Raw genomic sequence first — 57,671 nt, forward strand, 5'->3', positions numbered from 1 at the left:
GGCCGGATATATGGGTGCAACTCTTCCTTCACTATCGATGAAATTTCCTCTCGCATCTGCGGGGTGGACCATATATGGGGGATTGCCCCCAGGGTTTTGACTTTGTTTTTGACTTTGTTTTTTTTTCCACGCGCCATTTCACCAATCATCATCTTCCATGCACTTTTCCCTGGCGTTTTCTCCCTGTCCCAACGACACCTTTCTGTTCGGCGCCATTGCCCTGGGTCTGGTCCAGTATCCGGAGACGGACTGGAAGGTCCATCTGTTGGATATTGAAACATTGAATCGATCCGCACTCGATGGGTCTTTCGATGTCACCAAACTTTCGGTACACGCCTGGATGTCGGCACGGCATCAATACACACTTTTGCATATCGGCGGCGCCTTTACCGACAGCGAAGGACCGGTCGTGGTCGCCAACCGTCCATGCACCATACAAGACCTTGCCGGTCGGCGCCTGGTATTTCCGGGACGGTATACCACCGCCTATCTGTTGTACCGCATGCTGGTCCCAGGCGAGGGAGACCATCATTTCCTCCCCTACGACCGGATCGCCCCGGCAATCGCCTCGGGAGCATTCGATGCCGGGGTCATCATTCATGAAACCCGGTTTACCTTCGCCGACCACGGCCTCGAACACGTTCTGGACCTGGGTCGGTGGTGGCGGCAAGAAACCGGTCTGCCCCTTCCTTTGGGGTGTTGCGCCATCCGTTCCTCGTTGCATGCCGAATGGGGACATGCGGTGGAAACCCTCATGAAACAAAGCCTTTCCCTGGCCCGTCATGGAAGTTCCGACCTTGAGGACTACATGCGCCGGCATGCCTGTGAAATGGCCCCCGAGGTATTGGATCGTCATGTGCGACTTTTTGTCAACCGGTATACCGAGGATTTTGGCGACAGGGGTTGGATGGCGCTTTGTGAATTGGAGTCTCGGGCACATCGCGCGGGGTTGCTTTCATGAACCCCATGAACGTTGGCTGGATCTTTGCCGCCCGTTGGGAGGCTTCTCCTTTTCTGCGGCGAAAATCGGCCCTGAAAGTTGCCGACGCCCCATTTCCACTGTACCGCATGGAATCAGAAGAAGCCGTTTCCTGGGCCATTGTGACCGGAATGGGACCCGAGGCTGCCCGTGCGGGAACCTGGGCGTTGATCGAGAAATGCGAACCCCAGGGAATCGTCAATGCAGGTTTGGCTGGAGGATTGACGCCCGAGATGACGATCGGGTCGAAAATCAAGGTGACCCATGCCTCATTGATCGACACGGATCGACCCTTGTCACCTGTTTTCTGGTATGGTCGCGAGAATCCAGGGAAACCGGAGGCTTCCTTTGGTGCCGCCCGGAAGGAAAAAAGGTTGTTGACCGTCACGGAACCGGTGTTCGATACCCGTTTGCGAACAACGCTTTCCCAGTGGGGCGACCTGGTGGACATGGAAGGGGCGGCGATTGTCGCGGTCTGTCATGAAGCGGAAATTCCCTGCACCCTGATCAAACTGATCAGCGACCTGGCGGACGATGGCGCCAGGAAAGGGTTGCAGGAAAACATGAAAACCCATTGTCGTCTTCTGGCCGATCTCCTGGAACCCTTGTCCCCCGACGAACTGGAAATGAATCCATGGAAACCCATACATCCAACCGCCTGAATCGGACCGAAGCATGGACCCTGATCGTCCAATCCCGGGAAGACCACTGGTCCACCGTGGGGACGCTGGCCCACGGGCAACGCCTTGATCGTCATGGGAAAACAACGACCTACGTCCATAATCTGCATGTCAATCCTTCCAATATCTGCCATGCCGGATGCAAGGTGTGTCGGTTTGGCGTATCTCCCGGTTCCTCAAAGGGATATGTTCTTGGTTTACCGGAAATTCTTGACCGGGTAGCCGAGAGTGAACCGGATGAGGTTCATATTGTCGGTGGTTTGAACGACATGTGGAACCTTGCCCGTTCTCTGGAACTGGTCGGAGCTTTGCGACGGTGTCATCCGCGCATGACCATCAAGGGATTCACTGCGGTCGAGATCGACTGGTTCGCCCGGAACACGGAACTACCGGTAGCGGTGGTCCTGGAGCGGTTGCAAAAGGCAGGACTCGATGGTTTGCCGGGGGGCGGGGCGGAACTGTTTTCCGAGAACATACGTAAACAATTGTTCCCCAACAAAATATCATCGGAACGATGGCTCCAGATCCATGAGACGGCGCATCGTTTGGGCCTGTTCAGCAACGCGACCATGCTTTGTGGGCTGGGGGAAGGGTGGATGGAGCGGATCGATCATTTATTGGCGTTACGTGATCTTCAGGATCGGACGGGTGGATTCACGGCGTTCATTCCATTGACGAGACAGTTTTCCAATCCTGCCGATTCCCGGTCCTTATCTCCTTTGGAAAACCTGGCGATCATCGCCATGTCTCGTTTAATCTTGGACAATATTTCGCACATCAAGAGCTATTGGCCGATGATGGGGATTGAGACAGCGGCGGTGGGGTTGTCCTGGGGGGCGGATGACATGGACGGGGTCATTGGCCAGGAACGCATTGCCCACGCGGCGGGGGCCGATACCCCGGCGGGCCTGACACCAAAAGCGTTGAGGGCGATCATTCGCGGAGCGGGGTTTGATCCCGTGCGAAGGGATGGTCGGTTTCAATTGTTGAAAAATTATTGAAAAAAAAAAGGGGTCTGGGGGATTGCCCCCAGGGTTTTGTTTTTGACTTTGTTTTTCCACGCGCCATTTCACCCGAAGCGAATTTCCGCGGTTTTTGCGGAAATTCGCGCAGGCGCGCGCCCTTGTCCTGGTCTTTTCGCGGTTTTTGCGAAAAGACCAGGACACATTGCAAGTTTCCAGGCTGCACAACCAGCAGTGCGTTTGCCCTTCTTCGCAAAAACCGCGAAGAAGGGCAAACCAAGGCGCGCGCCTACGCAAGATTCCCGCAAAAACCACGCGGGAATCTTGCTTCGGGTGAAATGGCGCGTAAAAAACAAAATCAAAAACAAAATCAAAAACAAAATCAAAACCCTGGGGGCAATCCCCCAGACCCCTTTTTTCTTTCAATAATTAAACCCGGGGGTACCTGGGGAGTTACTCAAAATCAAAAACAAAGTCAAAAACAAAGTCAAAACCCTGGGGGCAATCCCCCAGACCCCTTTTTTCTTTCAATAATTAAACCCGGGGGGGTGCCTGGGCAGTTACCCTTTTTTCAATAATTTTTTCCCTGGAACACCATCATGCGTCTCGAACCCGCCATCGGAATCGTCCCCTATCTGAACATGCGTCCCTTTGTCCTGATCCCCCCCCCCCCCCCGGATGCCACCAGGTATTGCGGACACCGCAACAAATGATCCAGGAATTGTCACATGGTAAACTGATCGCGGGAGCGATTCCCGTTGGCGGATTACATCTTGTTCCTCAAGATAAATTTGAATTATTAAACTTTGGCCTGGCCGCTCGTGGCCCGGTACGGAGCGTCGCCCTCTTCTCCAGAATCGCCTTTGACGCATTTTCATCACAATCCACCGTTCGTATCACCACGGAATCGGTCTCTTCCGTCCGCCTCCTGTCACTCCTCTGGAAAATGCGAACACATCATCCCGGAATCCCCACCCTCGCCACCCCGGAAGATACCCCCGATGGCGAACTCCTCATCGGAAACGCCGCCCTCATCCGCCAACGACACGGAAACGATCAATTCATTACCGATCTGTCACAGCGCTGGTTCATCAATACCCAACTTCCATTCGTCTTCGCCCGCTGGGTCATGGCATCTACCATCAATCCACAACAGAAAAATGACATCCACTCCTGGCTGTCGGAAATCGACGCCCGACGCGAAGAACTGCTGCAACAAACCGCATACGAACCCAATAACCTCATGCCCCCACAGGAAATCCTCTCCTACCTGAAGCACATCTCCTGGAAACTCGGTCCGGAAGAGGAAGCAGGTCAACATCACTTTCTCAACACATGGAAACAATTGGGCAACGAACCCGTATTCCAGGAAAGAAGCTACAAAAATATATAAGGAACAATATGTTATCAAAAGAAAACACCACCCCACCGGAGAAACCGGTTGTTCCAGAGATCCATTCCCGAGAACGGCTCAACCGGACCCAGGCCCTGGAATTCTTGACCCGATCCCCCCTTGGCGAACTCATGCGCCAGGGATTGGCAATGCGAAAACACCTCCATCCCGGCAATGAAGTCACCTGGGTATTCGATACCAATCCCAACCATACCAATATCTGTCACACCCGGTGTTCCTTCTGCGCCTTCTGGCGTGATGAAAAGGACGGTTATCGCCTGACCACGGAAGAACTCATACAAAGATTGACCCCAGCTGTTTCCCAAGGGGCGACCACAGTACTGATTCAAGGGGGGCATGATCCCGCCCTGACCCTGGACGACTGGGTCGCCCTCATTCGGGCCATCGTTTATGCCTTCCCCCAGATCCATCTGCATCCGTTCAGCCCTCCCGAAATTCTGTTCATGGCCCAACAGGAGGAAACAACCGTCGAACATGTCCTGAAAACACTGTGGGATGAAGGCATTCGCACCATCCCCGGCGGCGGTGCGGAAATTCTTGCGGATTCCGTTCGACAACGAATCTCTCCCGCCAAATGCCGTGCCGATGAATGGCTCGACCTCATGGAATCGGCCCACGGAATGGGATTCAAGACGACCGCGACCATGATGTACGGTCACATCGAAACCGCCGAAGACATCGTGGATCACCTGTTGTCCCTCCGTTCCCTTCAAGAACGAACAGGCGGATTTTCATCATTCATCCCCTGGTCGTTCAAACCAGGCACAACCCCCCTGGGACGGCAGATCCGGCAACCAGCCCCGGCCATCGATTATCCACGCCTGATTGCGCTGGCGCGGCTGGTGCTGGATAACATTCCCCACATTCAAAGTTCATGGTTCAGCGAAAACATGCGTGCCGGGCAACTGGGCCTTCTGGCGGGGGCCGACGATTATGGCGGGTTGTTGTTCGAGGAAAACGTTCTTGACCAGGCAGGGCACGCCCCGAAAAACGATAAAAACCGAATTCTCGACAGCATCCGGGCCATGGGATTCCAACCGGTCCAACGGGATGGTTTCTACCGACCGATCAACTGAAACAAAAAATACCCGTCATGGATCAATATTCAGGCTTTTCCCCCGCCAGGGCACCATGAAACGCCCGTTGAAATGCGGTAAACCCCTTGCGACGGATGGCATCCTTCATGGCGCGGGTCAAATCGAGATAAAAATGAAGATTGTGCAACGTCATCAGGCGCATGCCCAGGATTTCGCGACCGATATACAGGTGTCGCAGATAGGCGCGACTGTAGTGGCGGCAGGCATCGCAACCACAACAAGGATCGATCGGTCCCGGATCGTCACGATTTTCGGCCCGCTTGATATTGAATGGTCCCTTCCGGGTAAACAACTGTCCATTGCGTGCATTCCGGGTCGGCAACACGCAATCGAACATGTCCACGCCAAGCGCCACGGCATCGACGATGTCTTCCGGTTTGCCCACCCCCATGAGATAACGGGGTTTTTCGCTGGGCAACAATTGTGGGGCATAGGACAGGACCGCCATCATCGTCGCCCGTGACTCCCCTACCGACAACCCCCCGATGGCATATCCGTCGAACCCCAGATCCACCAGTCCCGCCGCCGATTCACGCCGCAACGACTCATCGCTGCCCCCCTGCATGATGCCAAACAGGGCACGATCCGATTTTTCCGGATCGCGGGCCGACTTGCACCGTGCGCCCCACCGCAATGACAGAGCCATGGCCGCGGCCACCCGCTCCCGCGGGGCATCGCCCGCAGGACATTCATCCAACTGCATCATGATGTCGGACCCGAGAGTTTCCTGCACCCGGATCGCCTCCTCGGGACTCAGGAAATGCCTTGAACCATCGATATGGGAGTGAAACAAGGCCCCCTCTTCGCTGATACGGCACAGAGGCCCGAGACTGAATACCTGATAGCCGCCCGAATCGGTCAGAATCGGCCGCTGCCAGTTCATGAACCGGTGCAAACCTCCCAGACGGGCAATGCGTTCGGCCCCAGGCCGCAAGAACAGATGGTAGGTATTGGCCAGGACGATCCTGGCCCCCAGGTTCTCCAGTTCCCCCGGAGTCATCGCCTTGACCGTCGCCTGGGTCCCCACGGGCATGAAGATCGGGGTTTCGACGATTCCGTGGGCCGTGTGCAGCCGACCCAACCGGGCGCCGCAGGGATCGGTGGCAATGGATTCGAAAGAAAAAGGGGAACTCATCGGATTCCATGCACGATTCGAGGATGGGTCATGGTCATGGCACGTCTTCTTGTTTTTCAGGCCCGCTCGGGCCACACCAGTGATGCGTCGCCATAGGAATAGAATCGATAACCATGCGCCATGGCATGCGCATAATCACGGTCCAAACGGCCAAGCCCGGCAAAAGCCGCGACCAACAATAAAAGACTCGATCGTGGCAAATGAAAGTTGGTGATCAAACCATCGACGACATGGAACTCATCTCCCGGTTGGAGAAACAGGTTGGTCTCCCCCTGCCAGGGATGAAGCCCGCCCAGACGACGGCGGACACTCTCCAAGGTTCGCACCACGGTTGTCCCGACGGCGACCACCCTTCCCCCCCCCTTTTTGGTCTCCTCGATGGCCGCCACCGTCTCCAGCGAAAGACGGCACCATTCCGCATGAAGTGTTCGTCCCGAAATCGCTGTCCCGCGCAAAGGTTGAAAGGTTCCCAACCCCACATGCAACGTCGTCCATGCGCAACCGATGCCACGTTCCTTCAACGACTGGAACAATTCCGTGGTAAAATGCAACCCCGCCGTTGGCGCCGCCACCGCCCCGGCATGACGGGCAAAAACGGTCTGGTAGCGTTCGCGATCACCACGATCGGGATTCGGCGCGATATAGGGCGGCAACGGCACCTGGCCGTGGCGCTCCAATACCTCTTCAACCGACCGGCCAGGGTGATGCAGCAATACCCTGAAACCCGCCTCGGTCCGGTCCGTGACGACAACCTCGAAATCCGCGCCGACGATGACCCGTTGTCCCGATGAAATTTTCTTGTTGCTCTTGACCAATGCCTCCCAATGGCCCACCTCTTCCAGGGGACGCAGCAGAAAAACCTCCATGTGACCGCCGGTCGGCTTTTTTCCCGACAATCGGGCCGGAATGACCCGGGTATCGTTGAATACCAGAAGATCACCAGGATCGAGGAGAAGCGGCAGGTCGCGAACCATACGGTCCCCAACCCCCTCCCGATGACTCACCAGCAGACGGGCCGCATCCCTCGGGGATGCCGGCGTCTGGGCAATACGCTCCCGCGGAAGATCATAATCGAAGCGATCCAGATCCAACGGAGCGGAAAAATCAAACACGGATCGATCCATGGATCATGAACGCCACCTCCGTCACCATTGATTTCATGGATCGTTGACCTTGCGCAGCCGGGAATAAAGAAGACTCGACAGAAAAAGAACCATCGCCGACACCACGATGGACGGTCCGGAAGGGATATCCCAATGATAGGAGGCCGTCAAGCCGACAGATACCGCAACCACCCCGAACATGGCCCCGAACACCGCCATGGCTTCCGGAGTTCGAATCAAATTGCGTGCCGTGGCGGCGGGAATGATCAACATCGAGGTCACCAGAAGAACGCCGACGATTTTCATGGTCATGGCGATGACGATTGCGATCAGCAGCATGAAAACAAGTTGCACGCGATCCACCGCGATCCCTTCGGCACGGGCCAGGTCTTCGTGAACGGTGACAAGCAGCAAGGGATTCCAGATCCTGGCCAGGATCGCCAGGACAACCGCCCCCCCCACCAGGATGCCCACGACATCCGCCAGGGAAACCGCCAGAATGTCGCCAAAAAGGTATCCCATCAGATCGATCCGAACCCAGGTCATGAAGCCCAGGACCACCAATCCCAGGGACAAGGCGCCATGGGACAGGATTCCCAACAGGGTATCGCTCGCCAGTGTCCGTTGTCGTCGCAACAGATACAGAAGCACCGCGATGGTGCCACTCACCGCCACGACCCCGACGGTTGGATCCCCCTCCCCGATCATCAAGCCGGCAGCCACGCCCAGCAAGGCGCCATGGGACATGGTATCGCCAAAATAGGCCATCCGGCGCCAAACGACGAAACATCCCAAAGGTCCGCTCACCACCGCCACCCCCAGCCCCGCAAGCCAGGACAGCCACAGGATGTCCACCATCAAGACCAACCTTTCCCCGAAAACATCACCCACCCCCGCCACCGCGGATCCACGGTGTCAATGGTCGTTGCATCGGTGATGGTGGTGATACACCGCCAAGGCCCGGACAACCTGATCGCCAAAAAGTGCTCTGAATTGCGGATGGTTGCTGACCTGCTCCGGTTGCCCGGTGCAGCAGACATGATGGTTGAGACAGACCACCCGATCGGTCGCCCTCATGACGATATGCAAATCGTGCGACACCAGAAGAACCCCCCAACCAAAACGATCGCGCAACGTCCCGATCAGTTGATACAGTTCCATCTCTCCCGAATAATCGACCCCCTGGACCGGTTCATCCAGAATCAAGACATCCGGATTGCCCAACAACGCCCGAGCCAGAACCATCCGTTTGAATTCCCCTCCCGACAATCCATGGACCTGGGCATCGAACAAATGGGCGATTCCGGTCATGTCCAGGGTCTGACGAAGCGTCTCCTCCGAACGTTTTTCCACACCGAGCCTGAGAAACCGGGCCACGGTCAATGGCAGAACCGGATCGATGGGCATGTTCTGGGGCACATAACCCAGGCGAATCCCCGGTTTGCGCCAGATTCGCGACGCGGCGACCCCGCGAATCCCGAGAAGGACCTTGAGCAGGGTCGTCTTGCCCGCCCCATTCGGTCCGATGACCGTCACGATCTCTCCCGCATGAACTTCAAGATCGACCCGATCCAGCACCTTCCGCCCCCCAAGGATACAATCGACCCCACGCGCCGCGAGCAACAATTCACCCGTCGTCCTGATCGAGGTCATCCTTCCCCCCGCCGATTCCCCTGGGAACGGCACGCGCCGCAGGTCCCCTCCACTTCCACATTGACCGATTCCAACGCGAATCCCAGGTCCCGCGCCTCCCTGGGCAAGACACGGTCCAGGGTGCTCGATTCGGTTTCGCCGACCCAGCCACAATGGCGACAGATCCAAAATTGAATCCCCCGACCGTGCCCCGGTGCGACGCAGGCAACATAGGCGTTGCGGCTGGCAATGCGATGGACGAATCCCATATCCATCAAAAACTCCAAGGAACGATACACTGCCATCGGCGCCGGTCTCCTTCCCTCTGGCCCAACCATCCGTTCCAGGATGTCATAGGCCCCCAGACAGCGATGGCTTGCCGATAAAATGGTCAAGACCTCGCGTCTCTGGGGTGTCAGACGAACATTTTCCCGTTCACAAATCAAATCCGCCTGCCCCAGAATTTTTTCCCGGCAATGGTCATGGTCGTGCTCCAGGGATGGAAAAACCGATTGCATTCTCCGCTCCAGGCTCAATACAGGAAGATAACGGACTACCGAACAGAAAATTGACCTTCAATCAGTGATGATATATCATTAATTCGTGGAGGCCAAATCAATTTCCCGAATTCTTCAGGCCGTCGTTTTCTCAAGCCCTTGCCCGCGAAAACCCAATGGCTCGTTCCATGACGCTTCAATCCGGTCTGCTCGCCGTCTGGTTTTTGTTTCTGGCCATTTTTCCCCTGGAGGGGTGGGCGGGTCCGCGGGTCGTCGTCAGCATCAAGCCGATTCATTCCCTGGTCGCGGGTGTCATGAAGGGAACCGGTGAACCAGATTTATTGTTGCCGGGAATCGCCTCACCGCATGCGCACGCCCTCCGTCCCTCGGAAGCGGCCCTGTTGCGCCATGCCGACGTGGTGTTCTGGATTGGCCGGGATCTGGAGACCTTCCTGGTCAAGCCTTTGGCGCAACTGGCGACCAATGCCAAAGTCGTTGCTCTGCATCAAACCCCTGGCCTGGTCCTGCTACCCAATCGGGAAACCGTTGAACGTTTGGCAACCGATGAAACACCCGCGGTCGATGGAAACCACCACCCTGGCACATCGGACATGCATCTGTGGCTCGATCCGGTCAACGCCGTCGCCATGGTACGATGGATTGCGCAAACCCTCGAAGAAATCGATCCCCCCATGGCTGCCCGATACCGCGACAACGCCCTCGGGTTGGAAAAAAGGATCGAACGATCGACCGCCGACTTCCAAAAGCGGCTGTCACACGTACAAGGAAAACCGTTTCTCGTCTTTCACGATGCCTATCACTATTTCGAGAACCGGTTTGGTTTGACTTGCGCCGGCTTCATCAGCATCAATCCGGAACGTCCGATTTCCGCCCACCGCCTCAAGGAAATCCATACCCGGATCGTTCAGTCGGGAAGCCGATGTATTTTTGCGGAGCCGCAGTTCGAACCCGCCATCATCGACACCCTCCTTGCCAACCACGCCATCCGCAAAGGAACGCTCGATCCCCTGGGCAGCGACGGGCCGATGGGTGAAGAAGGTTGGTTCGTGCTGATGGAGCAACTTGTCACCCGCCTGAGCGAATGCCTGGACCGGCCCTGACCCCTGGACGACGGTCCCGTCTTCCCGATCAGGACCGGTCAGATCCGGGTTTCGACGAAGTTCAATTCGCGCCAGCGAACCGTTCCCAGCCCCCGTTTTTCCGCCACGGCGAGAAACGCCACCTGTTCCGGCTGCAATTCGAGAAATTTAAGACAATAACTGTCGAGGGCGACCTCATCGAGCGAGGCAATCAGGGTATCTTCCCGTGCCACATCCTCCAGGCTGCCGCCCGTCGGTCCATTGTGTTTCAATACCCGCACGGCATCCATGACCGTCAGAGTCGGTCGAACCGCCGCCGCCAGATCGGCAATGGAGGCATGAATATCCTGATGCAACTGGTTGCGCCGCCCCCCGAGAACACCATACCAATTTTTCATCGCCAACGTGCATCCACAGAGGGAATGATGTTTGACGATCGGAAGATTGATGACCTTGTCCACCTCATGAAACAAACGGTTGACCGGCCAGATGTTCAGGACGCGCCCCCCCATGTCGGTGGGGAGAAAGTCGTCCTTCCCCGGAAGAAACACCCGGGCGCCCGCCTGGTGGGCCGCCGCCTCGATCCCGGAGCGAAAAAAACAACGCCCTGGATCGTTGAGGGAAACATCGGTCACCCATACCGTTTGCGCCCCCGCCTCCCGACACAATCGGACCATCGCCCCCACCAGTTCGGGTCCGGTATTGGCCGCCTGCTCCGGCATCCGGTCCCAACCGACATTGGGTTTGAGCAGAACCCGATCACCCCTTTGAATGAACCGTCCCAGACCGCCAAGGGTGTCCAGGGCGGTTCGAAGCATCGTTTCCACCTCCTGCCCATGAACGATCGCCATCAGGGGAAACCTCTGGTCCGCGGCGATGCGAAAATCCTTCAATGTGGCAATCCGTTCCTCCGGATGGCGCACCGGTTGTTCTCCGTGCAACAACACCCCGCCACCAACCAGAGTCGCCGAAATTCCCACAAGGGTTCCCATGCGCCAAACAAACTGGCGCCGGCTGAATTCGGATTGAACCTTGACGATGGTCCGGCTTTTCCGGTGGCCACTCATGGCTTGAAAAATTTTTTCAACGCCCCCTCCAATGGAGAAAAGGCCATTCCGAACACCCCAAGCATCCGATATTCCCGTTCCACCAGAAACCAATCCCCTTCATAGGGATCATGGATCACCCTGTGGGGCAGGCCGCCATCCGCCACCATCGTGGTGGGAATTTTTTCCCGGGCCAGAAACTCCAGCAAGGCATTGTTGCGTTCCGCCAGCGACCGAGGTGTTCCTGTCAGGAGGAATGCCTGGAAAACAGTATCTTCCCGTTTGAATGTGCGTTCAAGAACATCGTCGAAAAATTCCAGGCCGTGATAGTTCTCCTTGATGAAACGGGTCGCGACCACCGTTCCCAGCTCGGGAAATCCGATCACCAGTTCGGAGGGTTCCGTTGTTTGCGCCAATCGTTCAGCCAGCTGTCTTGCCATCGCTTCCGTGGCCAGATCCGGTGCGAACGCGGTCACCTTGACGAACCATCTGCCCTGAATGAAATCAATCCCCTGCCCCATGTCGAACCCCATGGCGCCAACGGCCACTTCGCGGACGTTGGCCGGGATTTCACTCATGAGCATGCCAAAGGCGTGCAACGGCTGACCCATGTCATAGATATCGACGGTCAGACGCGGCGATTTTTCCTCACCCCGAAAACCATATTCCGCCACGATCAATCCTTTGAAACCCGCGCTCAGGTAGGCCTCGGCATGGCCATTGACATAATCGGACAGGTTGTCCTTGTCAAACTGTCGCAGGGCGCCCTGCCGAAACAAAGGCGGCATCTCCGAAGGAATCCAGGAAAGATCACGATTCCCGCTTCCGGTCCCTCCCGATGAAGCAAGGTCAAGCACGTCGGGATCATAGCGTTGCCCATCCCGCCAGATCAAAAAAGCAAGGAAAGGCAGCACAAGAAGCAATGCCCACCGGATCAAGGGGTGGGGCTCTTTGGCAACCACCTTGGTGGCATCGTTTCCGGAAGTTGAAATTTCATGCACCAAAGACATCCCCCAGAGACCGGGCATCCAACACCCGATCGGTCCAGATGATAAGTTCTTCCAACGTTCCCTGTTGCAACTTTTCCTCCACCGCTGCGGTCAAGACCGGACCAAATTTATGGACCAGCAGGCGTCTCAGGGTCATGACCGCGCCCTCGTGACGCCCCTCCTGACGCCCCTCCTGACGCCCCTCCTGACGCCCTTTCCTTTCACCGGCGAGCAGTCCTTTTTTCAACCATTCCGGCTTTTCCCGAGCAATGATCTCCCGGGCAAACTTCGACATCATCTTTTCCTCCTCCTCCGGGTGAACCCACCGGATCATCTGGCGTACCGCCTGATCGTCAAAGGTGACAAACGTTTCGACAATATAACGAACGATCAGATGGAATTCCTCCATCGTCGTGTTCTTCAATGATTCGACAAGGGCGCCAATGACATTTCCTTGTAATTGATCCCGGGTTGCGTATTTGGCCGCCAACAACCAGGCATCAAGACCTGGTTTCCGTGACAGCAAACGATCCTCGATGGTACCAAGATCCATGACGTGAAATCGAAAATCGAGAAGATACGGCTTCCACCCTTCTTCCGCATCCACCAGGGAGATAAAATCCTTGGGAATTTTCCATTCCGTGGCGCCATGGTAAAATACAAACGGAATGATGGCCGGAAGACGCTCCCATGAAACCTGCTGCCTTTCCCATTGTTTCAGGGCTTCCACCAGGTACCGCAGCAACTGCCATCCAATTTTCGGCGCCGGCTGGCTTTTGTGTTCGATCAGCACGTACAGCAAGGCGACGAATCCTCCACGAGTCCGCACCTGGAACAGGCGATCACTCAGGTGGGAACGCAAGTGTTCATCGATGAAGGATCCTGAAACAAGTGTTGGCGCCTCGGAAGAAAGATGCCTCACAATCTCCGGTGGCAGTCGTTCATGCAACAATGCCTTTGCCCGCTCCGGATCGGAAAGCATGATTTTCAGAAATTGATCATGGGGACGCGATTTTTTGCTCATCGCCCATCCTTCATGACTGCCGAGTTCCGTATTGCCCCAAGGGACATCGCACGCTCCAAGGAAAAATCAAGACTCATCAAGGCACTGTGACGCTCCCCCTTCAGGAGCTTATGCCATGAACGACAGGGTCAACGTTTTGTGTGCCGCGACAAGCCGGGAGGCGATCGGCAAACCGTGGGGACAGGCGTTGGCGCATGCCCGGTTGGTACATTCCAGGCAGGGACGCGCCGATCCATCGAGGGCGGCATAGGATTCCATGGCCCGTTTTTCATCGCCATAATTTTGAAAATACATCTGATAGCGCAGGATCGTGGCAATATCGACCTTTTGCTCGCAAACCCCGGCGCACTCGCCACATCCGGTACGGCAATACTGGTCGCCGTGCAGGGCGGCATAGTGTTCAAGAATGGTTCGATCCCCGGCAGTCATGGTCTGCCCCGAGGCGGGAAGAAAAAGATCCAGATCCTGGACCGACTTGAAGGTCACGACCAGACCACTGACCTCCTCATGGTTCAGGACCCATTTGAGGGCCGCCTGTTCGAACTGTCCCGCTTCGAGTTTGGCCCCACTCTCCCTGGCCCCCGCCAGGGTCTTCATGGCGATCACCCCGACCCCTTTTTGCCGCGCCAGGCGCATGATTTCGGGAATACGAGGGAATTTCATAAAGTTGAAAGCCATCATGACAAGATCGAAATGACCCGAGTTCACTGCCTCCAGCATCAAGGATTCCATGCCATGGGGCCCGTGGGACGACACCGCCAGGTGTCGGATCTTCCCTTCCTTTTTCAGGCGGTCCACGGCGGTAAGCATGTTTTCATCAAGCATGCGCCGCCGTTCCTGTTCCAGATCATTCCTTTCCCCGATGGCGTGGACAAACACCACGTCCAGATACCCGGTGCCCATCCGTTTGAGGCTGTTGTCCACCGCGGCGATGTATTCCGCGACCGTGGTTCCGAGACCCAGATGACTTTTCCCTTCCTGGTAGGGAATGGGATGACAAAATTTGGAGGCGATCTTTATTTTTTCCCGGTCCTTGATACGTTTCATGGCTTCGCCAAAATGATCCTCGCTGGGACCATAGTCGGGAGCGGTGTCGAAATAGTTGATTCCGCGGTCGATTGCCCGCAGTATCAGGGAGCCGGAAGGGACACTCCCCGCGCCGAAGGAAATGTCGCTCATGCGGATTCCGGTTTTTCCCAGGTCGCGAAAACGACGAATCTCGGCCCGGGGCGTGGCGCCGGGGGGGGTGTTCGCGGGCGAGGTCTCGGCAAGCGCCGGAGCCCCCCAGGCCATGGCGGTCGCGGCCAGTGCGGAAGATTGGAGAAATTCTCGACGTTTCATGATTCAACTCCCCGTAAAGCGGTGACCACAATGACGATGATCATGATTTTATACGATTCCCATCACGCCGCAAGCGCTTCTTTTTCTGTCGGATCCCGGATTCCTGTCTCCGGAAGACAAGGAGGACCCTTGTGACTCGGGAAAATGCATCAACCAGGGAAACGTCCATCGATGATCCGGACGTACATCACTTGCGCGAAGAGATGATCGAACGTCACCTTCGTCCGCGTGGTATTGGCCATCCCCTGGTATTGGCGGCGATGGCCACCATCCCCCGGGAACGCTTCGTTGCCGCCATTCACCGCGAAGAGGCCTATGGCGACGGTCCATTGCCCATCGAAGCGGGCCAGACGATCTCCCAACCCTACATGGTGGCCATCATGGCCCAATTGCTCAACCCCGACGGTCAGGGAACCATTCTTGAAATAGGCGCGGGGTCGGGATACGGCGCGGCCATCCTTTCCCGACTGGCAGCTCGGGTCATCACCCTGGAACGGATACCCGCTCTTCTGAATGCAGCGCGACAACGATGGCATGCCCTTGGACTCGACAATATCGAGGGAATTCACGCCGACGGCACCCTGGGATACCCGGAACAGGCCCCCTACGATGGCATCGTCGTCACCGCCGGGGCTCCTTCGATTCCGCCTCCTCTGCTCGAACAACTCAAACCCGTTCATGGAACACTCGTCATCCCCCACGGCAGCCGTTCCCTGCAAACGCTTGCAACCGTCACCCGCGACGAACAGGGGCGACCAACCGTCACATCCCATTTTGGCTGCACCTTTGTCCCATTGATCGGACGGCACGGCTGGGAAAGAATTGTCGCGTTGCGATAAAGTCCCGAAAATGGGTTGTGTGCAAACGTTCGCCTCATAAAAAAGAAGGTTCCCGTGGAAATTCCTTGACCCAGGCGCTGAAACGGCTCAACCATCCCAGGTATTTTTTTCGACGGATCACCCTTCAGCGCAGCCGGCCACGGTTGCATTCGCCCCCTATGGAATCGACGCTGCTGACCTCCTTTCTGATGGAACGGGTGCATGGGCGCTTCGCCAGTACGGGAAGACCTTATGGCATTCTCAATCACCTGCCCGGGGCCACCATGAGCCTGATGGCCCTCGAATGGGCCGGGCAACTGCCCCATCCCCTGGTGATCGTCACCGGAAAAACAACCCGTGCCGAGGCCATCTATCGTGAACTGTTGCTTTTTCAGGGAAGCCGGCACCTGCCTGTCGCCATTCTCCCCTTTCCCGCCTGGGAAATACTGCCCTTCGAACCACTCTCCCCTTATGGTCCCATCGTCGGTGAACGGATCTCCACCCTTTATCGCCTGACCCAAATGTCAGGCACCGGAGTCGTTCGCCCCGAAAACGCGGCGGGATTCCGCCAGGCCATCGTCATCACCACCCCCATGGCGCTGATGCAACGGCTCATGCCACGCCAACTGCTGGCACAACACGGATTTTCGCTTCGGGAATCGGACCAGCTCGACATTTCCGCCTTCAAGCGGTTCCTGATGACCTCCGGCTACCGTCCCGCCACCCAGATCGAAGAGCCGGGAGAATTCGCGGCACGAGGAGGAATCATCGACCTTTTTCCTCCGGGTTTCGAGGAACCGGTCCGACTGGAACTGTTCGGCGATCAGGTGGAAACGATCCGCCATTTCGACATACAATCACAACGTTCCACCCGGCGGACCGCCCAGGTGGAAACCCTCCCCATGAGCGAGGTCCTCCTGACCGAAGAGACCATCCGTTGTTTCCGGACGCAGTATCGGGAAACCTTCGGCGGCAAGTCGGCCCAGGATGAAATCTACAAGGCGGTCTCACTGGGGGGAAAATTTCAAGGGATGGAACGTTTCCTCCCCCTGTTCTACGAATCGACCGATCTGTTGATCGACTATCTTCCCCCGGAAACCCGGATCCTTCTGGACGAAGATGTCGAACCCGCCGCGGTCGCCTTCGCCGAGAAGGTGCATCACCAACGTGAACAACTCTCCCGCGAGGATAACGCCGAAAACGCCCGTCTGCTACCGATCGACCGGTTTTATGACACCCCGAGCGGATTGATCGCCTCCTTCGACCTGTTCCATGTCGTGACGGTGGCAGAAGGGGACACGGGGACATCGTTCGGTTTTGCGGCGATTCCCGAATTCGACGCCGCGGGACACGAAGAGCCGTCACCGGGCAATCCGGCCCTGGAACAGGTCATTTTCCGGATCATGGACGGTCGAAAACACCAGCACCGCATCATCATTTCCGCCCGTTCGATGGGACAACGCGACCGGATCGGTACACTTCTTTCGGACCACCACCTGAAATCGGAAAATGCCCGTTCGTGGAACGAAGCCCTGAATCGTCCCCCCGAACGGATTCAACTGGTCCTGGGCGACCTGGCCCGCGGTTTCACCCAGGCCCAACTGCGCCTGAGTGTCTTCAACGAAGGAGACATCCTGGGGACACGCGCCCGGCGCAAACAAACCGATCCGCAATTTCTCGACCGGATTCTGGCGTCGTTTCGCAACCTCAAGGAAGGAAGTTTCGTTGTTCACGCCGATCATGGCATCGGCTGTTTTGGCGGTCTCAACACCCTGACGGTCGGAGGGATCCAGAATGATTTTCTCCTCCTGACCTATGCCGACGCGGACAAACTCTACGTGCCGGTGGAAAACCTCGATCGGGTCAGCAAATATGCCGGGTCCGAGGCAGTGGTTCTCGACCGGCTCGGGGGGACGAAGTGGAAAAAGACCAAACAGAAGGTCAAGAAGAAAATCCTGGAAATGGCGGCGGAACTGGTCGGGGTTCAAGCACAGAGGGAGTTGGCCCGAGGGATCCGGTTTTCCAGCCCACATGCCGCGGATCATGAATTCGCCACATCCTTCCCCTACGACGAAACACCCGACCAGAGCCAGGCGATCGAGGCGGTTCTTTCGGACATGGCCTCGGAACGCCCGATGGATCGGCTTATCTGCGGCGACGTCGGGTTCGGCAAGACGGAAGTGGCGCTGCGCGCGGCCTTTCGCGCCGTCATGGATGGAAAACAGGTGGCCATTCTCACGCCGACCACGATCCTGGCGCAGCAACACTATGAAACCTTCTCCCGTCGCTTCGCCCCGTATCCGTTCAACGTGTCCATGATGTCACGGTTCAAAACCGCCCGGGAACTCACGGAACTGGCCGGAAAAATCGTTGAAGGAAAGGTGGACATCGTCATCGGCACCCATCGCCTTCTCCAGGAGGACGTCCGGTTCAAGGACCTTGGCCTGCTGGTCGTGGACGAGGAACAACGGTTCGGTGTCGGCCACAAGGAACGAATCAAGAAAATGCGGGCCAATATCGATATTCTGACCCTGTCCGCCACCCCCATCCCACGGACGTTGCATATGGCCATGTCGGGAATCCGCGACATCTCCATCATCGCCACCCCGCCCAGCAACCGACTCGCCATCCGCACCTTCGTCACCGAATATTCTCCCGCCCGGATTCGCGAAGCGATTCTCCGGGAAATCTATCGGGGGGGGCAGGTGTTCTATGTCTACAACAAGGTCCAGGAAATCGAACGGATGGCCAGCCGGTTGATGGAACTGGTTCCCGAGGCGAAGGTGGGAATCGCCCACGGGCAAATGGCCGAAGGGCGACTCGAACGCATCATGGTTTCGTTCTATCGCCAGGAGTTCAACCTGTTGCTGTGTACCACCATCATCGAAAACGGTGTCGATATTCCCAGCGCCAATACCATCATCATCCACCGGGCCGACCATTTTGGCCTGGCCCAGCTGCATCAACTGCGGGGACGGGTCGGACGATCACGCCATCGGGCCTATGCCTACCTGCTGACCCCGCCCCTTCAGGCCCAATCCGCCGATGCCCGCAAACGACTCGAAGCCATCGAAACACTTGGGGAACTCGGATCGGGATTCATGCTCGCCAGCCAGGATATGGAAATCCGCGGGGTCGGCAACGTCCTGGGAGAAGAACAGTCGGGTCACATCAAGGAGGTCGGTTTCGAACTCTACAACCAGATGCTCAAGGAGGCTGTCGATGCGGTCGGCGTCCGTGGAGAAGCCGCCAACCGGTCCCTCCCGACCGAGGAGGAAGAGATCGTCCCCCTGATCAATCTCAACCTTTCGACCAACATTCCCGACACCTATGTCTCGGACATGAATCTGCGCCTGACCATGTACAAACGGGTCGCCGAGTTGAAATCTCCCGAGGAAACGGCGGAAATGAAGATTGAATTCATCGATCGCTTCGGACCGCTTCCCGCCTCGGTGGAACATTTGCTCCAGTTGGTGGCCATCAAAAGAAGGTGTATCCACCTCAAGGTCGTCAAACTGGAAGCCGGTCCCAAGGGGGCGGCGGTCACCTTTCATTCCCAACCCAACATCCATCCATCCGCCCTGATCGACCTGATTCGCAATGGTGGCGGCACGGTCGCGTTCAATCAGGAAAAGAACCTCCTGTCCTTCAAGGAACGCCCCTGGGATGACCCGCGCTCGCGACTGCTGGACCTGGAATTGATTCTGGACGCACTGGCCGGAAAAAAAGTGGTCGTTCCGGTGGTCGAAAAAAAACAACCCCCGCCGGCGCCACCACCGGTACACAGAAAAAAGCTCGTCCGAACCTTGAACAGAGGACGCCGATGATGCCCAAAACACGCCGCAGGGGCAAAGATGCAATGACAGGACTCACAATGATCGATCTGTTCGCTGGAGCTGGCGGCCTTTCCGAAGGATTGCGGGAAGCCGGGTTCGCTGGCCTTTATGCCAACGAGATCCAGGTCCGCCATTCCGAAACCTATGCGCTCAACCACCCAGGCTCCATGATCGATCAGCAAGATATCCGGGAAGTCGATGCAAGTTTCGTCAGGAACCGCCTTGGAATCAGGAAAGGCGAATTGGACCTGATCGCTGGCGGACCCCCATGCCAAGGCTTTTCCATCAACGCCCCATTGCGCTCCACGGATGACGAAAGGAACCACTTGTTCAAGGAATTCCTCCGCTTCGTGGACGAATTCGATCCCAAGGCGGTACTCATCGAGAATGTGCCAGGCTTGGTATCCTTTGAAGGAGGAATGACGCTTCAGGCAATCCTGACTGCCCTGGAGAAGCATGGCTATCATTCCGATGTCCGGATCCTGTACGCGCCACACTACGGTGTTCCTCAAACCCGCTGGCGGACAATCATCATCGGCGTGCGCGATGCCGATGCTCCAACGGCGGCTTTCCCGGAACCCGTGCGCCAAGCGCCGATTCGGGTGAATTTCACTTCCCGTTTTGATGGCCGCAACATCGTTTCCCTGCCAGGAAAAATTGAACTGCCTCCGTTCATTTCAGTGAAGGACGCCATCAGCGACCTGCCTGTCCTGAGAAACGGTGAAGGAGGCGATGCGGTCAAAAAGTACCGCACCAGGCCAGTCAATGATTTTCAACGCGCCATGCGCGCTGGATCAAATGGCGTTGCAAACCATGAAGCCGCACGTCTGAGCAAGATCAACCTGGAACGGTTGGCTCATATCCCCCCTGGGGGCAATTGGACGGATATCCCGGAGCACTTGTTGCCTCGGGGAATGCAGCGCGCCCGGCGGTCCGACCACACAAAACGCTATGGCCGGGTAGATCCCGACGGCCTGGCTTCCACGATTCTGACCAAATGCGATCCACACTGGGGGGCCTATTTCCATTACAATCAAGACCGGGCATTCACTGTCCGGGAAGCCGCCCGGCTCCAGACGTTCCCCGATACATTCCGCTTTGCCGGCTCGCGGGTGGAGCAGTACGAACAAGTTGGGAATGCAGTGCCTCCATTGTTGGCAGCCGCCATCGGGCGTTCCCTTGCCGGCGCACTGGGCCATGAGGCCAAAGCGTTGACAAGGGCTCTGTAATGGCTGGGACGATTTGGGAGTTCTTCGGATACCGGTCCGGCGACATGTCGGCAACGGCATGTGGAGCCGCCGAACGGCAACATTGCCCAATCGTGGACGATACGTGCGAAAAGACATTCAACGATGGCACGGTCTCCGGTGTCTGCACCCTCAAGCCGATGACCAGCGATCCGGTAATTTGCTGCCCAATCCGGCTCTATGCCGGAGAATACAGAATCCTTCACGATGTGGTCCAGAAAGCGTTTGGGGCCAAACTCAGCCTCATTCCAGGGAGAGAGGCGGTTGCTTCCGCGCAGACGAACGGAAAGCCATGCATCGCCGTATTCGGAAAACGATGGGGAGGAGAACTCCGCCTTCCTCAGAAATCCGGGAAGGGCGGATACTTCGTGGACTGGGTGCTCGCAAAGCTGGATGCCAATGGGGATCTGGAAGAGTTTGTTGCTGTCGAAGTCCAGACAATTGATACGACTGGCAATTACCGGAACGGGTTCGCAGCGCTCACAAAGGGCCGGCAGGTCGTCAAAACGACTGCCGGGTTGAACTGGGAAAACGTATCCAAACGCATCCTTCCCCAACTCATTTACAAAGGGCAAGTGCTGCAACGCGAAGAGTTGTGCAAAAAGGGGTTGTTTTTCCTCTGCCCTGAACCAATCTATGAGCGCATCATGAGCCGGCTTGGCGGCCAAGATGGGCTCGTCCGGTATGCCCTCCAGCCTGCATCGATTACATTCGTGGCCTACAATCATGCTTCTGGCCAGGAGAACGCCGATGGCAGCCTGGTCCCGCTGACGGAAACGCTGACCCAATCGACCACGGTCTACAAAGTGCAGGAAGCATTCAATAACGTTACCCTTCCCGAAGAGAACGTTTACAAGAATGCCATCCTCAAAGCCCTTGGAAAAGAACAGGTGATCAGATTCCCGCCCTGAAGAGAACACCCAAGGATCAATCGTTTTCCTTTGCTTTCTTTGGTTTGCGTACTTCCCGAATGTGCCAAGCCATCGCCTCCCGTTCGTCGAAGGGTTTGTTGTGGCGTTTGATGTAATCGAGATAGGTCCCCTCCTCGGGATTGTCTTCGAGGGAATCAAAGTTAAACTCCAGCGACCGGGCCCGTCCCAGTTTTATTTTGAGTTCGGGCAACCAGTTGGTGCGGTAGAGATCCGTGAAATCATCGGCAATTTTCGGATCGTTCAGGGTATAACGCTTGAGTTTGAGAACATTGAGGATTTCGTCCCGTGTTTCATCGACCTTCACGACGTATTGCAAGGCGCCGTAATAAAGAAATCCCACGGCGAAGACAAAGACGAACAATTCGATGATGACCAGACGGTCGATGGTCGTCACCGAACGGCGTTGTCTCATGTCCGCTTCCTTCCAATCCTTGTGTCTCCTTTCCCGGAACCCTTTTTCATACAGGACCCGTTCGGGATGGTCCTTGGGAAGTTTTTTGATCCGTTCGGGAAGGCCCGCCTTTTTTTCTTCCATGACCGTATGGAGTTCCTCCAACGGTATTTTTTCAACGGGCTTTTTCTTGCCCTTGGCCGCGTCCTCCTCACGCTGTTGCCGAATTCTTTCCGCCTCTTCCTGAAGGCGCAAGGCTTCCTCGTTGCGCCGGGTTTCTTCGAGTGCGCGAATCTGATCGAATGAAAGTTCATCCAGAGCCACCTTTTCCTTGGTGGCTGCCGAAGCTCCGTTCTTTGCGTCTGATCTGGCCATGGTTCATCTCTCTCAACACAAGAAATTCACGGTGACGCACGATTGAATTCAAACCAACCGTCAGCGGCGATGGATTGCCCGCCCTGTCCCCTTGTGTATTCCGGGGTTGCGGTCCGTGGTTTTGGAATTCTCATGAACAACAAAATATATTGATACCGTAAAAGTTGAGTTCAATACCCTGCCATTAGCCTCATCCTTGAGATGCTTGAAGATAAATTTGAAAGATCCACATTTTCTCCCTTGACAGCCATTCTACTTACTTTTCATTGCCAATTCAAGCACAAAGAAAGGAGCGGAGAACATTTTTTACCCGATCTTTATATTTTCCTTATTTTATCATCGATTGCGACATTTTTTTAATTGATAATAAACGTTTATATTTTATTTCTTATTTTTTCTCGATCAACCTGAGTCAACTCAAGACATTTTCGCGCGTCGGTTCCCGGTCGAACGCCCATCCCGGTCTTTACCATCGACGGGTTGACATCGGCATGGAAACGCTCCAAGGTGGAAATTGAAGGTGGTTCGGCCTATTCCAATGTACGATAAGTGGATTATTGAAACCTTGAATCAGGTATACGCAATTCTCGTGGTCGGACCTTCCTGGGTCGGCGACATGGTGATGGCCCATCCCCTGTTCAAGATTCTCAAGGACCGGTTCCCGAATGCCGCCATCGACTGCCTGGCCCCGTCCTGGAGTCAACCGTTGATCGAACGGATGCCCGAAATCCGTCAAGGAATCGACCTTCCGTTGCGACATGGCCAGTTGGGCCTGGGTATCCGCCATTCGCTGGGACGTGCGCTCCGCGGATGTTACCAGCGTGCCATTGTTCTGCCCAACTCGTTCAAATCGGCGTTGATCCCTTTTTTTGCCCGCATCCCCCGGCGCACCGGGTTCATCGGTGAAGCGCGCTGGGGTTTGCTCAACGATGCCCGCCGACTCAAGCGCCGGGCGCTTCCCCGAACGACCGAACGCTTCGCGGCCCTGGGCCTTGAACGGGGGGAAGCCCTCCCCGACCCCCTCCCTTTGCCCCATCTGGAACACCTGCCCCATCGGGTTTGTGCCACTTTTCGCGGCCTGGGACTTCCCCTCGATGGCCGTCCCAATATCGCCTTCTGCCCCGGAGCCGAATATGGTCCCGCGAAACGCTGGCCTGTGCATCATTTCAAGACCTTGGCCAGCCACTGTAGTCATGAAGGATGGCGGGTGCTGGTTCTCGGATCCGGAAAGGAACAATCCCTGGGCGCGGAGATTGCCGCCGCGGCGGGAACAAACGGGTGCAATCTGGCCGGGGCGACCTCATTGGGGGAGGCTGTCGATCTGCTGTCCTTCGTTCAGGCGGTCGTGACCAATGATTCGGGACTCATGCACATCGCCGCCGCTCTGAACCGTCCGCTCGTCGCCATTTTCGGCTCTTCCGACCCGCATCACACCCCGCCCCTTTCCCCCCAGGCGCACATTCTGACCGGCAACCATCCCTGCGCCCCCTGTTTCAAGCGCCACTGCCCCCTTGAAGAACCGGCGCCATGCCTTGAGGAAATCACCCCACAAATGGTCATTGATTCATTGAAGACAATTTTGTCATAGTGCGAAAGGCTGCAACCATTGAACTATTGCGGGTCCAGGGGGATCATCCCCCTGGTGGGGTCCAGGGGCAAAGCCCCTGGCAGGGTCCGGGGCAAAGCCCCGGTAATTTCATTTCCGTCGGTCAGAACTGTCTTGCGTGAACATTCTCCTTGTCAAAACCTCCTCTCTGGGAGATGTTGTACATACCCTGCCGGCGGTGACCGATGCGGCCCGGAGTATTCCCGGATGCCGTTTCCATTGGGTGGTCGAAGAATCTTTGGCGGAAATTCCCACCTGGCATCCCGCCGTTGAGGCGGTAATCGTTTTCCCCTGGCGCCGCTGGCGGCGACGTCCCTTGCAGGCATGGATCGATGGAGAGCCACGGAGGTTTCTCAATCGACTGCGCCAGGATGCCTACGACATCGTCATCGATGCCCAGGGATTGTTGAAAAGCGCCCTCCCTGCCCGAATGGGGCGTGGGCCGGTCTGGGGTTTCGACAAGGACAGCGCCCGCGAGCCCCTGGCCAGCCGATGTTATCACCATCGAATCGCGGTTCCCAAGGAGATGCACGCCATCGAGCGGATTCGCCATTTGTTCTCGCAAGCCTTGAACCATTCCCTCCCCATCCACCCTCCCGACTATGGTCTCGATTCCTCCCTGGCCTCTGCCACGAACCGGGGGGATCATGTTGTTTTCATCCACGGTACCACCTGGAAAAGCAAACTTTGGCCCGAGGTCCATTGGCGGGATCTGGCCAGAAGGCTTGATGGACGCTGCCCGATTCTCCTTCCCTGGGGCAACGAAACGGAGAAACGGCGGGCCGAGACCATCGCCGCTGCTGCCCCCGGTTCGGCCAGAATCCTCGAAAAAACAACCTTGACGCAATTGGCCCGGGTCATCGCCACCGCCCGGGGAATCGTCACCGTCGATACTGGCCCCGCGCATTTGGCCGCAGCCCTGTCCACCCCGGCATTTTGTCTGTATGGTCCCACCGACCCGGCCCGTGTCGGAACCGTTTGCCCGCATCACCATCACCACCGTGGCGATTGTTTCCTGGCCCCATGCCGGCAGCGGATTTGTCCACGGGTTCCCGATGGCGCCCCGTCTCCCTGCATGCTGACGATCACTCCCATGGAGGTCGAGGAATGGCTGCGTCCGCGTCCCTGAACCGAATGCCCCTGTCGGTGGTCCTCATCACCAAGGATGCCGCCAAGGTACTTGAACCTTGTCTGGAGAGCGTCCTTTTCGCCGATGAACTTCTCGTCGTCGATTGCGGCAGTCAGGACAGGACCCTGGAAATCGCCCGGCGATTCAATGCCAGAACCCTGTATCAATCCTGGCTCGGCTACGGTCCGCAGAAACGTTTCGCCGTATCCCAGGCAACCCACGATTGGGTGTTGTGCCTGGATGCCGACGAACGGGTCACACCCCGGTTGCGGGAAAGCATCCAGGAGGTATTGCGGCACCCATCCCGCACAGCCTATCGATTTCCCCGCCGCAACCGGTTTCTTGGACGATGGCTCGCCCATGGCGAGGGGTATCCCGATTTAAACCTGCGCCTGTTCCATCGTGCGCACGCCACCTGGTCCGTCGATCCCATCCACGAAAAGGTGGAAACCGATGAACCGGTCGGTCTTCTCGAAGGGGACCTCAACCATGAATCGGAACAAACACTGGCCGATTATCTCGCCAAGCAAAACCTGTACACCACCCTTCAGGCGGAACGGATGTATGCCGCGCACCATCCCATTCCACGAATGCGCATCGTTCTAAGCCCACTGCTCCGTTTCATTCGTTTTTATTTCCTGCGCCTGGGTTTTCTCGATGGCCTGCCGGGGCTGATCCATATTTCACTGGGGGCCTTCAACAGTTTTGTCAAATATGCCAAACTCCATGCCAAACATCTGGAATCCCGACCTTCCGGTTGACCATGACCTTCCCGATCCCCCCCATGGCCGATGCCTCCCGCGCGCACATCGACAAACGGGTGGTTTACTTTTTCACCGGGAACAAATAACATCGGCATGACAATTGGTTGCACGATACCTGGCATTCACTTGCGCGCCGGCGCCCATCGAGTTTGCAACGCTGCCGCCACCATCCTCAAGGACACGCTTGAACACCAAAATCAAACCCAGGGCCTTTGACCGACGAAAACCGGGCTTTGACCGGCGAAACGCCGCGGACGACGCACCCTGTCTTTCCGAAGACCGGCGCAAGTCGGGCGGGGACCGACGGCAGATGGTGCTCGAACGCCGCCAACAATTGCTGGCCGATGGTTTGGGCTCGGATTCCAAGTCCGCCGTCGAAGCCCGTTGTTTCGGCTCCTACCAGAAACACCTGCTGACGACCGGAATGGCCGATCCGGAAGCCTCCCTGAAAGTCATTCAAAATTTCTCGGTCTATCTGCACAATATCTCGAAATATCTTCTGGATGTCACCGAGAAGGACCTGGAAAATTTTCTCCGCCTGATCAATAACCGCCATCAATCGGAAGCGATCACCCGAAAAAATGCCTCGGTCCTGATTGACTTCTACCTGTTGTTGATCCAGGAGGGAGTCCTGGTCAGCAACCCCCTGATTCACCTCTACAAGCTCCTTGCCGACGACCATTTCATCGACCAGGCCAAAGGACTCGAACTCGACCGGTTCGCCACGGCCCTGTCGGAAGGAAACCGGTCGGAAGAGCCCATGTTTTTCAGGGTCGAACCTTCGATTCCACCCAGAGGATCCGATCCTCCCGACGTTGCGATCCCTCCGGCATGGGACCGGGTTCCCCCACCACGACGACCGCGGTCCGGTTCACGATTCAGTTTTTCCTGGCGATGGTTTTTTGCCGGTCTGGTCCTCTTCATGGGACTGGGAGGCATCCTCCTGGGGATCCCCCTGGTAAAAAAAGAAATGTCCCAATGGTCCGCAACCGGAGACCACCCCCAGGAGATGGAACGTGTGCGCCAGGGCGACCCGGAACCCGCCGCCGAGGTCACAACAACCATGACCTCCGCCGGAAACGACCGACCGACCGATGGCAAAACAAAGGTCCATTCGGTCCAGCGTGGCGCCAAAATCGATCGCATCTCCTACTTCTATCAGCATGGCCTGGAAAATTATTATTGCAAGGTCTACCTCAATACCCTGTGTAATCAACAATCATTGAACATCAACCCGTTGAAGACCGATCTGCGGGCCCTGGAGGAGGGCGGTTTCCTGTATGCCAAACACTGCGCCCGCTGTCATGGCGCCAAGGGAAGAGGAATGGGGGTCGATGCGTCGCAACTGGAGATTCCCCCTTCCCGCCTCGATTTCGTCGCCGACCGGGTATTGGAAAAGGATGCCTACCTGTTCTGGTCCATTGCCGAAGGGGGCGTCCCCTTCAAATCGGGAATGCCCCCCTACAAGGAAATTTTGTCGGAAAAGGAAATCTGGTCCATCATCGTCCATCTGGGCATGCTCTGAGGTTCATGCCCGCAAGGCCGATCACTTCGTTGGCCCCGAGTTTGCGTAAACAAATCCACTGCTCCCGGCTTTTTGTCCCCAACGACAAAAAATCAACATCGGCGATCCAAAAGGGTGGAATACGGCCATGAATCAGGACACTCGGTACACCTCGGAAACTCCCTTCGCCATGGATTCGGGTCTCGCTGCCTTCCATCCTGGCGGTCAGCGCCGGGCGATCCTCGACGCCCTGGAATGGCTTGTGATGGAGGGGGGCGGATTGATCACCGTGACCGGGGAAAAAGGTTCGGGGAGGACAACCCTGGCCCGGCTGCTCGGCCAGGAACTGAAGGAACGGGTTCATTTCATCCATGTCACCGACCCCAATCTTTCCCCCGAGGGTTTGTATCGCGCCATACGTGCCTCGTTGCATCCCGGAACCCGGGAGGAATCGGGCAATCATTCCCAAAGACGCCTGGTGCAGGAATCATTGGCTCTGTTGGCATCGCAAAACAGAAAAGGGGTATTGATCATCGAAGAAGGGCAATCCATCGCGCCGGAAACCTTCGATGCCATTCATTTCCTCGACACTCTGGAAACCGATGGAAAGAAAGTCGTGCGGATCATCCTCATGGGACAGGAGACGCTGGAACGGATTCTGGAACGCCCCTCGCTGCAACCGATCCGTGACCGTGTCGTCCGCCATATTCGGATCCCTCCTCTGTCGCTGGAGGAAACGAGAGAACACTTGAAACACTGCGTCGATCACGCCCATGGTGGATCGCCTTTTCCTGCCTTCTCGGAGGAGGCAATGGTCAGGATTCACCAGGCGGCGGAAGGAAATCCGGGTCGTGTCAATCTTCTGGCACACCAGGCCATCCATCTGGCCCTGTTGGAGGCATCCACCGTCATTGAGGAAAAACATGTTCGCGACGAACCGTTGTCACGAAAGGTTTCATTTTCGACCTCATGGCGTCCCAAATTCCACTCCTGGGGCAGAAAAACGAGCCATCCCACAGTGGCCATGGCCAGGACGATCCGCATTCCCGTTCCCAGGCCGATGACAGCCGCCCTGGGTTCACTGGGAATGCTCTGTTTGGCAGGCATCCTTCCGTTTCTGATGAACCAACCCGCCACGGTAAACGCCAGGAACATCGATCCCGCCGTCGATGTTTCCACCAGAGGGGAAATTCTGCCTCCAGAATCCACCCTCGAAGCCGTCCCCCATTCCGGAATCACCGCGAACGAAGCACCCGTCATCGCCAAGGGGCCATCCATCCCGAGCAAAAAGGAGCGCCAGACCAACAGGACGGCCAAGGTTTCTCCCGTTCCGGCCACCACCCTTCAACCCGATGGACCCATTTCCGTGCCGATTCTGTCCCTCGCCTCCCGGACCAGGAAAATCCCCCCCATGGAAGTGGAAATGCGGAAAACCGCTTCGGGCCGGACCGGAAACGAAATTCCTTGACCGCCCTCCCTGGGGCATATTCCCAGCGCCATCGGTCATGCGTTGGGTATCGACTGGTTACCTGAAAAGATGTACACCGTTCACCGTTCTCGGAAAATGGTGTCACACCTTGTCCGAAAAAACGTCATCCAGGGACTGGGCGTCTACAAATCGAAGGCTCCATTCTTCCAGGGAAGATGGTTCGGCTTTGACGATTTTTTCGCTGGCCCAATCAGGCACAGTGCCAAAGCGGCGTTGTAGTTGGCGGGTTAGAATCTTGGCCTCACCATCGCGTTCGCCGTCTCGATGAGAGATTTCCAGTCGATGCCCAAACTTCGGCAAGGAGAAAAGCTCTTCATCAGGTGTTGTGTCTATAAGAAAATCAAGCCATTCTTTTCCGAGTTGAGTGACGTACTCCGGAGTAATCTCTTCCATCTCGGGGCTATTCAATACACTTTTCATTTCCGCGCTTATTGGGTTACATCTCCAACACATTGACTGCAAGTCCAGGCACCGCAGCCGCCAAACGGTTGTCGTTGGTCCAAAGCGTATCGCATCCGTGGTACATGGCTGCCGCCAGGTGCAAAGCGTCTGGTGTCTTCAAACCATGACGGGCACGCAATTCGGCGGCCAGGATAAAGACGGAATCGGCCATGGACAACCGCCTGCTGGCAGCGAAGAACCGACGGAACCGGCGGATCAGTCCCTCCTGCCCTTGACGTATGGGCAACACCAGTGATTCCAATTCCACCAAGGCACTGTGGCAGATCACGGCAGACACTCTGGACAGTGCGTTCTCCACAACTGGCCCACACAACGGATGTTCCTCCACCAGATCGATGGCGATGCAGGTATCAAGATAGATGGTGGAACTCAATCCCAAGCCTCCCTTTCCGCTGCGATTTGGGCGTCGATCTCTTCGCCAGTCATGCATTCCTTACGCGGCAACCGGTTCTCTCGCAGCAAGCGAAGCAACGCCACGCTGTTGCCCTGGATTGTCTTCTCCGATGCTGATTTGTGTTGATTTTCCGTCACCCATTGGTTGGCAGATTGCATTTGCACCCATGCATCGTCCTCCCCGGATCGTTCCCTGTCCTGGGACAGCGCACGCTTGGCAACTTGCGACATCGCTCGATCCATTCCCTCATCCGACACGGATTCCAACACCGTGACCACGGCGCGACAAGGACCGTGCAACCGGGTTGGTTCCAACAATCGAATACGGCCATGGATGTCGATTTCCGCCTCATAGGAATGCATCATGGCCTGTCTCCTTCCAGATTTATCGGCGCACCTTGGAGAAGGCGCAAGTCCAGGACGACCACATCCTTCATGGAAAAGGTCTGGGCATGGGGAATCTGACGGATCACTTCGAACCCACGACTCTGTCCCTCCCGTTTCTTCTGGTTGGCGAATTCGATGAACGGACTGAAATATTTTAATTTTCCCTTGTCCAGAATCCGTGGTTCGACAACCAGATACATCACTCCATAACGCTCCCTGAGGGCGATCAACGGTTCCGGAGTGGTTGCCAGGTACGCCTCCATCAGGGCATAGGTCCGGGCACGCATTTCGTCGGTGAATTCTTTGTGAAAAGGCCAATGGGTTTCCTGATTGACCAGGACGGAACGGTGCGCGAGCAAGGGAATGGATTCCGTGATCCCCTTGGGCCACCCGGCGATCAGGGCGTCCTTGGGCAGGGTGCGCAGATAGTTCATGAGGGGTGCGGCGCCGGTGAGGTCCTTATCGATTCCACCATACTGCCCGCCCCGCCCCCCCAGCGTCAACAGACACGCCCCACCGACCAGCAGAACCGCCGTGGATCGTACAAAAGGACGACGCAACCAGGAACCGTTCCATCGGTTGCCAAACCAGACGGCCAAAGCGGCAACCGTCGCGGGAAGGGCAATCAGCAAAAAGAGTGACACCGTTTTTTCAAGATAGCGGAGCGGATAATAGAATTGAGGAGCAAACGGCTGCGAAAAAACATACCCCACCCCCCCCGCAGCCAGAAGGATCAACAAACGACGACCCGTCGGATCCCGAACAAGGTTCAGGCCATAACCCGCCAACATCACCAGCAGGAACATGCCGACCAGGAACCGGTCACGGGAGATGCCCAGGCTGGCCAGTTTCCATTTGGCCATGACCCTGAGGTCATAGAACCAGGGGTCCCCCCGATGCAGATCGGTCAAGGTCGCGAGGGAAAGATTGGCAAGGGTTTCCACCAGTGGTGGGGGTGGTTGACAGACGCTGACGACTTCCAGTCGTCCTTGTGGTCCGCTTTCGGGATAGGCATCACAGTATTTAGCCGTCAGCAAAGGACCATATCCTTCGGAGCCAAACCACTGTTTGCCCTCCAGCACCAGACACAAAAAAGCCGTTGCCGCCAGAAACAACACCCGTGATTTGAAGGACCAGGTACGCGCATCGCCACGATCGGATGCCGGCCAGACGATCAGCCACAGAAACAACATGCACCCACCGAGAACCGCGACCGGAGGATAGAACATCGCCGCGACCAGCACCACGGCGGCAACCAGGATCACCCGACCATACAACAATGCCGCCACGGCCAAGGCCAGCAGAGGAATGGAAAAATTACGTGGCATGCCACTGAGTTCCGGTCCGGAGGAAAGCATCAGCGCCATGGAAACCCAGACCCCAGCCCACCCGCTCAAACGATACGATGCCAACCCAACAGCCATCAAACCAAGAAAAAACAGCCCCACTCCCAGCATCTTGCTGAACAGGAGCGGTTCCATCCAGTGGGATGACAGGGCATAGATGGCCTGATAGCCGATGGGAGAGAGCCATTTGATATAGTCGAGATCCGGACTGTTGGGAAACAGTTCCGGATCGATGAAACGCAGCGCCGGGACGACGTAGGAGCGAGCGTCCCCATTGAAACGATACGGGTCCAGACCCAATTCAAGATAGTGACTCCAGATGGGACCGAACATCACCACCAATGCACCCACGAGCAACAAAAGAGGCCAACCGGATCGGACGACAACACGCCACATGGGTGGCCTGGAGAAATCAGAAGATAAACTCATTCATGTTTTTCCTTGGAAGAAGGAGTATCATCTCCTTCACGAGACGGTTATTCGTACCGCTTTTGCGCGGTAAAGACCCAACTGTACAAAAAATATTTGTCTACATCGACCTGGTAGCGCCGATCCATCAACCGATCCCTGATCACCACGTGATTTCGGATAAAAAATTCCTGATCCACCCGTTCCTCCTCGAAGGCCTCGCGCAAGGCACGCAAGGGCGGCGAGATCGGTCCCAACATACGGGTCGCCAATTCGACCATGCGCAGCATCCACAAACGGCCTGGTTCCATGATGAAAATTCTTCCTCCCGGCTTAAGCACCCGGTCCAACTCTTGACACGCCGCCGCATAGGCCGCCACACCCTTCAAATGGTGCAGCACCCCGTAGACAAAAAGGGCGTCAAAGGTCGCATCCGCAAACCCCATCGATTCCATCCGGTCGTTACGTACCTGGGCAATCCCCTCGGGAATATTGGCAATCAACGCCACATCCGGCTCGATCGCATGAAGACGGCGGTACCCCTTGGCGTAGAACTCCCGAAGGAAAAATCCAGAACCACACCCGACATCCAGAATGGCGGCCTGGCGGTCGGGCAGCAGCGCATACAACCGTGACAGGGCGACAATCCGATGCCGATGGCCCCTCGCAAGCCAACTTTCCTGCATTACGAGAGAATTTTGATTCCATCGCTCGGTATTGATATTCGACATGATCCATCCCCATGGATCTGGAGAAATGAAAACATGGTGCCCTGCCAGGAAGGCAATTTTTTATTCCGGTACATCCCGATGGATTATTTTTTCCGCCACGATCACCTGGTATGTAAACAGATCGTGTACCCCGAAATAAAATTCACGCAACGCAAAACCACTTTGATCCAACCAACGGCCCGTCTGTTCCCTGGAAACGATATGCGTCAATTCAGGCGGATGCAATTGGATCTTATCGTCGAACACCCGATGCAACATCCAATGCACCCCCTTCAGGACCCGGACCGTCAACCCATAGGCGGGTGGCCAGAACAGAACGATACACGCTCCTGGTTTGATGACCCGGTTGAATTCGCGCAGGATCGGAACGATTTGATCTTCCGGAAAATGCTCCATGACCCCCAGATTGAACAGTCCGTCATAGTATTGTGGCGGAGAAGGGATGGCAAAGATGGACCCATGGATCAACGTGACGTCACCGGAGTGATGTCGGGCATATTCGGTCAAGGCCTGTGCCGAGATGTCCAGGGCATCGATCCGCAACTGCCGCGCCATATCGATGTCCACCAGGCCGCTGCCGCACCCCGCATGAAGCACGCGCGCATTGCGCTCGAAAGTAGCACCAAGAAAGCGATTGACCAGAGGACGGATAATGAATCGTCGGTAAAAAATCGCGATCAGATCATAAAGCCATTTGCCACGATGACTTTGCGGCATCCAATAATCATTCCATGCAGTCTCTTCGGTCGATGGTACATGTCCGGTGACAGGCGCAAACGGTGCATGGTATCTCAGCGCACCCGAGGCAAAGCGGGTTTGCACTGCAAGCTTCATCAGATTTTGGATGCCCGAGAGTATATCCTTCAATCGGACCTTGGAGCGCCCGTAAGCCCGGGCCGGCAAAACAATGGGCACCTCCCGAATGGATACGCCGTTGAAGTGCAGCCGGTGCAGACTTTCGAAAAAGAAACCATAGCCTGGGTGTTGGACCATATCGAAAATTCCCCGGGGAATCCGGGACAGTCGATACAGCCGGAAAGCACCGGTGGCATCGTAGGGGAGTCCAAGGAGCCTGGAAGTCAAAAAGTGTCCGGTATGCGTCATCCATTTCCGCCACCAGATCCAGCCAGGAAGGCTGTGGCGGTCGGTAAACCGGGAACCGACCACCACGTCGGTCACGTCCGATTGTGCCAGGAATCGGGGAATCTCCTCCGGGGAATGGGTCAGATCCGAATCCATGGTGATGAGAATATTATAACCATTATCATAACTCCAGCGAATACCATCACGGTGGGCCGAACCGACACCCAGCTTGCCGGGACGGTGGAGAACATGAATCGTGGGGTCCTCGATGGCCTTCCGGGCCAGGAGCGCCCCTGTGCCATCCGGGGAATTGTCATCCACAAACAGCAGGTCGCTGTCCAGACCAAGATTTTTGATGCTTGAGATCACGATGCCAATGTTGTCGGCCTCGTTGTAGGTCGGGATCAAGATCAATATTTTCGATGATGCGTGCATGTCTCAGATATCCTGTTCCAGCTCGGCCTGGACCAGAATGGCCGCGAGGCGGGCCAGATTCGTCGTCGGGGCCCATCCTGTTTCCCGGTGCAGACGGGAGTAATCGCCAACCTTCGTGCCAGGAAGTTCCTGTTTTTTGAGCACGGAAGGATCCACGGACACATGATCGCGCCAATCCAGGCCGACCTGGTCGAACACCTCTGCCACGAAATCACGCACCCGATGCAACGAACCCGAGGCAATGATAAAATCATCGGGCCGGTCAAGCTCCAGAATCCGGACCATCGCATCGACATATTCGGGGGCATATCCCCAATCAACCTGGGCCTCCAGATTGCCCAACACCAATTGACGTTTTTCTCCCCGATGAATGGCGACCGCCGCCTGGACAATCTTTCGGGAAAGGAAATGACTCCGGCGTCTGGGGGATTCGTGGTTGTACAAAAACCCGACACTGCAATACAGGCGATGCCGATGCCGGTACATCCGGCACAGTTGAACACCCGCCGCTTTGGTGATGCCATAGGGACAGAGTGCATCCATGGGAGTATTTTCGTCCTGAGGGGTCTGCCTCGGCGTGCCGAATACATGGGAAGATGCGGCGTAAAACAGACGACTCTCCAGGGAATGGATGTGCATCGCCTCCAGGAAAGCCAGCAGCCCAAGCACATGAACCTCGACGCTGCGCCGCATGATTTCGCCGTCGTCCCGCATCATCTCTTCGGCGGAGTGATGATAGGCGGCCAGATGGAAGATTCGTTCTGGTCGCAGTTCCAGGAGAATGTTCCCGATCGAGACATCAGGTTCCAGCGTCCCGTCCGGAAGGTGCAGACCTTGACGACCGAGGCCGTACACCGCCACCCCCCGGGCCTTGAGATGTTCGGTCAAATAGCTCCCATCCTGACCGAGGCAACCCACCACCAATGCGTTCATGGCGCGGCGGCAATCTGTTCGATGGCAGGCAAGGGCAGGATCATCCGACCGCCTTGGCGCAGAAATTCGGCCTCTCTCCGAAGAATGAACGCGCGAAAATGCCACGGAAGAACCAAAAAACAATCGGGGTTCATGGCTTTGGCATCCTGTTCCGAGGCGATGGGGATGTGGCTTCCCGGAGTGACGCAACCCCATTTATCCTCATTGACATCGGCGATCAACGGTATCTCCCGCCGGGTCAGTCCACAAAATTGCAACAGAACGTTGCCTTTGGTCGAGGCGCCATAACCGAGTACCCGATGCCCCTCCCGCAGGTGGTGATCGATGACCTCGCGCAGGGCATCCCGATGAAGATGAACGCCTCTGGCAAATTCCCGAAAGGGTTCCATCCCATCCAGTCCGCGCTGTCGTTCACGTTCCAGCATGACGCTCAGGGAGTCGTCTGCCAAGCCCAACCCCAGGTTTTCCTTCGGGGTCAGAAAAATCCGGAAACTGCCGCCGTTGGCGTCATTGCAGGCGACACTCAGAATACGAAAACCGGCCCGTTGCGCCAGCCAGTGAATCTGATGCAGACCATAATATTCAAGATGTTCATGGCAGATGGTATCATAGGCAAGCCGTTCGAGCATCAAGGGCATGTAGCTCATCTCGATGACCCACAGGCCATCATCCGCCAAACACTCTCGAACCTCGCGCATGAAGGCCAAAGGTTGGGGCAGGTCATAAAACATGGCAATCGCGGTGATCACCCGGGCCTTGCGACTGCCAAACACACCTCGGAACCGCTGGGCGGCAAAGAAATCCGGGATCAGGGAGACGCCGGGGGGATAGAAACGTTCAAACTTGATGCCCGTCGGATCCATCCCGACCCGGTCCATGGCCTCGGGGTAGGCGGCCAGCAATGTGCCATCGTTGCTGCCAATATCCAGAATCAAATCCCCCGGAACCAGGGAAATCCGGGAGCGAATCTCGGCGACCAACCCGTGGAGGTGCTGCACCATGGAGGCGTTCAGCCCGGAACGATAACCATAGTTCATTCCGTACATCTGTCCAGGATCGAAATTATGGGCCAGTTGCAGCAAGCCGCATTCGGCCTCGCCCTCTCCGGCACATTTGACCAGTTCCAGAGGCCCAATCGGGACAGGATCCCGTTCATCCTTGGGAAAAATGCCTGTCATGGCCATGTCGCCAAGAGAAAGAACAGGCAACAAATGGTCCGACCCGCAGATGCGGCAACGGGAGATGGGATGAACGTGACCGGTTTGGGCGGTGAACGCCCGGCTGTCGGATTGCCGCATGAAGCACCTTCCCGCACTGGAAGCGTAACGAAAAAGCGAGGTTCTCCCACCGCTCCACCACCATCGGTTCCAATGGCAATACGGACGGATGGGCCCACTTATTCCCGGTCCACCAGGCAATCGATTTCCAGTGGACAATCTTCAATCATGGTACACGCAACGGAGACCATAAAGGCACTTTCGGTAAAACATGTCAAGAACAGAATCCGGAATCGACCCGTACCGCCTGGAAGAGGATAAACCAGGGATGACGCGACAGTTTGGCAAAGGTTTCCGGGGCCGTTTGCCGCATTTGCGGCTGGGGCCTGGGTTCGACCACCTTTTCGATTTGAAATCCCGCGCCGCCGAGGTCGGCGATCATTGACGAAAGCGGACGTCGATAAAAGACCATTGGGTATTCCCTCGGGCCGAATTCCGACCAGACCTGGGTCAATCGCTCCACGGCAAAATAATCGCTCCCCCCCCAGGACTGATCGGCGCACGGGTGATGGGTGGAAAACAGCAAGCGCCCTCCTCTGACCAACACCCGGTGAAACTCCGCAAAGACCGACTGCCAATCGGCAAGGTAGTGCATCGTCAACGAACAAAACACCAGATCCACCGATCCTTCATCGAGAAACGCCAACGGCTTCGCCAAATCGGCAAGCACCACCCGTCCATCCTCGCCAAGGCGTCTTCTGGCAAGTTCGACCATGGATGGATCGTTGTCCACCGCCACCACCCGAGCGCCACGCTCCTGCATCCAGGCCGCATGATAACCCACGGCGCATCCGGCATCGAGAATTCGCACCCCCCGCAGATCCTCCGGCAAGAGCGCCCTCATGGCGGGACGTTCGTACTGGGCATTGTAGGCGTTGTCACCGCTAAAATGGTCATAGGCGGCGGCAAAAGATTTAAATTCCATGGTTTCGCTCCCTCAACGCCACGACATGTCGGGCCAACAGGTTCTCATCCCGAATGCTCGACCGGAAACTCATCCTGTCGCCACTCCGGAAACCCCTCCTCCAATCGCCTGGCGTCGAACCCCTTTTCCCGCAGGCGCGCCACCGCTTCAAAAGACAGGACACAGTAGGCGCCCCGGCAGTAGGCCACCACCTCCCGTTCCTGGGGCAGTTCGTGAAACCTGCGCTCCAGTTCCCGCAGCGGAATATTGAACGCCTTGGGCAAATGCCCCGCCGCATATTCTTCCGGTGGCCGCACATCCAGCACGGTCACCGTCCCGGCGCGCATTCTTTCCAGTAACTCCCCTCTGGGAATCGGCTCCATCCCATCCCGGGTCAAGAGATAATTTTGCACCAGTGCGTTGACCTCATCCAGCCTGCGTTCGGCGATGCCGCGAATGACCCGCAACAGAGTCACCACCTCCGGATCACCCAGCGCATAATGAACATAAAGTCCCTTCTTGCGCCCCGTCACCAGTCCGGCATGCCGCAACTGCTGCAAATGTTTCGAGGTATTGGCCACCGACAACCCGGAAATCTGGGCCAATGATTCCACCGTTCGTTCGCCCTGCGCCAGATACTCCAACAAGGCCAGCCGGTGTCCCTGCCCCACAGCCTTGCCGATGCGGGCCAGATGCTCGAACAATTCCTGCTTGAAAAAATCGCTTGACATTATGTTTTACTTTTTGGTTGAATATTCTTCGATCATATGGTTGAATAATCCAGTGAGCGTTGTCCACCCGTTCTTCTCGGGACGGATCGTTCCATGGATCGTTCCAGAAAAGATCTTCCATGACAAGAAGTTTTTCATCCCCATGAAACCAATGGCATGATGCCAGGGATCGTCTTCCCCCGCGATCCTCGCGCCAATGCGCCAACCGGAGAAAAAGAAAATGCACGATGAATCAATGCTGCGATTGGGAGTTTTTCTTGGCGTGCTTGCCGCCATGATGATCTGGGAAGTGATCGCGCCGCGCCGCGGTCGCACCCTTTCGCGCAAGGAACGATGGCTGCCCAATCTGGCCCTTGTGGCCATCGACACCTTTCTGGTCCGGCTGCTGTTTCCCATCACGGCGGTGGGTCTGGCCAGTCTCGGACAGGAACGGGGATGGGGCATGCTCAACCAGTTCACGCTCCCCGGATGGCTGGAACTGCTGCTGGCCCTGATGTTGCTGGATCTGGTCATCTATCTTCAGCATGTCGCCTTTCACGCCTTGCCGGTCCTGTGGCGATTGCATCTGGTGCATCATGCCGACCTCGATTTTGATGTGACCACCGGCTTGCGTTTTCATCCCATCGAAATCATCCTGTCCATGGGACTCAAACTGGCGGCGGTTCACGCCATCGGCGCCTCTCCCGCGGCGGTGATGACGTTCGAGATTCTGCTCAACGCCATGGCCCTGTTCAACCATGGCAACGTGCGCCTGCCGGAAGGGATCGATCGGGTGCTGCGTTGGTTCGTCGTCACCCCGGACATGCACCGCTCGCATCATTCCCACCTCTCCCCGGAAGCCAACATGAATTTTGGGTTCAACCTTTCCTGGTGGGATCGTATTTTTGGAACCTATTGGCCCCGTCCCGCCGAAGGCCACGAGGCCATGGAGATCGGTCTGGAACATCAGAGAGAACCAGAAAAATGTCAACCCTTGACTGCCCTGCTGCTCATGCCCGTGTACTCCAGGCTGGGGGAATACACCATCAATCGGCGCTGGTAGACCACGAAAAAGGATGGGGTCCATGCAACCGATCGGTCAGACCGCCCTGTCGGGTGAGAAAAAAAACGCGCCAAGTCACGATGCCGACCTCCGGTCCCCGGCCAGGGTCTGTCCCGCAAAACCTCGCCCAAAACGATTCATGCCCGTGGGTCAACAACGGTCACTCGCGGGACGTTACCCATGGTGGGTCAAGGGGGTGTCGCTGTTGGCGTTTTTCTGGGCGTTCATGGGTTGGCTCAACGAAACCTGGTTCTTCAAGTTCGACAATGCCATCTGGCTCAATCGTTATACCGAAATGGTCCTCATCCTGGCGTTTGGCCTCTGGCGCATCGTCGCGGAAAAAAATCCATACAATCGGCGACGTTTGATCATCCTGGTGGGCAACGTCACGGTGTTGTGGTGGCTGATCCCGTGGCTGTTTCCCTTCATCGAGCCTTATGTTGGCTATCTGGGGGTCCTGCCCGCCTTTCCCTCGCTGCACACCCCGGGCACGATCACCTTTTTCCTGGTGCTGGGAGCGGTGTTTCTTTTCGGCAGGCGAATCATCTGCGGGTGGAACTGTCCCTGCGTCGGCATCCGAGAGGTGGTGGGGTTTCCCTTCCGTCAGGCGGACCATGTCCCCCGTGGTCCCTGGGCCTGGCGTCTGCGGCATCTCAAGTGGTTCTGGCTGGCCCTCTACGTGGGGGCAATGTGGGTCATGACCCGTCCGGCGAACAACATCACGGCGGGTTATCTGGGCTTTTTCGGACTGATGGTGGCATTTCCCTATTTTATTTCCATGATGCTCTCTCCCTGGGTCGGCAACCGCGGGTATTGCCGTTATTTGTGCCCCTATGGCGCCACATTCGGATTGTTGAATAAAGTCGGACCGTTTCGTATCGATTATACTGCCGACACCTGCACCCGGTGCGGCCTGTGCGAGAAAGTCTGTGATATGGGCATTGCCGTATGGAAGATGGGCGCGGCACGAGGCACGATCGACACCACCGAGTGCATGGGGTGTGGCCGTTGCGTCAGCGAATGCCCGACCAACAGTCTGGCCTTTCACGATGCCCGCAATCTGTTGTTTCCGGCGCTGCGCCAGGACCGCTTCCGGTTGCGTCGTCTGGCAGATTGGAACCGGACCGCCACCCGGTGGCAGAGTGCCGGATTTGCTCTGGCGCTGGCCCTGGCGCTGGCGGGGGGGTGGTATTATTCCGGTCGCATCGGCAGCGGCAGGGAACTCATCGACAATTTGGGGACACTATGCGGATTGGCCATTTCAACCTGGTAGCCGTGCTGCTCGTCTGCCCCTGGCTGGCGTGGTCCGGCCTGCCGGAAAACCCCAGGGGAACAGGCGAAAATGCCGATCATTGGCAGCCCGATCCCATGCACGAATACTGGGATCCAGGCACCTTTCACCGTCCCGAGAAGGTGGTCGAGGGGGTATTCAAGGCCGAAGAATGTCTGGAATGCCATACCGCGTTGACACCGGGCATCGTCAAGGATTGGCAGGCCAGTCGTCATGCCAGCGCCAAGGAGCCGGTGGCCTGTCCCGCGTGTCATGGAGCGGATCACCAGAAACTGGTATTTCCGACACCCCAGACCTGCGGCGCCTGTCATCCCCAAAGGCTGGCCCAGATGGAGGAGGAAAAAAAATATGGCTTCCCCAGTCATGCCCTGGCCATGGAACGGGCCGTGGACAGCAAACACTTTGCCGACAAACCCAAGGCGGAAGTGGCTTCTTGCCTGCAATGCCATTCGGTGGCCACCAAATGCGATTCCTGTCACACCCGCCACCGCTTCGACCCCGCCGAAGCGCGACGGCCCGAGGCCTGTCTGACCTGCCACAGTGGTCCGCCCCACCCCGACGACGATGCCTATTTTTCCAGCGCCCATGGAAAAAAATACATCGCGGAAGGAACCTCGTGGAACTGGAACAAACCCCTGACAAAGGGCCATTATCCCATCCCCACCTGTGCCTATTGTCACATGAAGGATGGCAACCATCAGGTGGCGGACAAGGCGGTATGGAAATTTGGCATCCGTGAGGTCAACCCGGAAACGGCGGAAAACAAAATCAAACGCAAACGTTGGTTTTCAACCTGCGCCGATTGTCACCCGCCCGAGACCGCCCCGGCTTTCTTTCGGGAACTGGATAACGAACGCCGGTCGGCCTGGCAAAAACTCTACGGCGTGGAACGACTGCTCAAGGATCTGCGCAGCGCTTCCTTGTTGCGCCCACAGGCCCGGGAACGCCCCCCCTACCCCATGGACTGGCTGGCAAGACTGTGGCCCAGGGAACGGATCGGTTTCTACGAAGGGCAGGCTTCCGCCTTCTACAATGTCAGCGCCATCGAACGCGACTATTTTGAGATGTGGTATTTTGACAACCTGGGGGCCTATAAAGGGATGGCCCACGGTGCGAAGGAAATGTCCCATCGCTTTCATGATCGCCTGGACGCCAAGGCCCGCGACATCGCCACGACCGGCCAACGTTTGCGCAAGAGCGATGAAATCGATGCAACGGTAACGCCAAGCCCCCTGTGGATGGATGGGGAATACACCCGGTTCAACCGGGATCACAATTGACCTGAAGGAATAAAAACATGATTCAGAAACAAATGCTCACCCTCATAATGGCCCTGGTCCTCCTTGTCTGTTCCCCGGTGCCAGGAATCTCCGCTCCGGAGCAACCCCTCAACGATGCCGATGCCCTCAAAGGGGTCACCGAGGGCAAAGTGGTCTTCGACATCGGCATGGCCAACGCCCAGACCCTGCCGCTCTATCTCAAGGTGATTGCCCAAACCCATGCAGACCTTGTGCGACAACAGGTCAAACCGTCCATCGTCCTGGCGTTCCATGGTGGCGCGGTAAAACTGGTCTCCACCAACAGAGAGGCGTTCCCTCTGGAGCAACATCCCTTCCTGGCGGAAATCGCCAGCCTGCTCACCGATTTGCAGAAAAAACCCGGCGTTCGCATGGAGGTCTGCGGCCTGGCCACCAGGCTCTTCGGAGTGGAAAATGCCACCATTCTTCCAGGCATCAAAGTGGTCGGCAACACCTTCGTGTCCCTGACCGGATACCATGCCCAGGGATATGCCGCCATTCCGATCTATTGAGGCGCCGACATTCATGATCATGACACCATGCAAGGAGTCCTCCCGATGAACACACCTTCCCCTGCCACCGCACAAAGCGATACTCCAACCATCATTCGTTGGATGACAGGTCTTCTGCTCCTGGTCGCCATCGCCCTGGCGTTTCATTATCGGGCGCAGCTGGATCCGGCGCGGTTGGAATCCCTGGTACACGGATGGGGGAAATCGGGCATGGTGTTGTTCGTCGTGCTGTATGCCCTGGCCACGGTGCTTTTTTTGCCGGGATCGGTCCTCACACTGGCCGGAGGGGCGACGTTCGGTCCCTGGCTGGGAGGTATTCTCTCCCTGCTGGGGGCAACACTTGGCGCGGGGATTGCTTTTCTCATCGCCCGTTATCTGGCCGGAGCGTGGGTTGCCAAACGCGCGGAGGGATTGGCCGGGCGTTTGTTGGCCGGCGTGGCGGCGGAAGGGTGGCGTTTCGTGGCCTTTGTACGCCTGGTACCCGTCTTTCCTTTCAATCTGCTCAACTACGCCCTGGGACTGACCCGTATCCGTTTCAGCCACGCCATGATCACCTCTCTGATCTGCATGGCCCCCGGCGGCCTGGCCTACGCCTGGCTCGGCCATGCCGGACGTGAGGCCGCCACGGGTTCCGCCGATGCGGTGCGTGCCGGCATGTGGGCGCTGGCCCTGTTGTCGGTGGTGTTGTTGATTCCCCGTTGGGTCAAACAGGCGCGTCAGGCCAAAAGTCGCTTGACCATCACCCACCTCAAGGAAATGTTGGCGTTGGCAAATCCTCCCGTGGTGTTGGATGTCCGCGATGTCGCCGATTTTGTCGGAGAAAACGGTCACATCCCCGGCTCCATCAACATCCCGTTGCCCGAGCTGGAACAACGCCTGGACGAGATACGTTCCATCGCCCGTCCCCTGGCGATCATCTGCCATACCGACCGCCGGTCCGCCGAAGCGTTCCGGCGGCTGGATGCTCTTGGTATCGGCCCGATTTATTTGGTAAATGGTGGAATCAAACAGTGGCGACTGGATGGTTTTCCGGTAGAACAATGATGAAATCAATAATGAAACTGTTATTGCTTGGTCCATGCCTGAGCATCTGCCACCTGGCCTTCCCCGCGGAGGCCGCGAATGCGAAGCCCCGTCATGCCATCGTGGCGGATTGTCTTTCCTGCCACCGGGAACGGGATACGGCCCTGGTCACGGTCTGGGAAAAAAGCCGACATGCCCAGGCCGGGATCGCGTGTTCCGCCTGTCATGGCACGGAACATCAGGGATCCATGGCAGCCCGTTCCCGACGCAACGAGACCTGCATCGGGTGTCATCCGAGGGAGAGCGGCAGTTACACCCTGTCCAAACATGGTGTGATCGTCACCCTGGAGGGGACACGATTGGACCTTACCCAACCCTTGAAGGAGGGAAACCAACGCGCCCCCACCTGTCCCTATTGTCATTTTCACGATGGCGCCCATGATTCGGCGGCAGGAATTCTCCCTTTGGACACCCTGGGCGATCTCCCGTCCCCGAACGCGGCCATCCGCGCCGAGGCCCGCGCCACCCCTTGCCAGGACTGCCATTCGCCGCGCTTTGTGGCGACCTGGTTTACGACCGGTGACCGCATGGTGGCGATTGGACGCATGAAGGTCCGCGAGGCGATGCAGGTGGCGACAAACCTTGATGATCCGGAATCCAAGGCCATTCTGCAGCGCATGATCGACGACCACCTGCAAAATGTTCGCCTGGGGGTTGGGCATCAATCTCCGGACGACCAGTGGTGGCATGGCCATCCCGCCCTGGATGGTGATTTATTGCGCATTAAATCGCTGGCTGGGGATCATCTGTTACGCCGTAACCCGTCCGGATCGCCGTCTCCATTCCGGACCGGGCCATCGGACTGAAAAAAAACAGGGACGCCCGCGAACAAACGATCCACGGCGCATGAATATGGAAACGCTGCCGTTGACGATTCCTCAGAGGGCGGAACGAACTGCCCTGGAGAAAGAAATGGACGATGCTGCCATGACCCGGAAATCCTCCGGCGGATTGACCGTGCGCAACAGCACGGCGGAGTTCCTCATTTTCACCCGGCAAGCGGAGGAAGATGGCATCGAGGTCCGTTACCAGGAGGATACGATCTGGCTGAGTCAGAAGCTGATGGCAGAGTTGTTCGGCGTGGATGTGCGCACCGTCAACGAACATCTGAAAAACATTTTCACCACCGGCGAATTGGCTCCAGAAACAGTTATCCGGAAATTCCGGACAACTGCAACCGATGGAAAAAATTACCAAATCAAGTTCTACAATCTCGATGCCATCATCTCCGTGGGCTACCGGGTCAACTCGGTGCGCGCCACTCAGTTCCGCCAATGGGCGACGGGGGTACTGCGAGAATTTACCATCAAGGGCTATGTGTTGGACCGGCAGCGCATGGAGAACGGTACCTTTCTGGGCGAAGACTATTTTGAACGTTTGCTGGCGGAGATCCGGGAGATCCGACTCAGCGAGCGGCGTTTTTACCAGAAGATCACCGACATCTATGCCACGGCAGTGGATTACAACCGAAACGCCCCCACCACCCGATCCTTTTTCGCCAAGGTGCAGAACAAGCTGCACCATGCCATTCACGGCCACACCGCCGCCGAGCTGATCCGGGAACGAGCGGATAGCCGCAAGCCGCACATGGGGCTGACCAGTTGGGAATCCGCCCCAGAGGGGAAAATTCTCAAGACCGACGTGGGGGTGGCCAAAAACTACCTGACCGCCGAGGAGTTGGAGTCCCTGGGCCGCATCGTCAATGCCTATCTGGACCTGGCCGAAGAGCGCGCCCAGCGCAAGATCCCCATGACCATGGAGGACTGGGCCAAACGGTTGGATCGGTTTCTGGAATTCGATGACCGGGAAGTGCTCCAGAATGCGGGCCGCATCAGCGCCCAGGTGGCCAGGGACCATGCCGAAAGCGAATTCGAGAAGTACCGGATTATCCAGGACCGGATGTTTGAATCGGATTTTGATAAAGATGTGAAACAGATTGAAATCCAGACAAAGAGGCCGTTGGAACGGACCGGAAAGAAGGCCATTTCCTCCCGCAAAAGGCAGGGAGAGGAATGTTGATCGCGCTTTGGTTGGACGGATGTCGGTCCAGGAAACGATCAAAAAAGAATATTGCCAAGGATCCAGATACGGCCATTCTTGCTGGTACCGTCGCTGTCGGCCCCGGTACTCGTGGGATTGGGATTGTCGCCAATCTTTCGTGCCCAGGTGATGTGAACGCCGCCATGTTCGTCGGTCACCAGCGCGGCGCCGACGCCAAAACCGGACAGGGAATAGTCGTTGGGGGTGCCGGTCGCCAGGGCGTCTTCCCAGAGCTGATCGTATTGCGTGATGCGTCCAGTATCGTAGAAGGTAAAAAGTTGCGGTTCGCCAAAGTCGGTGCGACCAAAACTGTAGCGCAGTTCCGTGTTGCCCAGCCAGCCGAAATCTCCCAGCCCCTCGCCGACCGGATAGGCCCTGATCCCGGTGGGACCACCCAGTTGAAACTTTTCGGCGCTGTCAAGATTCTTCGAGGCGAACATGCCGTTGGCCGCCACGGTCCAGGAAAGAGATTCGGCCAACGACTGCCGTCGTTGCAGGCTCCAGTTGAATTTGCCGAAGTTTCCTTCCGTCCGGGCAGTCGTGGCATCGGTCGATTGATAGGAAACATTCCCGCCTAAATCAAGATTTCCCAGGCCATAGGTCAGATTCCAGGCAAGCTGTCCCTCAAAAGGATCGATCAGATCGCCCGCCGCGCCAAAGGTGTAGAGGTCAATCCACCGATCGTTAAGATTTTCACCGCTGAAAATGTTTTCGACATGTTTGCCATCATAGTTGGTCGAAAGCCAGACATTCTGCTGGCTGCTTCTTTTGAGAGGATAGCTGGCAAAGACCGAAAAGACGCTGGTATCGCTCGACAGGTTTTGCGGGACGATGGTTTCATCGATGTCAAGCTGCAACTGGGAATAGGACGTTCCCAGCTTGGCCCCGGTGGTTCCGAGGGGCATTTGGAAGGCCGCCTTGCCGGAAATCATCCCCTCGGCAGCGGCAGCGTTGATGGAAAACTGTTCCCCCATTCCGGCGGCGCTGTTGATGTTGACCTGCGCGTTGAGACGGTTGGTGCCGGTAAAACGGCTGCCGTAGTTGTCTCCCCAGAGGGTACCGGTAAAAAGACCCGATTCCTCGACCTTGGCCACAACATGCGTGGATCCGGGAAGACTGCCGGGTTCGAGGGTGGTCTTGACCGACTTGATCCCGGGAGTGTCGTTGGCAAGCAGGACAGCCCGTTCCAGGTCGTCCAGGCGCAGCGGGCTTCCCGGAGTGACGCCACTGGCAAGCTGCTTTTCGATAACTTCTGTTTTTACCACCTGACCGCCGCCATCGACCAGAATGCCCTCGAATCCCTTGCTCCCATCGACCACCCCTTCCTGAACCGCGATCCGGACCTGTCCGCCATCGATCTTCTGCGGTGGCAGATAGGCCTGTACCAGGGGATACCCCTTGGCCCGCAGGTGCGAAGCGACCGTTTCGGAGGCCTGTTTGATCTCATCCATCGTCAGGGCCCTGCCGGTCATGGGTTTGAGCAGATCATCGATCTCCTCGCGACTGGCGATGGTAACCCCGGTCACATCGAAACCCTTGACCTCGATCCGGGGGACGACCTCTTCTCCCTTGGGCTTCAGGGCCAGTTGCGACAGGGGGACCTTGAGACCCTGGATGGCCACGGCAACCTTGCCACCACTGACGACAGCCCGGGAAAGTTTCACCTCGGCATCGGGATGTCCGTTGCCCCGCAGATAGGCGGCGACGGCATGGACCGCCATCTCAAATTCGGGAAACCCAAGCTCCCGATTTTTCCACGGTTGCAACACCTGGTCGATCGCCTCGGCGGAAATCTCCGACAACCCCTCGATACGAAATTCATCGATCGACAACCTGAGCCGGGTCAGGGAGGTGGAAAGTCGCGGCATGTTGGCGCGGATCACCGTTTTTTTCGATCCCCCCGGCGACACCGCCGTTGCCGCGGCTTCGTCGGCGTGACGCTGGATTTCCGCCTGCAACCCTCCATCCAGATAGCGTTCATCCTCGGTGTTGGCGAGGGCCACCATGGCCGGAGAGGCCAGAAGAATCAAACCGATCCCTGACAATGGATGGCGGAAAAAACGCCGCGGCGGGTGGGTGGTCATGGCTCGGATCCAGGCGGCTCGAAGTTGATGGCGCATCGTTGTCCGGGTGGCAGTTCAAACTTGGGATTGGGTACCAGCAATCGGACGCGGAAGGTCGAACTGGCGGCATCGATGACACGATCGATGGTGGCCACCTTGGCGATAAAGGGACTTCCGACCAGTTTCGGCACCACCTCGAAAAATTGCCCGATCTTGATGCGACCAAAAAGAGTGGCCGGCAATACCGTTTCCACATGCAGGGGATCGAGTTGAGCAATACGAAAAATCCGCTCCTGTTTGACCAGATCACCTCGATTGCGATACCGATCAACGATGATACCACGGATCGGACTGGTGATGCTACGAAGCCGGATCTGCTCCCGCCGTTCCTTGAGTTCCAGTTCCGCCAGTTTTTGTTCGGTGGCGATTTCGTCGAGTTCCTGGCTGGAAAGAAGTTGACGCTGATGCAGGTCGGCATTGCGTTCGTAACGGCGGGCGCCATAGGCCGCCTTGGCCGCCAACACGTTGGCTGCCGCCTCCTGAACCGAGGAATCCAGTTGCGCCAGCAACTGATCCCGCTCCACCAGGTCGCCCCGATCCGCCTTGACCATCTTCAGGGTACCATCAACCGGCGTCCCGACATCGATTTCCATGGAGGGTTCGATCAGACAGATGGCGGCATTGTCCGATCGGGACGCGACGGTGGCAAGGGTCGTTTCGGACAGATCATCCGGAGCTGTCGCCAACGCCCTCGTGGCACCCAGACCACACACAAAAACAAAAAACATGATGATTGCACTTATTATTCTCATTCCAGGGTCCCCGAAAAAGAGAGTGCCTGCCTCATCTGGAAATCAAAATCGAGTTGGCGGCGGCGAATGCGGCGATGGAGACGTTCGACCCGCCACTGCGCAAAACGATAAAATAAACGGGCCATGGCCTGAAGAACAGGACTGTCGCGCCAGACAGCCAACATCAGGGCAAGAAGATAACGCAAAGGTGGAAGAAAATCCTTGACCAGGTCATCTTCGAGCGACAGGAGAAACTGGGCGCTCCCCGGATCACCCTGCCGGGCGCAGCGACCGATCATCTGACGATCGACACGGGCATTGTCATGACCTTCGGTCAGGATCACATGCAATCCGCCTGCGGCCAAAACCGAATCATCCGGTTGGATGTCGGTGCCACGTCCGGCCATGTTGGTGGCGATGGTCACCCGGGGCCCCATGCCCGCCTTCCTGATGGTTTCCGCTTCGGTCTTGTCCTGTTTGGCGTTGAGGACCCGGTGGGCGATCCCGGCGGCGTCCAGGCGTGCCGACAACGCCTCGGAGGCAGCCACCGTCCGGGTGCCGACCAGGACCGCCTGTCCCTTGTCGCGTCGCTCGATGATGGCCCGAAGCACCGCCTGCCACCGCTCATCGGCAGTCGCGTACAGGCAGGACGGAAGAAGTTGCCGCCGCGACCGCCGTTGCGGTTGCACCCGCACCACCCCGACGCCGTAGACATCCATCAATTCACGGGCCACCTCGCGGCAGGTTCCGGTCATCCCCGAAAGGCGCAGATAGCGGCGAAAAAACGATTGATAGCTGATTCGCGCCATCACCTCCTTTTCGGGACTCACCGGAACGCCTTCCTTGAGTTCGATCAATTGCTGCAAACCCCGTTCCCAGGAACGATCAGGCATCACCCTCCCGGTATGTTCATCCACAATCATGACTTTGGCAACCCCCTGATGCTCCCGCACGATATAGTGAACATCGCGCTGAAAACCATGCAAAGCCCAGAGTGCCTGGCGGATGGTCTCCTGGGAACGCATGTCGCCACGCCACAGTCCGGAAAGCCCCCGACGCATCCCTTCAAGTCGCTCGCGGCCCGCATCGGTCACATGGGGGACCCTGCCTTCCATTTCATAATCCTCTCCGGCAATGAGTTGACGTGCCAGGGCGATGGCCTCGGCGTGAAATTCTTCCGCGCCCGGATCGCGGCGTTCGGCGGAGATGATCAATGGCGTGCGTGCTTCGTCGATAAAAACGCTGTCCGCCTCATCGACGATGGCAAACTGTAAACCGTGCAGCATGATGGTGTCACGCATCCGTCCTGTCAGTCGGTCCAGGGACATTATCAATGGTTTCATATGCCTTCCAAGGGTGATTCTGTCGCGCAGATAGTCGAATACAAGAGTTTTATTGGTGCAATACACGATATCCTGCCGATAAGCCTGAATCTTTTCTTCGGAAGGGGTCCCTTCGAGCACCAATCCCGTGGATAAACCAAAGGCAGCATACAACGGTTTCATCAGGTTGGCATCCCGTTGCGCCAGATAATCGTTGACCGTCACGACGTGGACCTTCATTCCCGACAAGGCGACGGTAATGGCCGGCAAGGTGGCCATGAGGGTTTTTCCCTCCCCCGTATCCATTTCGACCACCCGTCCATGCAACAGGTGATACCCTCCGCGAAGCTGCGCCGGGAAATGGCGCATTCCGAGAATTTCACCCGCCAGGGTGCGAACAAGGGCAAAACATCGGGCGACATTGGCACCGGACAGGCCATGGCATCGCAGTTGCCGGCGAAGTTCGGCAAGCAAGGGGGATCGATCCCCTGGGAGGACACTCTGGAGGAGCTCTTCTTCCCGTTCGATCCGGGCCAGGACCCAATCGATCCGTCCCGGACGGGCGAGGAGGTGCGTTTCAAGGGTCAGCCGAAACCATTGGGCGATCCGGTCGATCGAGGACCGTCCTTCCCTGACGTGGCGTTGGGGATAGGGATCTCCGATGAGGGCTTGGGCGGGTATCGGATTCATGCCTGGGACCATCGCAAACCGCGGGGGGTCATACCGCAAACCGTTTCAGGAACAATTGCCGCAGTTCCCGATACCATTGGACGGCAAGCGGGGCATCCTCATGGACAAAGCGGACATGGATGCGGTTGCCCAGGGCCTTGGGAATCCTGTCACCGGAAAAGGCGAGTTCAAACTGGAACAAAGGCGTCAGCGCCTTGGGTTCGGGGGCATCGGGATTGAGACCGATGGTCCCCCCCCCCGCCAGAGACAGGGCCAGACTCGGCAAATCATGGGTGGCGGCGGGGACCTCGCGGACGATCCTGGCGGGCAGCAGATCCCAGATGCGATCCACGGCACGCAACTCCACCCCGAGGGTATGATGACGCACCAGATCGACCGCCCCCTGAGGCACCACGGCCAGCAACGTGAAGCGCGACGGATCCAGAACGAAGGCCACGACATCGCCCCGCTTCAGATAACGACCCGGATAATCGACCGGGGCCGCCATCACGAACATTCCTTCATGAGGGCTTGTCATGGTCATCGCCTTGCGACGGGATTCAAGATCGGCCAGTTGTTCGGCGACATGGTCAAGTTCGAACGCGGCAATCTGCGCCTGCATCCGGTCGAAGGTGGCGGCCAGTTCCAGACGCGAGGCGACCTCCCGGCGCTGTTGGCGCAATTGTTTGTGACGGGCCTCCAGTTCCGGATCGGCGCAGGTCAGGAGCGGCTCGCCGGTCCGGACATCCGTTCCCGGCATACGGAGGACCGCATCCCCAAGACAATGCAGAGGGGCGCGGATGCGCGATTCCTCGGGCATCCAGATCACCCCCTCGGTCATGGTCCACGCCGACACCGGAACCAGGCCGATCCCGATCAAAAGAAGTACCGCTCCCAGGCCCGACAACCCCGCCGCCCGAAGGCGATGACCTTCAAGGCTGGGGCTTGTGGCCAGGGACTTGATCTGCCGCCAGAGGGGAGCGATCAACATTCCCCAGGCCGACCAGAAGGCCAATAGAACACCAATGAAAAAATAATTTCCCGCAACGAGCAGAATGATCGCCACGGCAATGAACATACGATAGAAAAACGAGGCGACGGCATAAACCAGGAGCCATGCGGCCTCTCCCGGAGTCATCGGCGGGGGTTGGCTCTCGGCGACGCCGAACAGATGACGATGGACAATGTGTCCCAGATACTGATTGGACTTCTGACCCAGATTGGGAATTTCCAGGGCATCGGAAAAAATATAGTAGCCATCGAAGCGGATCAGGGGATTGATGTTGAATATGAGGGTCGTCAATCCCGCCACAAGAATGATTTCATGCAGAATGGCCCGTCCCAGACCGGGACTGATCTCGACCCAGAGGGCCATCGCCACCGAAGCGACCGCCAGTTCCGCCATCATTCCCGCGGCCCCGACCTGCATTCGCCTGAATTTATCGGGAAAGGCGATGGTGGCGGAGGCATCGACATAGGGAACGGGAACCAATACCAGAAACATCAGTCCCATCTCGTGACAGGCACCACCATGATGTTTGACCACCAGGCCGTGCCCCATCTCGTGAACCGCCTTGAGGATCGGAAAGACGAACCAGAGCAACAGTATGTTCTCGGCGGTGAACGCCCGTGCCGTCAGATCCCGGGTCAGTTCATCCCAATGCATCGCCGCCTGGATCGCCCCGGACACGACCAGAATCAGCCACAGCCAGGGGATCATCACCATGAACCATCGCGGGACAAGCGCCAGAATGCGACGCAAAAGCCGATCGGGGTCGAAAAGTGGTATTTTCAGGGAAAGGGGATTGGCGATGTACTGTTTGAGCTTTTGCCAGTGAACCCGCGACCGGCGTTCGCTCATGTCTTCGAGGTCGGGGGAACGATCGGTCAGAAGAACGTTGGCCTGATGGAGTTGATTGAGCAACTGGACGATTTCATCCTGGGTTGGCGCGTTGTCGCCATTCCGTTCGCACAGATGCTTCCAGATTTCATCCAGGGAATGAAAACCGTCAAACATCGACACCACGCCATAGGCGGCGGGATTCAGTCGCAAAAACCGGCCACTGGCCCGATCCTGGAGAATATGCCACCGCTGACCGCGATAGAAATGACGCAGCACCCGGGCCTGTCCACGCAATCGCGGTCGGAGCAGGGCGACTCGATACCATGAATTGGAAAAAATAGCCGAAGACACTTGAAATTGCGTCCACCCTTGACGGTTTCCGGTCCACCACGATTGCCATCATTCCACACCGGCGCGACGACAAAGATTCCAGGAAGACAGCATATTCCATTTGCCTGTCCAGGGGAAGAACGCCGGTCTTTTTCCAAAGATCCAGCCGATCGAAAGCCTCTGTGTCAGGCATAAAGTCAATTGAACGATGATCAGTTCATATTATTGTATCCTGGACGAACCCGCTTGATATTTTACTGGAAACACTTGTGAAAGAAGAAGCGCGGGAGTAAAAGGATATTCAGTCACAATCGATTCGTTCCTGCATGGTCTGGATGGAAACCGATGTCGCTGCACATGGAACACGCCTGTCGTCCCGTGAACAAGGTGCCGCCCAAACGGACGGCCGACTGCATTCTGCTGCCCGTGGAACGGTATGCCTGTCCCCGGATGCCACAAAAGATTGTCGTTGTCGGGGCTTCGACCGGTGGTACCGATGCCTTGAGGGAATTTCTGCAACCGATGCCTGCCGCCATGAACGGCATTGCCATCGTCCAGCACCTGCCCCACGACTATAACGCCATGCTGGCCAGGCAGTTGCAGAACCATTGCGCCATGGAGGTGCGGTTGGCGCGCAATGGCGATGAAATGCGGCAAGGGTTGGTGTTGTTGTCTCCGGGGGATCGCCACATGTTGCTTCATCGCCGGGGTTCTTCCTTTTATGTCGAACTCAGGGAGGGACCTCCGGTCCGCCGTCACCGGCCCAGCGTCGATGTCCTGTTCCGTTCGACGGCCAACTGTGCCGGGGCCAACGCCATCGGAGTCATCCTCACGGGAATGGGCGATGACGGGGCCTCCTGCATGGTCGAAATGCGCCGGGCCGGCGCCTTGACCATCGCCCAGGACAAAAAAACATCCGTCGTCTTCGGAATGCCGGCTGAAGCAATCCGCCGGGGAGGCGCATGGCACACCCTTCCCCTTCCGGCCATCGCGCCAAAGGTAATGGCCGCCTGTCTCAAGATGAATCCAAAGATGAAGGATCCGTGATCCATGGGAAAAACCGGGGGAGGAAATGGACATCGACGCGGTGGTGGAACGGTTGATTCTGGAACGAGGACAACTGGATCCTCTGCTCCTTCTCCGTCAGATCGGCGTTCTTTCCGACTCCGGACTGACGGCGTGGCGTCAGGGGCAGGTCGGCAGTCTTGATGATGTGTTGACCGGAGATCCCCTCTGGATCGACGGATGTTTGCGACAAGCCGCCCGCATGGCCCGAATCCTTGGGCTGAAGCCGAAAACAGTCACCAGCCACGGCATGGATTCCGCGGGAATCCGAATCGACCTCAAGGTGGATGCCGGTGGCAACCCCGGTCGGATGGCATTGTTGACGACCCAGTACCATCGTCCCGAACCGGGTGTGGGGAGCAGGCAGATGGACCTGTTTCTCGACAATCCCGAGACAGGATTGATCAACGATCTGCTCCACGCCATCGCCCGACATGACCTGGAGCGCGTCAGAAGCCATTCCATACGACTTGAGAAATGGAACCCGGAAAACAGTCTCCTCAAGGAACTGCGACCGATGATGGCCGCGATCGAAAATCGGGAAGCGTGGCGCGACAATCCCCAGGAAGGATACCGGTGGTTGGAACGGGAAATCATCCCCCACGCCGCCGGGCTGTTGGGCAACCTGGAGGGAATGTTTCTCAAACCATTCCATCAAACCCTCGACCAGGCCCTGACCGGCGTCCCCTTCGACCCCAACGAGCCAAACATCCATCGATCCTGGACGCTGGAACGCCTCGGCGATTGGAAATCGCTGGTGGAATGCGTGCTCCTGGAGGAAGGATGGACCAGGCAGCCGGTCTTGCTGACCCGACTGGCCATGGCCTTGCACAAACTCCGGCGGTTGGAGGCCAATCGGCAGGTGTGGATACGATTCTTCTGGGAATTTCCCGAAATCGCCGGACGGACCCTCGAAACACGCGGCGACAAGGACCTGCTGCGCATGTGGCACGCCTTTCTGGACCGGAATCCCGCCGAAAAGGAAATGTTTCCCGCCTGGATGCTGCTCGAACAGCCCCGGCTGGCCGAAAACGAAGGGGAATGGTTGGACATGGATGGGCCGGACCCCGTTCCAGGAAAGCAGGCGTTTTCGATGTTGGCCGAGTTGTTGCGCCTGGAACAGGAAATGCCGGACTCGGTCGAAACCCTTGCGCAACGGCGTCGCCTCAAGGAAGCCTTTCCCGAGGTCTTTTCAATGTTTCTTCAGACGGTGCATCGCACGACCATTTCGCGCTAAATCACAACCATCCTGGAACACGTCGTTTCCGAACGTCATTCCCTGCTACGGCGGGAACCCAAAACGTTGCTCGGTCGCGTTGCGTTCTGGATTCCCGCCATTGAAAAATGAATCATGTCTCCGAATCTCCTTGGTTCACTTCCGGACCGCAAGACGTTATTCTGTCCATGTCGTCAAGGGGGTCCCCAAGCCTGATCTCAAAAACAAGGTTCACGTCATGGACACCAACGCCCACATCGTCAACGACCCGAACATCTGCGGAGGCGCCCCGGTCTTCAAAGGCACCCGCGTCCTACTGCGCACCATCCTGGCCAGCCTGGCGGAAGGGGACGATCCCGAGGAACTGCTCAAGGACTTTCCTACCCTTACCATGGAAGATCTCCGCGCTGCCATCGCCTTCGCTGCGGCATCGGCCGTGGAGGACCTGCCCTGGCCGGGAACGCCCAAGGTTGCATGAAGATCAAGCTCGACGAAAACATGCCCTTCCGGTTAGCTGCGGACTTGAGTTCCCTGGGCACGGATCATGGAACAAGTGGAAACCGCTTGTTCCATGATCCAGCCAAGACCGTTGTCGGGAATTTCCTTCCTTCAAGCGGCGGCTTCGGCGTTGACCTGTCCCTGTCGGACTGCACGAAGTTCCTGGGCGGAGAAAATCTTGTCGGTGTCGAGGATCATGATGAACTTGCCCTCGTGCTTGCCCATCCCGCGCAGATAGTCGGCCCGCAGTTTGGTCCCGATCTTGGGTGGTTTTTCGACGTTGTCGGGTTGGAGTTCGAAGACCTCGCGGACCGAGTCGGCCATGGCGCCGACGACGGTCTGGGTTCCCTCCTCGGTCATCACCTCCATGATGATGAAACAGGTATTGACGGTCGGTTGGGTCTGGGGCATGGAAAACTTGGCGCGCATGTCCACCAGGGGGACGACGCTGCCGCGCAGATTGATGACCCCGAGCATGAAATCGGGGGTCCGGGGCACCTTGGTCACCTTGGTATACTCCAGAACCTCGCGCACCCGGGCGATTTCGACGGCGAATACCTCGCTTCCCAGGTGGAAGGTCAGAAATTGGGTCGGTTCGGTAATTCCTTCTACACTCATCGGTCTACCCCTCGATTGGTTACTTGAGTTAGCGCCTCCCCTGCGGCCTTTTCCGCATTTCCCATTTTATACAACATACCTGCGTCACTTCCAATCCCCGTGAAAAAAAATGGTCTGTTTTTCCATTTCTCCCCCCTGGCCCCGTGGTATCCCGCCGATGGCAATGCCCGCCGAACATCCAACGTTCGACATGATCGGTTCGCGGTCACGCCAAGGAAGTTCCTATCTTTTTTTCAATGGCTGCAACACAATATCCCCAATGCGGGGACAGCAGCCCCGCCATTTCATCCTTCAACGCCCAAGGACCATTCATTCTCATGGAGCGATTTTCCCTTCTGGTTCCGCTGCTCCTGGCATTGTCGAGCACGCCTCATTGCCTGGGAATGTGTGGTGGAATCGTGGGAGCCGCGGCATTCCACCGGGCGCGGTTTCATGGCGGATTCCGCGAGCAATGGCCTTTTCTCCTCGCCGCCAACGCCGGAAAGATGGTCAGTTATGCCATGGCGGGTGGCATGGCGGCGACGTTCGGTCACTCGCTCCTGTCGCGGCTTTCCCTGGAAAACGGTCATCTGTGGCTGCTTGGCGGATCGGGATTGATATTGATCGGCAACGGAATGTTTCTCCTGGGACACTTCCCCCTGATGCGCCATCTGGAACGCCTGGGCAACCTGGTGTGGCGCCTCCTGGAGCCGTTGGCGCGGCAATTGATCCGGGCCTCCGGCATGGGACAAGGTTTCTTGTTGGGGATGGTGTGGGGATGGTTTCCATGCACCCTGGTCTATGGGGCCCTCCTCTGGAGCAGTGCCGCCTGCTCTCCGGCATCGGGGGCCCTGGTGATGGCCCTGTTCGGACTCGGAACCTTTCCCGCCATGATCGGCGCCGGATGGTTGACCGGATGGCTCGCCCGCTTCGGCGGAATCGCCCGCTTCAGTACGATCATCGCTTGGCTCGTGACCGGTTTTGGGATATTCTGCATAATAATCGCTGTATGGTCCGGATACCATCCACACATGTCGATTGTTGATTCTGTCCCGTCGTGTCATGATCCCCAGGGGGTACCGGGACATGGCCATGACCTCTTCCCTCTGGCATTGTGTCCGATTGCTCCATGAAACTCAATGAATCCAAAGAAGAATCGATCGATGCGACCGGAAACGCTCCCTCCTTCCAGGCGGTCATGCGGGCGGCGCGACTGGTGGCGGCGACCGATACGACCGTCCTGATTCTCGGAGAATCGGGGGTCGGCAAGGAACTCCTGGCCCAATCGATCCACCAGTCAAGCCACCAGGCCGGTGGACCGTTCGTCCCGGTCAACTGCGCCGCCCTGTCGGAATCACTGGCCGAAAGTGAACTGTTCGGACACACCCGGGGGGCCTTCACCGGCGCCGTCGGAGAGCGGACCGGACGCATTGCCGCCGCGCATGGCGGAACGCTGTTTCTCGATGAGATCGGCGACATGCCCCTGTCGGTTCAGGCCAAGGTGCTCCGCTTTCTGGAAACGGGAGAATGTCAGGTCCTGGGGCGGGAACGTCCACGCCAGGTCACGGTCCGGATCATCGCCGCGACCCACCGCAATCTGGCCGAAATGGTCGCCGAGAACCGGTTTCGCGCCGATCTGTTCTATCGTCTGCATGTCGTGCCCCTCCATCTTCCCCCCCTTCGCGAACGGGGAAACGATGTCGTCCTTCTGACCAAAAGGTTTCTCACGCACTTTTCCCGCCGCCTCGGGGTGACGACTCCGAACATCGCCCCCGCCGCCATCGAACGGTTGTTGCAACACGACTGGCCGGGAAACATTCGCGAATTGCGC

At 57.4% G+C, this 57,671-nt stretch carries 53 protein-coding genes (1 of these 53 running past the window's edge); 28 read left to right on the plus strand and 25 right to left on the minus strand.

Translation table 11 applies throughout. From position 1 onward, the window contains the following. Positions 1-157: 157 nt before the first annotated feature. The 6 genes from HQL76_10380 (at position 158) to HQL76_10405 (ending at position 5,111) form a co-directional block, all read left to right on the plus strand. Entirely contained in the window at positions 158-961 is an 804-nt protein-coding gene (locus HQL76_10380) for a 1,4-dihydroxy-6-naphthoate synthase (protein MBF0109570.1), read from the plus strand. Beyond that, a complete protein-coding gene (locus HQL76_10385; GenBank protein MBF0109571.1) occupies positions 958-1,641 on the plus strand; it encodes a hypothetical protein in 684 nt (227 codons plus the stop codon). The genes HQL76_10380 and HQL76_10385 overlap by 4 nt, the downstream gene beginning before the upstream one ends. After that, entirely contained in the window at positions 1,614-2,660 is a 1,047-nt protein-coding gene (locus tag HQL76_10390; GenBank protein MBF0109572.1) for a CofH family radical SAM protein, read from the plus strand. Before HQL76_10385 ends, HQL76_10390 begins: the two co-directional genes overlap by 28 nt. Further along, positions 2,657-3,199 carry a hypothetical protein gene (locus tag HQL76_10395; GenBank protein ID MBF0109573.1) on the plus strand — a complete coding sequence of 181 codons (543 nt, stop codon included), beginning with the start codon at positions 2,657-2,659 and terminating at the stop codon, positions 3,197-3,199. Before HQL76_10390 ends, HQL76_10395 begins: the two co-directional genes overlap by 4 nt. Before the next feature lie 131 nt (positions 3,200-3,330). After that, on the plus strand, positions 3,331-4,014 hold the full coding sequence (locus HQL76_10400) for a hypothetical protein (protein ID MBF0109574.1): 684 nt from the start codon (positions 3,331-3,333) through the stop codon (positions 4,012-4,014). An 8-nt stretch (positions 4,015-4,022) separates the two neighbouring features. Next, complete coding sequence (locus HQL76_10405; GenBank protein ID MBF0109575.1) at positions 4,023-5,111, plus strand: CofH family radical SAM protein; 1,089 nt, start codon at positions 4,023-4,025, stop codon at positions 5,109-5,111. 22 nt (positions 5,112-5,133) lie between these two features. Here HQL76_10405 and tgt read toward each other — a convergent pair whose 3' ends face one another. Genes tgt through HQL76_10430 form a run of 5 tightly spaced genes read right to left on the minus strand, consistent with a single transcriptional unit; the run spans position 5,134 to position 9,520 of the window. Beyond that, entirely contained in the window at positions 5,134-6,267 is a 1,134-nt protein-coding gene (gene tgt / locus HQL76_10410) for a tRNA guanosine(34) transglycosylase Tgt (protein MBF0109576.1), read from the minus strand. A gap of 56 nt (positions 6,268-6,323) precedes the next feature. After that, entirely contained in the window at positions 6,324-7,391 is a 1,068-nt protein-coding gene (gene queA / locus HQL76_10415) for a tRNA preQ1(34) S-adenosylmethionine ribosyltransferase-isomerase QueA (GenBank protein MBF0109577.1), read from the minus strand. 33 nt (positions 7,392-7,424) lie between these two features. Then, positions 7,425-8,228 (minus strand): metal ABC transporter permease, encoded by an 804-nt coding sequence (locus HQL76_10420; protein MBF0109578.1) that lies wholly within the window; start codon positions 8,226-8,228, stop codon positions 7,425-7,427. Positions 8,229-8,285: 57 nt separating this feature from the next. After that, positions 8,286-9,023, minus strand: coding sequence for a metal ABC transporter ATP-binding protein (locus tag HQL76_10425; GenBank protein ID MBF0109579.1), 738 nt, complete (start codon positions 9,021-9,023; stop codon positions 8,286-8,288). Further along, positions 9,020-9,520 carry a transcriptional repressor gene (locus tag HQL76_10430; GenBank protein ID MBF0109580.1) on the minus strand — a complete coding sequence of 167 codons (501 nt, stop codon included), beginning with the start codon at positions 9,518-9,520 and terminating at the stop codon, positions 9,020-9,022. Before HQL76_10430 ends, HQL76_10425 begins: the two co-directional genes overlap by 4 nt. 167 nt (positions 9,521-9,687) lie before the next feature. Between HQL76_10430 and HQL76_10435 the strand changes: the two genes are divergently transcribed. Beyond that, complete coding sequence (locus tag HQL76_10435; GenBank protein ID MBF0109581.1) at positions 9,688-10,620, plus strand: zinc ABC transporter substrate-binding protein; 933 nt, start codon at positions 9,688-9,690, stop codon at positions 10,618-10,620. A gap of 38 nt (positions 10,621-10,658) precedes the next feature. Here the strand turns inward: HQL76_10435 and HQL76_10440 are convergent, their stop codons facing one another. The 4 genes from HQL76_10440 to HQL76_10455 form a co-directional block, all read right to left on the minus strand. After that, positions 10,659-11,666 (minus strand): DUF362 domain-containing protein, encoded by a 1,008-nt coding sequence (locus HQL76_10440; GenBank protein MBF0109582.1) that lies wholly within the window; start codon positions 11,664-11,666, stop codon positions 10,659-10,661. Then, complete coding sequence (locus HQL76_10445) at positions 11,663-12,646, minus strand: hypothetical protein (GenBank protein MBF0109583.1); 984 nt, start codon at positions 12,644-12,646, stop codon at positions 11,663-11,665. Before HQL76_10445 ends, HQL76_10440 begins: the two co-directional genes overlap by 4 nt. After that, a complete protein-coding gene (locus tag HQL76_10450) occupies positions 12,639-13,658 on the minus strand; it encodes an Rpn family recombination-promoting nuclease/putative transposase (GenBank protein ID MBF0109584.1) in 1,020 nt (339 codons plus the stop codon). The genes HQL76_10445 and HQL76_10450 overlap by 8 nt, the downstream gene beginning before the upstream one ends. 108 nt (positions 13,659-13,766) lie before the next feature. Beyond that, positions 13,767-14,999 (minus strand): aldo/keto reductase, encoded by a 1,233-nt coding sequence (locus tag HQL76_10455; protein MBF0109585.1) that lies wholly within the window; start codon positions 14,997-14,999, stop codon positions 13,767-13,769. A 203-nt stretch (positions 15,000-15,202) separates the two neighbouring features. Here HQL76_10455 and HQL76_10460 point away from each other — a divergent pair, with 203 nt between their 5' ends. The 4 genes from HQL76_10460 to HQL76_10475 all read left to right on the plus strand — a co-directional run bounded on the left by HQL76_10460 (position 15,203) and on the right by HQL76_10475 (position 21,811). Next, complete coding sequence (locus tag HQL76_10460) at positions 15,203-15,838, plus strand: protein-L-isoaspartate(D-aspartate) O-methyltransferase (GenBank protein MBF0109586.1); 636 nt, start codon at positions 15,203-15,205, stop codon at positions 15,836-15,838. Positions 15,839-15,903: 65 nt separating this feature from the next. Then, positions 15,904-19,644, plus strand: a complete 3,741-nt coding sequence (mfd, locus tag HQL76_10465) for a transcription-repair coupling factor (protein MBF0109587.1) — start codon at positions 15,904-15,906, stop codon at positions 19,642-19,644. A 32-nt stretch (positions 19,645-19,676) separates the two neighbouring features. Next, positions 19,677-20,882 (plus strand): DNA cytosine methyltransferase, encoded by a 1,206-nt coding sequence (locus tag HQL76_10470; GenBank protein ID MBF0109588.1) that lies wholly within the window; start codon positions 19,677-19,679, stop codon positions 20,880-20,882. After that, positions 20,882-21,811 (plus strand): hypothetical protein, encoded by a 930-nt coding sequence (locus HQL76_10475; GenBank protein ID MBF0109589.1) that lies wholly within the window; start codon positions 20,882-20,884, stop codon positions 21,809-21,811. Before HQL76_10470 ends, HQL76_10475 begins: the two co-directional genes overlap by 1 nt. Before the next feature lie 16 nt (positions 21,812-21,827). On the opposite strand, the gene HQL76_10480 is transcribed toward HQL76_10475, so the two are convergent. Continuing rightward, positions 21,828-22,598: a hypothetical protein gene (locus tag HQL76_10480; GenBank protein MBF0109590.1), complete on the minus strand. Its 771-nt coding sequence runs from the start codon at positions 22,596-22,598 to the stop codon at positions 21,828-21,830. Between the two features lie 538 nt (positions 22,599-23,136). On the opposite strand from HQL76_10480, the gene waaF reads away from it, so the two are divergent. From waaF to HQL76_10505, 5 genes are all read left to right on the plus strand, one after another. Then, positions 23,137-24,186: a lipopolysaccharide heptosyltransferase II gene (gene waaF / locus HQL76_10485; GenBank protein ID MBF0109591.1), complete on the plus strand. Its 1,050-nt coding sequence runs from the start codon at positions 23,137-23,139 to the stop codon at positions 24,184-24,186. Positions 24,187-24,322: 136 nt separating this feature from the next. Then, positions 24,323-25,333 (plus strand): lipopolysaccharide heptosyltransferase I, encoded by a 1,011-nt coding sequence (waaC, locus tag HQL76_10490; protein ID MBF0109592.1) that lies wholly within the window; start codon positions 24,323-24,325, stop codon positions 25,331-25,333. A gap of 5 nt (positions 25,334-25,338) precedes the next feature. Further along, positions 25,339-26,094: a glycosyltransferase family 2 protein gene (locus HQL76_10495; protein MBF0109593.1), complete on the plus strand. Its 756-nt coding sequence runs from the start codon at positions 25,339-25,341 to the stop codon at positions 26,092-26,094. Between the two features lie 187 nt (positions 26,095-26,281). Further along, entirely contained in the window at positions 26,282-27,622 is a 1,341-nt protein-coding gene (locus HQL76_10500) for a cytochrome c (protein ID MBF0109594.1), read from the plus strand. Between the two features lie 127 nt (positions 27,623-27,749). Next, entirely contained in the window at positions 27,750-29,069 is a 1,320-nt protein-coding gene (locus HQL76_10505) for an AAA family ATPase (GenBank protein ID MBF0109595.1), read from the plus strand. A gap of 102 nt (positions 29,070-29,171) precedes the next feature. Here the strand turns inward: HQL76_10505 and HQL76_10510 are convergent, their stop codons facing one another. From HQL76_10510 to HQL76_10555, 10 genes are all read right to left on the minus strand, one after another. After that, positions 29,172-29,510 carry a DUF4351 domain-containing protein gene (locus tag HQL76_10510; GenBank protein MBF0109596.1) on the minus strand — a complete coding sequence of 113 codons (339 nt, stop codon included), beginning with the start codon at positions 29,508-29,510 and terminating at the stop codon, positions 29,172-29,174. Positions 29,511-29,526: 16 nt separating this feature from the next. Beyond that, positions 29,527-29,925: a type II toxin-antitoxin system VapC family toxin gene (locus tag HQL76_10515; GenBank protein MBF0109597.1), complete on the minus strand. Its 399-nt coding sequence runs from the start codon at positions 29,923-29,925 to the stop codon at positions 29,527-29,529. Continuing rightward, positions 29,922-30,311, minus strand: coding sequence for a hypothetical protein (locus HQL76_10520; protein MBF0109598.1), 390 nt, complete (start codon positions 30,309-30,311; stop codon positions 29,922-29,924). The genes HQL76_10515 and HQL76_10520 overlap by 4 nt, the downstream gene beginning before the upstream one ends. Further along, a complete protein-coding gene (locus tag HQL76_10525; GenBank protein ID MBF0109599.1) occupies positions 30,308-32,107 on the minus strand; it encodes a hypothetical protein in 1,800 nt (599 codons plus the stop codon). The genes HQL76_10520 and HQL76_10525 overlap by 4 nt, the downstream gene beginning before the upstream one ends. Positions 32,108-32,154: 47 nt before the next feature. Continuing rightward, a complete protein-coding gene (locus HQL76_10530) occupies positions 32,155-32,817 on the minus strand; it encodes a class I SAM-dependent methyltransferase (protein MBF0109600.1) in 663 nt (220 codons plus the stop codon). Positions 32,818-32,877: 60 nt separating this feature from the next. Continuing rightward, entirely contained in the window at positions 32,878-34,335 is a 1,458-nt protein-coding gene (locus HQL76_10535; protein ID MBF0109601.1) for a glycosyltransferase, read from the minus strand. A gap of 3 nt (positions 34,336-34,338) precedes the next feature. Continuing rightward, entirely contained in the window at positions 34,339-35,268 is a 930-nt protein-coding gene (locus tag HQL76_10540) for a GDP-mannose 4,6-dehydratase (protein ID MBF0109602.1), read from the minus strand. Then, positions 35,265-36,566 carry a class I SAM-dependent methyltransferase gene (locus HQL76_10545; protein MBF0109603.1) on the minus strand — a complete coding sequence of 434 codons (1,302 nt, stop codon included), beginning with the start codon at positions 36,564-36,566 and terminating at the stop codon, positions 35,265-35,267. Before HQL76_10545 ends, HQL76_10540 begins: the two co-directional genes overlap by 4 nt. Positions 36,567-36,759: 193 nt before the next feature. Then, on the minus strand, positions 36,760-37,470 hold the full coding sequence (locus HQL76_10550; GenBank protein ID MBF0109604.1) for a class I SAM-dependent methyltransferase: 711 nt from the start codon (positions 37,468-37,470) through the stop codon (positions 36,760-36,762). Positions 37,471-37,514: 44 nt separating this feature from the next. Further along, positions 37,515-38,180, minus strand: coding sequence for a metalloregulator ArsR/SmtB family transcription factor (locus tag HQL76_10555; GenBank protein ID MBF0109605.1), 666 nt, complete (start codon positions 38,178-38,180; stop codon positions 37,515-37,517). 220 nt (positions 38,181-38,400) lie between these two features. On the opposite strand from HQL76_10555, the gene HQL76_10560 reads away from it, so the two are divergent. The 7 genes from HQL76_10560 to HQL76_10590 all read left to right on the plus strand — a co-directional run bounded on the left by HQL76_10560 (position 38,401) and on the right by HQL76_10590 (position 45,425). Then, positions 38,401-39,222, plus strand: coding sequence for a sterol desaturase family protein (locus HQL76_10560; GenBank protein MBF0109606.1), 822 nt, complete (start codon positions 38,401-38,403; stop codon positions 39,220-39,222). A 22-nt stretch (positions 39,223-39,244) separates the two neighbouring features. Then, positions 39,245-40,495, plus strand: coding sequence for a 4Fe-4S binding protein (locus HQL76_10565; GenBank protein ID MBF0109607.1), 1,251 nt, complete (start codon positions 39,245-39,247; stop codon positions 40,493-40,495). Then, positions 40,468-41,793 carry a hydroxylamine oxidoreductase gene (locus HQL76_10570; GenBank protein ID MBF0109608.1) on the plus strand — a complete coding sequence of 442 codons (1,326 nt, stop codon included), beginning with the start codon at positions 40,468-40,470 and terminating at the stop codon, positions 41,791-41,793. The genes HQL76_10565 and HQL76_10570 overlap by 28 nt, the downstream gene beginning before the upstream one ends. Before the next feature lie 32 nt (positions 41,794-41,825). Then, the gene (locus tag HQL76_10575; GenBank protein MBF0109609.1) at positions 41,826-42,323 is read left to right on the plus strand and encodes a DsrE family protein; all 498 of its coding nucleotides are present in this window, start codon (positions 41,826-41,828) and stop codon (positions 42,321-42,323) included. 102 nt (positions 42,324-42,425) lie between these two features. After that, the gene (locus tag HQL76_10580) at positions 42,426-43,367 is read left to right on the plus strand and encodes a VTT domain-containing protein (protein ID MBF0109610.1); all 942 of its coding nucleotides are present in this window, start codon (positions 42,426-42,428) and stop codon (positions 43,365-43,367) included. Between the two features lie 11 nt (positions 43,368-43,378). Beyond that, complete coding sequence (locus HQL76_10585; GenBank protein MBF0109611.1) at positions 43,379-44,212, plus strand: hypothetical protein; 834 nt, start codon at positions 43,379-43,381, stop codon at positions 44,210-44,212. Positions 44,213-44,333: 121 nt separating this feature from the next. Beyond that, positions 44,334-45,425, plus strand: coding sequence for a virulence RhuM family protein (locus HQL76_10590; protein ID MBF0109612.1), 1,092 nt, complete (start codon positions 44,334-44,336; stop codon positions 45,423-45,425). 38 nt (positions 45,426-45,463) lie between these two features. On the opposite strand, the gene HQL76_10595 is transcribed toward HQL76_10590, so the two are convergent. From HQL76_10595 to HQL76_10610, 4 genes are read right to left on the minus strand one after another with little or no spacing between them, the layout of a single operon-like run. Continuing rightward, entirely contained in the window at positions 45,464-47,530 is a 2,067-nt protein-coding gene (locus tag HQL76_10595) for a hypothetical protein (protein ID MBF0109613.1), read from the minus strand. Beyond that, the gene (locus HQL76_10600) at positions 47,527-48,297 is read right to left on the minus strand and encodes an efflux RND transporter periplasmic adaptor subunit (protein ID MBF0109614.1); all 771 of its coding nucleotides are present in this window, start codon (positions 48,295-48,297) and stop codon (positions 47,527-47,529) included. The genes HQL76_10595 and HQL76_10600 overlap by 4 nt, the downstream gene beginning before the upstream one ends. A gap of 20 nt (positions 48,298-48,317) precedes the next feature. After that, on the minus strand, positions 48,318-50,303 hold the full coding sequence (locus tag HQL76_10605; GenBank protein ID MBF0109615.1) for a DEAD/DEAH box helicase: 1,986 nt from the start codon (positions 50,301-50,303) through the stop codon (positions 48,318-48,320). Positions 50,304-50,340: 37 nt separating this feature from the next. Beyond that, on the minus strand, positions 50,341-52,485 hold the full coding sequence (locus tag HQL76_10610; protein MBF0109616.1) for a PqqD family peptide modification chaperone: 2,145 nt from the start codon (positions 52,483-52,485) through the stop codon (positions 50,341-50,343). 324 nt (positions 52,486-52,809) lie between these two features. Between HQL76_10610 and HQL76_10615 the strand changes: the two genes are divergently transcribed. The 3 genes from HQL76_10615 to HQL76_10625 all read left to right on the plus strand — a co-directional run bounded on the left by HQL76_10615 (position 52,810) and on the right by HQL76_10625 (position 55,223). Then, positions 52,810-53,511 (plus strand): chemotaxis protein CheB, encoded by a 702-nt coding sequence (locus HQL76_10615; protein ID MBF0109617.1) that lies wholly within the window; start codon positions 52,810-52,812, stop codon positions 53,509-53,511. A gap of 25 nt (positions 53,512-53,536) precedes the next feature. Then, positions 53,537-54,766 carry a hypothetical protein gene (locus HQL76_10620; GenBank protein ID MBF0109618.1) on the plus strand — a complete coding sequence of 410 codons (1,230 nt, stop codon included), beginning with the start codon at positions 53,537-53,539 and terminating at the stop codon, positions 54,764-54,766. 217 nt (positions 54,767-54,983) lie between these two features. Beyond that, on the plus strand, positions 54,984-55,223 hold the full coding sequence (locus HQL76_10625; protein MBF0109619.1) for a DUF433 domain-containing protein: 240 nt from the start codon (positions 54,984-54,986) through the stop codon (positions 55,221-55,223). Positions 55,224-55,354: 131 nt separating this feature from the next. On the opposite strand, the gene HQL76_10630 is transcribed toward HQL76_10625, so the two are convergent. Beyond that, positions 55,355-55,861, minus strand: a complete 507-nt coding sequence (locus tag HQL76_10630) for a chemotaxis protein CheW (GenBank protein ID MBF0109620.1) — start codon at positions 55,859-55,861, stop codon at positions 55,355-55,357. Positions 55,862-56,178: 317 nt separating this feature from the next. On the opposite strand from HQL76_10630, the gene HQL76_10635 reads away from it, so the two are divergent. Both HQL76_10635 and HQL76_10640 read left to right on the plus strand, forming a co-directional pair. Then, on the plus strand, positions 56,179-56,973 hold the full coding sequence (locus tag HQL76_10635) for a sulfite exporter TauE/SafE family protein (protein MBF0109621.1): 795 nt from the start codon (positions 56,179-56,181) through the stop codon (positions 56,971-56,973). Continuing rightward, on the plus strand, positions 56,970-57,671 hold the 5' portion of the coding sequence (locus HQL76_10640) for a sigma 54-interacting transcriptional regulator (protein MBF0109622.1). Its footprint extends 330 nt past the window's final position; the window shows 702 of its 1,032 coding nt (coding positions 1-702); it begins with the start codon at positions 56,970-56,972; its stop codon lies beyond the right edge, outside the window. Before HQL76_10635 ends, HQL76_10640 begins: the two co-directional genes overlap by 4 nt.

The organism is Magnetococcales bacterium, from assembly GCA_015228815.1.
GTDB lineage: Bacteria > Pseudomonadota > Magnetococcia > Magnetococcales > UBA8363 > UBA8363.

Bases quoted from the DNA above. Each gene is read 5' to 3' on its own strand.
- HQL76_10380 (MBF0109570.1), top strand. From the start codon at position 158: ATGCACTTTTCCCTGGCGTTTTCTCCCTGTCCCAACGACACCTTTCTG.
- HQL76_10385 (MBF0109571.1), top strand. From the start codon at position 958: ATGAACCCCATGAACGTTGGCTGGATCTTTGCCGCCCGTTGGGAGGCT.
- HQL76_10390 (MBF0109572.1), top strand. From the start codon at position 1,614: ATGGAAACCCATACATCCAACCGCCTGAATCGGACCGAAGCATGGACC.
- HQL76_10400 (MBF0109574.1), top strand. From the start codon at position 3,331: ATGATCCAGGAATTGTCACATGGTAAACTGATCGCGGGAGCGATTCCC.
- HQL76_10405 (MBF0109575.1), top strand. From the start codon at position 4,023: ATGTTATCAAAAGAAAACACCACCCCACCGGAGAAACCGGTTGTTCCA.
- tgt (MBF0109576.1), bottom strand. From the start codon at position 6,267: ATGAGTTCCCCTTTTTCTTTCGAATCCATTGCCACCGATCCCTGCGGC.
- queA (MBF0109577.1), bottom strand. From the start codon at position 7,391: ATGGATCGATCCGTGTTTGATTTTTCCGCTCCGTTGGATCTGGATCGC.
- HQL76_10420 (MBF0109578.1), bottom strand. From the start codon at position 8,228: ATGGTGGACATCCTGTGGCTGTCCTGGCTTGCGGGGCTGGGGGTGGCG.
- HQL76_10425 (MBF0109579.1), bottom strand. From the start codon at position 9,023: ATGACCTCGATCAGGACGACGGGTGAATTGTTGCTCGCGGCGCGTGGG.
- HQL76_10430 (MBF0109580.1), bottom strand. From the start codon at position 9,520: ATGCAATCGGTTTTTCCATCCCTGGAGCACGACCATGACCATTGCCGG.
- HQL76_10435 (MBF0109581.1), top strand. From the start codon at position 9,688: ATGACGCTTCAATCCGGTCTGCTCGCCGTCTGGTTTTTGTTTCTGGCC.
- HQL76_10440 (MBF0109582.1), bottom strand. From the start codon at position 11,666: ATGAGTGGCCACCGGAAAAGCCGGACCATCGTCAAGGTTCAATCCGAA.
- HQL76_10450 (MBF0109584.1), bottom strand. From the start codon at position 13,658: ATGAGCAAAAAATCGCGTCCCCATGATCAATTTCTGAAAATCATGCTT.
- HQL76_10455 (MBF0109585.1), bottom strand. From the start codon at position 14,999: ATGAAACGTCGAGAATTTCTCCAATCTTCCGCACTGGCCGCGACCGCC.
- HQL76_10460 (MBF0109586.1), top strand. From the start codon at position 15,203: ATGATCGAACGTCACCTTCGTCCGCGTGGTATTGGCCATCCCCTGGTA.
- HQL76_10470 (MBF0109588.1), top strand. From the start codon at position 19,677: ATGACAGGACTCACAATGATCGATCTGTTCGCTGGAGCTGGCGGCCTT.
- HQL76_10475 (MBF0109589.1), top strand. From the start codon at position 20,882: ATGGCTGGGACGATTTGGGAGTTCTTCGGATACCGGTCCGGCGACATG.
- HQL76_10480 (MBF0109590.1), bottom strand. From the start codon at position 22,598: ATGGCCAGATCAGACGCAAAGAACGGAGCTTCGGCAGCCACCAAGGAA.
- waaF (MBF0109591.1), top strand. From the start codon at position 23,137: ATGTACGATAAGTGGATTATTGAAACCTTGAATCAGGTATACGCAATT.
- HQL76_10495 (MBF0109593.1), top strand. From the start codon at position 25,339: ATGCCCCTGTCGGTGGTCCTCATCACCAAGGATGCCGCCAAGGTACTT.
- HQL76_10505 (MBF0109595.1), top strand. From the start codon at position 27,750: ATGAATCAGGACACTCGGTACACCTCGGAAACTCCCTTCGCCATGGAT.
- HQL76_10510 (MBF0109596.1), bottom strand. From the start codon at position 29,510: ATGAAAAGTGTATTGAATAGCCCCGAGATGGAAGAGATTACTCCGGAG.
- HQL76_10520 (MBF0109598.1), bottom strand. From the start codon at position 30,311: ATGATGCATTCCTATGAGGCGGAAATCGACATCCATGGCCGTATTCGA.
- HQL76_10525 (MBF0109599.1), bottom strand. From the start codon at position 32,107: ATGAGTTTATCTTCTGATTTCTCCAGGCCACCCATGTGGCGTGTTGTC.
- HQL76_10530 (MBF0109600.1), bottom strand. From the start codon at position 32,817: ATGTCGAATATCAATACCGAGCGATGGAATCAAAATTCTCTCGTAATG.
- HQL76_10535 (MBF0109601.1), bottom strand. From the start codon at position 34,335: ATGCACGCATCATCGAAAATATTGATCTTGATCCCGACCTACAACGAG.
- HQL76_10540 (MBF0109602.1), bottom strand. From the start codon at position 35,268: ATGAACGCATTGGTGGTGGGTTGCCTCGGTCAGGATGGGAGCTATTTG.
- HQL76_10545 (MBF0109603.1), bottom strand. From the start codon at position 36,566: ATGCGGCAATCCGACAGCCGGGCGTTCACCGCCCAAACCGGTCACGTT.
- HQL76_10550 (MBF0109604.1), bottom strand. From the start codon at position 37,470: ATGGAATTTAAATCTTTTGCCGCCGCCTATGACCATTTTAGCGGTGAC.
- HQL76_10555 (MBF0109605.1), bottom strand. From the start codon at position 38,180: ATGTCAAGCGATTTTTTCAAGCAGGAATTGTTCGAGCATCTGGCCCGC.
- HQL76_10560 (MBF0109606.1), top strand. From the start codon at position 38,401: ATGCACGATGAATCAATGCTGCGATTGGGAGTTTTTCTTGGCGTGCTT.
- HQL76_10565 (MBF0109607.1), top strand. From the start codon at position 39,245: ATGCAACCGATCGGTCAGACCGCCCTGTCGGGTGAGAAAAAAAACGCG.
- HQL76_10570 (MBF0109608.1), top strand. From the start codon at position 40,468: ATGCGGATTGGCCATTTCAACCTGGTAGCCGTGCTGCTCGTCTGCCCC.
- HQL76_10575 (MBF0109609.1), top strand. From the start codon at position 41,826: ATGCTCACCCTCATAATGGCCCTGGTCCTCCTTGTCTGTTCCCCGGTG.
- HQL76_10580 (MBF0109610.1), top strand. From the start codon at position 42,426: ATGACAGGTCTTCTGCTCCTGGTCGCCATCGCCCTGGCGTTTCATTAT.
- HQL76_10585 (MBF0109611.1), top strand. From the start codon at position 43,379: ATGAAACTGTTATTGCTTGGTCCATGCCTGAGCATCTGCCACCTGGCC.
- HQL76_10590 (MBF0109612.1), top strand. From the start codon at position 44,334: ATGACCCGGAAATCCTCCGGCGGATTGACCGTGCGCAACAGCACGGCG.
- HQL76_10595 (MBF0109613.1), bottom strand. From the start codon at position 47,530: ATGACCACCCACCCGCCGCGGCGTTTTTTCCGCCATCCATTGTCAGGG.
- HQL76_10600 (MBF0109614.1), bottom strand. From the start codon at position 48,297: ATGTTTTTTGTTTTTGTGTGTGGTCTGGGTGCCACGAGGGCGTTGGCG.
- HQL76_10615 (MBF0109617.1), top strand. From the start codon at position 52,810: ATGTCGCTGCACATGGAACACGCCTGTCGTCCCGTGAACAAGGTGCCG.
- HQL76_10620 (MBF0109618.1), top strand. From the start codon at position 53,537: ATGGACATCGACGCGGTGGTGGAACGGTTGATTCTGGAACGAGGACAA.
- HQL76_10625 (MBF0109619.1), top strand. From the start codon at position 54,984: ATGGACACCAACGCCCACATCGTCAACGACCCGAACATCTGCGGAGGC.
- HQL76_10630 (MBF0109620.1), bottom strand. From the start codon at position 55,861: ATGAGTGTAGAAGGAATTACCGAACCGACCCAATTTCTGACCTTCCAC.
- HQL76_10635 (MBF0109621.1), top strand. From the start codon at position 56,179: ATGGAGCGATTTTCCCTTCTGGTTCCGCTGCTCCTGGCATTGTCGAGC.